The organism is Olsenella phocaeensis, assembly GCF_048189965.1.
Lineage (GTDB): Bacteria > Actinomycetota > Coriobacteriia > Coriobacteriales > Atopobiaceae > Olsenella_I > Olsenella_I phocaeensis.
In genome coordinates, this window is sequence record NZ_DBEZHV010000011.1 from 54,920 (window position 1) to 111,026 (window position 56,107).

A 56,107-nucleotide genomic window follows, 5' to 3' on the forward strand; every position below is an offset into this window, starting at 1 on the left:
GCTTCCCTTCGTGTCGTGGGCGGACGATGGCGACGCCGCTGCGGCAACGGCCGTGGGGCCGCCCCATGCGGCAGGGCATGGCGGCGAGCCTGTGGACCGGTGGCAAACCGGGCCGACGGCGGGCCTGTGGACCGAGCCGGTGGGTCAGGCCGTTGGCGGCGGGCGACGTGGCGCATCGCTTTTTTCATACAGGAGAGAATCTACCCCCACGCGTGGCTCATAAACCGTAGAAGTCAGAAAATCTCATGCATCGACGCTTAGATTTCAACCATGCGTCCGATTCGTGCACGCCACAGTCCACGCCTGCGTCGCGTGCGCGCCACGTACATGCCACATGCATGCCGCACGCATGCGGTGTACATGCCGCATCGTATGCACGCCACATCATGCGCACGCCACATCATGCGCACGACGCGGCAACTCCCCCAACCTCGTTCTCTATGCCATCTCCTGAACCGTCGGGGCGTTCTCTATGCCAATCTCTGAAATCGCAAGTCTCTCAACTGGCCTTTTGTCGACCTGACTTCAGAGAAATGCATAGAGAACGAAACGAGAAGCAGCACGGAACGTGGCGTGGCGAACGCACCGGAGGCGGAGCGGAGAGTCGCGGACGTGGCATGGCGGACGCAGATGGGCTCAGCGTCAGCACAGGGTACGGAGACGGCCGGCGGACCGGACGCGATGGCGTCAGCACAGGGTACGGAGACGGCCGGCGAGCCGGACGCGATGGCCTTAGCGCAGGGCGTCCTCCGGCAGGAGCACCTGGCGGTAGCTCACGCCGCAGCTGTCCAGAGCGGTGCGAGAAATCTGCGCGCCCAGGGTGTCGTGGTACTTGTCGTCCAGGTAGACCACCTTGCCGATGCCCGCCTGCACCAGCATCTTGGCGCACTCCTGGCAGGGGAAGAGGGTCACGTATATCGTCGCGCCCTGCATGTCCTTGAGCGATCCGCGATAGTTGAGGATTGCGTTGGCCTCGGCGTGCACCACGTAGCTGTGCTTGTCGTGCAGCGGGTCGTCCTCGGGGGAGCCCCAGGGGAACTCGTCATCGCCGATGCCCATGGGCGTGCCGTTGTAGCCCACCGAGAGGATGCGGTTGTTGACGTCGGCTATGCAGGCCCCGACCTGGGTCTTGGGGTCCTTGCTCCTGAGGCTCGCCGCGAAGGCGACACGCATGAAGAACTCGTCCCACGAGATGACGTCAGATCGCTTGCCCGGCATGCCCGCACCTCTCCCCCATCGCGCAGGCACCCGTCACCCGCGCAGTTTGGTCAACAAGGATGATAGTAGTCTGGTCGCCCTGCGCCGGCTAGAGGCTGATCTGCGACAGAGCCTCGTCGTAGTCCGCCTTGGGCGCGAGCCTCCCGTCCGCATCCGTCTTGCTCGTGCGGGGCTCGAGGATGGTCTTCTGCTCGTACTGCGGGTAGTCGTACCAGAGGTCGCGCTCCCAGAGCTCGCTCACAATCTGCATGCGGTCCACGAGGTCGGCATGGCAGCGCAGGAGGAGAAGGTACTGGCCCCGCAGGCTGGAGTCCGCCTCCACCTGCTGGGACGATAGATCCTGATAGGCAGACTTGACCTGCTCAAGGAGGGCGTTGGCGTCCGCCGCGTGCGCGTTGCGCTCGACCCAGCGATTCGCGTAGCCGTCGTCGAAGGCCCGCTCGCTGGCATCGACCTTCTGGGCGAGGCTCCTGAGCTCGAACTGGCGCTCGACCAGGGTCTGGCGAAGCCTTCGCTCGTCCTCGCCATCCGCGACGGGGTTGCCCGAGGCAGCCGCCTGCGAGCCGTCGGGGGCCGCCGCCTGCGAGCCGTCGGCGTCAGAGCCTCCCTCCCGCGTCGGAGAGCCAGCCTCGGAGTCGCCAGACGGGGACGCCGCCTGCCCGGAGGCCTGCTGGCCCACCCTGTGCGCATAGGGGTCGACGAAGCGGTTGCCGCAACGGCTCATCGCCAGGAGCACCAGGAGGAGCACCACGACCATGCCGACAAGGATTCCCAGGGGCAGGTTGTGGTTGCTGCTCCAGCCGTCCGGCTCGTCCTCCTCGCGCCGCGCGTAACGGACGGAGAGTGGCGCCTCCTTGGTGAGCACCTCGTCAAGGGGGAGAACGGCCTCGTCTTCCTCTGGCGCCTCGTCTTCCTCTGGCACCTCGTCTTCCTCTGGCACCTCGCCCTCAGCTGGGGCGTCGTCCTCGTCTGGTACCTCGCCCTCAGCCGGGACGTCGCCCGCAGCAGGAGCGTCATCCTCGGCCGGGACATCGCCCTCCTCCGGAAGCTCGTCTGCCGTCGGCTCGCCGACCGCCTCCGCAATGCCATCCACGGCCCCGCCTTCGTCCGCAGGCGCCCCTGCATCCGCCGCGAGCTCGTCCACCTCGAGCCTCCTCAACGACGCCGTGCCCTGAAGGGCCTGGTCGTCCGGCTCGTCAAGCAGCTCCGGCCTCAGCCACTCCGCGAGCACGATGCCACAGGAGGGGCAACGCTCGTCCCCATCGTCGAGCGGAGAGGCGCAGTTGGGGCAATACGTGGCACGCATGGCAGCTCCCGGTGAGTCCGGACTCATCAGACACCCACCACTATACGAGGGCCTCAGGGGCTTTTAAAGCCGCAGCCCCGCAAAAGGCCCGAACCTGGCATTCACGCTGGTCGTCGCGGCATAATGCCAACAGAGCGGGGCCGCGGCACGAGTGACGCCCGCAAGGACGGGCGGCCCCGAGGGCAAGGTCAGGAAAAGGGCGGACGAGCATGGACAAACCCTTCAAAACGCTGGACGAGCAGGTCGAGCTCCTACGGAGACGCGGCATGGGCTGCGGATCCCATGCCCAGCTCCTCCTCCTGCGCGAGGGCTACTACGCCGTCGTCAACGGCTACAGGCTGCCCTTCCTCGATCCCGTGGCCAGCGGCAGGGCGGACGACGACCGCTTCCTGCCCGGCACCAGCCTGGACGACGTCCACGCCCTCTTCTGCTTCGACCGCGAACTCCGCGCGGCGACCTTCTTCCGCCTGATGTCCATCGAGGGCCTCATGCGATCGGTGCTCTCGTACGTCTTCTGCAACCGCCACCGGCAGACCGAGGCCTACCTCAGACCCCAGAGCTACAGCCGCCAGCGCGACTACCTGCGCGGGGAGGCGAGCTTCGAGGGAGACCTCGAGTGGATGATCAACACGCTCGAGCACCACGCCCGCGGCGTGGAGGCACAGGGAGGGGCGGGCGCGACCGCCAGCCCGGAGCGACGTGACGCCAGGCCGGACGCGCGCGTCGCCCACTATCGGCAGAACCACGACGGCGTGCCCCTCTGGGTGCTCTTCAACGAGCTCACCTTTGGCAACCTCAAGTACTTCTACGCCCTCATGAGGCGAGAGGAGCAGGAGGAGGCCACCGGCAGGCTCTGGGAGGCCTGCGAGCGCGGGGGCACGAGCCCGCTCACCCGCAAGGGGGTCTTCCACGACCTCGAGGAGCTCGTGGCCGTGCGCAACACCTGCGCGCACGGAGAGCGGCTCTATGACTACGCGAGCGAGGAGACGGGCCACAGAAGCTATCGCGAGCTCCTGGGCGTGATGGGCCGCTACCTCACGCCCGCCGAGGAGGCGAAGCTCAGATCGGAGGTCGAGGCGCTGGCGAAGCGCTACCTGCACGAGCATCCGAGGCTCGAGCGGGCCCTGGTCGGAGTCGCGCTGGGACGAGCCTGAGCGGCGCGGGCGGCGTCGGGCGACGCGAACGGCACGAGCGGCGTCGGGCGGCGCGGGCGGCGGCGTCAATCGCAGCGGACGACGGGCCGCCAGGAGCGCGATGGCGGGGCCTCAGCGCCCAAGCGCCAAGGTGAGAAGCTCGCGGGCCCACTGCTGGGGCAGGCTCGCGAGGGGCGTGGCGGCGGGGACGCCCACGCAGTCGACCCCCAGCCTTCGCGCCTCGCGCAGGGCGCGGAACAGGTGGCAGTCGCTCGACACGACGCAGACGCGCTCTCCCAAGCCGCAGCCCCTCCGACGCAGCAGCGCGAGCGAGAACTCGAGGTTCTGGCGGGTGTTGGCCGCCTCGTCCTCCACGAGCAGCGACGACGCGGGCACGCCCCTCTCGCCCAGCCAATCCGCCATCACCGAGGCCTCGCTCCGGCCACCCTCCCCCGCGCCTCCCGTGCAGACCAGCAGCAGCTCGGGATGCGCGCGCCAGAGCCCGAGCGCGCGGGCGAGGCGGAACTCGAGCGTCCGTCCGGGACGACCGTCGCGCACGCCGGCGCCCAGCACTATGGCGGCACGGATGCCGGTGACGTCTGGTCGGGAGCGGTACGCCGCACGCAGCGCCGCGAGGCCCGCCAGCAGGAAGAGCCCGACTGCCCCGCCCAGCGCGAGCGACGCGAGGGCGACGAGGCACCATCCGCCGCGTGCGCCGGCGAGGAGGCACGCCAGGCCGGCGGGGGCAAGCGACGCGAGCGCCCAGGGAATCATGCCGAAGCTCGCCCTGCCCCGGTCGGCGGCGAGCGCCACGAGGTTCCACAGCTGGGGAAGCAACGTCGCGAGCACGCAGGCGAAGAGCCCCGCGCGCGACGCCAGACCGGCGGACGCAGACTCGGAGGCGAGGCCAGGCGCGTCTGCGGGCACGCACGCCGCCCTCCACAGCAGTGCGGCCGAGAGGGCCAACGCCCCAAGACAGGCGCCCCAGCTCAGGGGCGCAAGGCGCCTCTCGCTTCCCACCAGCGTGCTCGCAGGGGTGTCGCCGCGCGCTCCCATGGCCCCTCCTCGGGAAGAGTTTTCGTGTCAATCGGCCAAGCGACCAAAGCCACCCACCCTTTGGGTATAAGCCATACGTACGCAAGACGCCAGCGCGGGCGAGACCCCGACTCGGTCGCCCGCACCGACACGCAGGTCCCTTCGAAAGGAAGAACCACATGGCACTCGATTCCAGCGTCACCAGCAGCCTCAACGAGCAGATCAACAAGGAGCTCTACTCCGCCTACCTCTACATGACCTTCGCCGACTTCTTCGAGGACCGCGGCCTCAAGGGCTATGCCAACTGGTACGTCATCCAGTCCCAGGAGGAGCTCGACCACGCCAGGATCCTCCGCCGCTACCTGCTCGACAACGACTTCGTCCCCACCATGGAGGCCATCGCCAAGCCCGACGTGGCCCTCACCGACGACCTCACCGTACTCAAGGCCGGCCTCGGCCACGAACAGTTCATCACCGCATCGATCAACGACTGCTTCGCCGCCGCCCACAAGCTCCACGACTACCGCACCATGAACCTGCTCGACTGGTTCATCAAGGAGCAGGGCGAGGAGGAGACCAACGCCTCCGACATGATCAAGGACTACGAGCTCTTCGGCAACGACCCCCGCGGCCTCTTCAACCTCGACCGCGAGTACGCCACCCGCGCCTACGTGCAGACCACCACGATGGCGATGTAGCCACAGGCCACACAGGGGACCGCTGGGCGGGACGCTGGCTTCGGGCTGGCGTCTCGCCCTTATCATGTAGGGCCAGAACATCCAACGCGCCGCGGGCGGACGGATGCCAGGCGCCGCGTCGCGGCGGCGTCCACCACCCGCGCAAGCCGCCCGGCCGGGGCCGGAGCAGAGGGGAGCCTGCCATGTCTTGGTACGAGGAGTCGGTCGTCTACCAGGTGTACCCCCTGGGCCTCTGCGGGGCGCCGCACCAGAACGACGGCGCGTCCGAGCCCGAGAGGCGCCTGCGCCGCCTGATTGACGACGGCTGGGTGGGCCACATGTCCAGGCTGGGCGCGAGCTGCCTCATGCTCAACCCCGTCTTCCAGAGCTCGAGCCACGGCTATGACACCATTGACTACCTCACGCTGGATCGCAGGCTCGGCACCAATGACGACCTCCGCGCGCTCGTCGACGCCTGCCACGAGGCGGGGATCAAGGTGCTCCTGGACGCCGTGCTCAACCACGTGGGCCGCGACTTCTGGGCCTTCCGCGACGTGCTCCAGAACCGGGAGGCAAGCCCCTATGCAGGCTGGTTCAACATCGACTGGGGCGGAAACGACGAGTGGGACGACGGCCTGAGCTACGAGTGCTGGCAGGGCGTCCCCTACCTCGTCAAGCTCAACCACTCCGACTTCGCGCTCAACGACTACCTCGCCGACGTCATCCGCCAGTGGGAGCGCGAGTTCGACGTGGACGGGCTGCGCCTGGACGTGGCCTACTGCCTTGACCGCGGCTACCTCGCCTACCTGCGGCGGATCGCCAACGAGCTCACAGAGGCACGCAGGGGGCGGCTGGGCGAGAGGGACGCCGAGTTCGTCCTCGTGGGCGAGACCATGTTTGGCGACTACAGGCAGTGGATGGGCGACGAGCTCTGCCACTCGGTCACCAACTACGAGGCGTACAAGGGCCTCTGGTCCTCGCTCAACGCGGCGAACATGCACGAGGTCGCCTATGCGCTCGAGCGCCAGAGCGGCAGCCATCCTTGGGACCTCTACACTGGCAGGCACCTGCTCAACTTCGTGGACAACCACGACGTGCCGCGCATCGCCACGCGCCTGGACGACCCCAGGCAGCTCCCCGCCCTCTACGGGCTGCTCTTCGCCATGCCCGGAGTCCCCTGCGTGTACTACGGCAGCGAGTGGGGCATCGAGGGCGAGCAGCACTTCGGCGACTACGAGCTGCGCCCCGCCCTGGACGCCCCGGAGTGGAACGACCTCACGAGCTGGATCGCGTCGCTCGCCGCCTGCAGAAGGCCCGGGCACCCCGGCGCCGAGGCGCTCGCCTGGGGAGACTACGCCCAGCTCGACTGCCAGCCGCGCCAGCTCCTCTTCCAGCGCCAGAGCGAGCACGAGCGGCTCATCGTGGCCGTCAACGCGGCGGACGAGCCCCACACCTTCCACTTCGACGCGCGCTGCGGTCGCGCCGTGGACGTCATCACGGGAGAGGACCACGACTTCGGCGGAGGCTCGGAGGTCCCGCCGCTGAGCGTGCGCTACTGGCTCTGCGAGCGCTAGGCTGGCTAGGCTGGCACGGGCGCGGCTCCTCTCGCCTGGGCACGCTGTTGCGCACGACCCTCTCGCCCGTCACGCCATTGCGCACGCGCACCTCGCCCACCACGCCATTGCGCACGCGCACCTCGCCTGTCACGCTGTTACGCACACGCGGTTCTCGCCCATCACGCCATTGCGCACGCCGTTCTCGTCCACCACGCTCGAACGCACAGACGCCTCTCCCGCCAACTGGGCAAACGCAGATGCGACCGTGCGCTTCAGCGTGCGCGTTGGGCAGGACGTGCGTTTCGGCGTGCAAGTTGAGAAAGTCGTGCGCTTCGGCGTGCGCGACGCACGCTGGCAGCACTCGTGCGTACCAAGCGAGACGAGCGTTCGAGCGCGACTGACTGCACGCATGGCGCAGGCGACTCCTACGCGCGGCGGGTCTCGTTGCTGATGACGCAGCGGTTCGCCGGCAGCCAGACGCTGCCCCACTCGAAGGGAGTTCCGTCGTCCAGGCGCACCAGCTGGTCGAGCTCGAGCACCGGCGCGTGCTCGTCGCACTCCAGGTGGCCGCCGCGCACCTTGCCGGCGGTGCGGGCCGTGTAGACCATCTCGGAGCGGCCAATCTCGTGGCCACTCGTGCGCTGCACGGCGGCGAAGAGCCCCTCTCGCGTGAAGTCGGCTCCCTCGAGCCCCGGACAAACGCCCAGGTTGAGGTGGCTCTCGATGAACATGACCGCGCGCTTGCGCACGTAGCGCACGCGGCTCAAGTATAGGTAGTCGCTGCCCGGCTCGATCTGCAGGTTCTCGGCGCAGAGGGGGCCGGCGGCGCGCACCTCGCACTCTATGACGCGGGTGGTGAAGTCGATTCCCTGATGCCCCATCGACTCGCCAAACGATAGCAGGCGGTTGGACGACGGACGCGCCATGACCGGCTGCACCACGAAGGTCCCGCGGCCTCGCTGCTGCACGAGCAGGCCCTCGTCCACCAGCTGGCGGACGCCCTTCTGCACCGTCCCGCGCGAGAGGTGGAGCATGTCCATGAGCTCGTGCTCCGAGGGGATGGGCTCGTCCACGCCCCAGTCCTTGGAGTAGATCTTCTCCCTCACGAAGTCGGAGACCTGCACGTAGAGCAGCTCTCCTCCCTGCTTGCCGAACACGGGGGCGCTCGGGGCGCTGTTGCTAGCGGCGTCGGGCACGGGGGCCCTCCCTTCTGAGGGGCTCCGCCGAGGCGCCTTGCTCGGCGTAGGCCAGGAGGCCCTCGAGCATGCGCTGCTGGACCTCCTCGAACATGTTGGAAAAGAGCTCTGGCGTGAGCATGCTGTAGGCGGGCGTTCCGTCCACGTGATGCAGGCGGTTGTCGCGCACGATGGCGGAAGCGGCAGCGACGCTCGCCCTGAGGTCGGGCTCGAGCACGGGGTACTGCGGGAAGGCGTGGGCCTGTCGGACAAGCTCGTCGTCCAGGCGGCACTCGAGACGCAGGTCGAGGGTGCGGCCAAAGAGGTCGAAGTCCCCCTGCTTGCGGATGCGGGTCGTCTCGCCCGGACGGATGCCCATGCCCTCGATGAAGGCGTTCACGTCGTGGTTGTAGGCGTTGTCTGCCACGAGGTGGCACCAGGTACCCAGCACGAGGTCCGACACGCGACCGTCGGCATCGGCGCTGGGCAGGCCGAAGCGGCGCCAGAACTCCCAGTAGCGGGGCTCGGGCACGAAGTTTGGGTCCGCGAAGTGCGTGTCGTTGTAGACGATGATGCGCGTGGTGGGCTTGACCATGTAGCCCACGTAGACGTCGGGCAGGAAGTTGCCGAAGAGAAAGGCGTTGACGTCACGTATCCCCAGTTCCTGGGGGCTCCGCTTCTTCAGGAGGGCTTCCACGTGGGCGCTATGAATGTTCCAGCTCGGCATTGGAACATCATAGGACGTTTGCGCGCGCCGCGCCGACGGGGGCGATGCCTGACGCGAGCGGACGGGGCGACGTCTGACGCGCGCGGCCTCGCGCACGCCGCGCGCTTCTCCGTACCAGCAACGTCAGACACGCGCCTCTCCCCCGCCCACTACGTCAATCGTGCGTCCCTCTCCACTGACAACGTCGCACACGTCTCCTCTCGCATCGAAAACGTCGAACGCGTCTCACGGCGCAGCCATAACGTCCATCGCGTCTCCCGAAGCGGTAACTACGTCGAACGCGTCTGCCGATGCATCAGCAACGTCCAACGCGTCCCGCAATACGTCGATTACGTCGAACGCGTCTGAAGCGGATGCAGCAACTGGGCAAACGCAGGGCCCTCGGACGCATTGGACGCTTTGGAGCGAAAGTCGCACGCATTTGACGTTGTCGGCAAAGCCGAGCACGCGTTGGACGCTTTGGATGGCGAGGACGCACGCGTTGGGCGCAGTCGGTGAAATCAAGCACGCGTTGGACGTTGTCACGGACGAGAGCTGCCCACACACGACGTCGTGGCAGGCGTCCAAACGCAGCGAGAAGGCGGCCGGCGGCCCACTCGGAGCCACCGGCCGACATCCAGACGATTCTCTACCACTCTCGCACTACGAAGCGCCACCACTTCGTAGCCACCCGCGCAGCACGAAGCGGTGTGGCCGTCACGACGGCGCCGCTTGCACGCCACGCAGCACCACGCCGCGCAGCGCCCGGCGCCCCAGTCCGGCGCCCCAGTGCCCCCTAGCCGCGCACCTCTCCCCCGGTGGACTTGGTCACCTTGGCCACCAGCTTGCCGTGCGCCTTCTCCACCTCCTCGGAGGTCAGCGTGTGGTCTGCCGCGCGATACTCGAGCGAGAAGGCCATCGACTTCTTGCCCACGCCCACCCTCACGGGGTCGCGGTACACGTCGAAGAGCTCCGCGCTGGCCAGGAGCTTGCCACCGGCGCTCCTGATGCGCTGCATGACCTGCTCGTAGCTCAGGCCCTCGTCCACCACCAGCGCCAGGTCGATGGAGACGCCGGGCAGCGTGGGCACGTCCTCGTAGGGCAGCTCGTCCTTGGCCAGCCTCAGCAGCGCGGCCACGCTCAGCTCGAAGGCCACCACAGCGTCGTCGATGCCGAAGGCCTCGAGCGAGCGCGGGTGCACGTTGCCCACCCAGCCGATGAGCTCGCCCTGGGCCAGCACCTCGGCGGAGCGGCCCGGCTGCAGCCAGCCATAGGCCTCGGGGTCGGCCGCACGGAAGCGGACCTTGGTGATGCGCAGGGCCTCGAGCAGGGTCTCGACCACGCCCTTGGCGTCGAAGAAGTCCAGCGCGCCCGTCTTCTGGTTCCAGGCGTCGTCCGCCCAGGAGCCGCTCAGCACGCCGGCCACCATGCTGGGCTCGTCGGGCTGGCTCCTGTGCTCGTGGCCGTAGAAGACGCGGCCGACCTCGTACAGGTGGACGTTCTTCACGCCGTGGTCGCGGTTGTAGGCGACGGAGCGCAGGAGGGCGGGCAGCATGTCGCGACGCATCTCGCTCTGGTCGGCGACGAGCGGTCGCAGGATGCGCACGGGCACGCCCTTGCCCATCTCGCCCATGCCCAGGAGCTCGAGCTCCTGGGGGTCGGCGAAGTTGTAGGTGGAGGTCTCGCTCAGGCCAGCGGCGCGCAGGGTCGAGCCGATCTTGCGGAGCGTCCGCTGCTCCTCGGTCAGGCCGCCGGCGTGGTTGCGGGCCGCAGGCAGGGTGGGCTCCACGTCGCCCTCGCCCCAGAGGCGCAGCACCTCCTCCACCAGGTCGACCTCGCGGGTGAGGTCGGGACGGTTGGTGGGGGCCGTCACCTCGAGGGCACCGTCCTTCCCCGCAACCACGTCACAGCCGAGCAGGCGCAGGCGAGAGGCCATGAACTCGTCCTCGATGGGCGCACCGCAGAGCGAGCGCACGCGCTCCGGGCGCAGCGTGAGTCGGGACGCGGCCACGGGGGCGGGGTACTCGTCCACCCTGCCCTCGCAGACCTGGGCGCCGCAGCACTCCTCGAAGAGGGCGGCGGCCACGTCGGAGACGCGGGCGCAGCCGCTGCCGTCCACCTGGCGCTCGTAGCGAATCGACGCCTCGCTCATGAGGTCGAGGTTGCGGCTCGTGCGGCTGATGTGGCCCTTCTCGAACACGGCGCTCTCGAGAAGGACGTCCACCGTGCCCTCGTCGATGTCGGAGTCGAGACCGCCCATGACGCCAGCCAAGGCCACGGGGGCCTTGCCGTCGTCCGTGATCACGATCATGTCGCTGGTGAGCTCGCGCTCCACGCCGTCCAGGGTCACGACCTTCTCGCCATCGGCCGCCGCGCGCACCACGACGTGGCGCTTGCCGTCGCGTTCGGTGAGCTTGCCCAGGTCGAAGGCGTGCAGGGGCTGCCCGGTGAGGTACATGACGTAGTTGGTCACGTCCACCACGTTGTTGATGGGACGACTGCCGGCGGCGATGACGCGACGGGCCAGCCACTCGGGGCTGGGACCAATCTTCACGTTGCGCACCACGCGCGCGGTGTAGCGACCGCAGAGCTCGTTGTCGTCGATGCGCACGTCCACCAGGTCGGAGCTGCGACCGAAGTCGGCGCTCTCGTGCCTGATCTGGGGAAGCTCGACGTGGGTCGGCTCGTCCAGCATGGCGCTGACCTCAGAGGCCATGCCCAGCATGGAGAGGCAGTCGGGACGGTTGGGCGTGATCTCGCAGTCGATCACCGTGTCGCTGAGCCCCATGTACTCGGTGAAGTCCACGCCCACGGGCGTGTCCGCAGGCAGGATCATGATGCCCCTGTGGTCGCCATCCAGGCCCAGCTCACGGCTGGAGCAGTTCATGCCACGCGACTCGACGCCGCGCAGCTTGCCCTTCTTGATGGTGACGCCACCAGGGAGCGTGGCACCCACGAGGGCGGTCACGGTCTTGTCTCCCTGTTCGAAGTTCTGGGCGCCACAGACCACCTGCAGGGGTTCGGGCTTGCCGTCGGCGCCCAGGTTATGCGCGCCCACGTCCATCTTGCACACGTACATGTGGTCAGAATCGGGATGGGGGACCTTCTCGAGCACCTGGGAGGTGACCACCTTGGTGATGTCGGCGCCGACGCGCTCGACGGCCTCGACCTCGGTGCCGGTGCGGACGAACTCGCGCACCAGCTCCTGGGGGTCGTCGGGCAGGTCGACCATGGTCTTGAGCCATTCGTAAGAGACGCGCATGGAATTCTCCTTCTTGGTCGCGCGGAAGTCTTGGTGGCGCGGGGTCTGCGGACTTAGAACTGCCTCAAGAAGCGCATGTCGCCGGTCATGAGCATGCGCAGGTCGGGCAGGTCGTAGCGCAGCGCGGCCACGCGCTCCACGCCGATGCCGAAAGCGAAGCCCGAGTACCTCTCGGGGTCGATGCCCACGTAGTCGAAGACGTTGGGGTCGACCATGCCGCAGCCCAGGATCTCGAGCCAGCCGGTGTTCTTGCAGAAGCGGCAGCCCTTGCCGTGACAGACGCCGCAGGACACGTCCACCTCGCAGCTGGGCTCGGTGAAGGGGAAGAAGTGCGGGCGGTAGCGGGTCGCGCGGTCCTTGCCGAAGATCTCGCGGCAGAAGTAGTCCAGCGTGCCCTTGAGGTCGCCGAAGGTGATGCCCTCGTCCACGACCAGGCCCTCCACCTGGGTGAACTGTGGCAGGTGGTTGGCGTCGGCGGTGTCGGGGCGGAACACCGTGCCCGGGCAGATCATGTAGATGGGAGGCTTCTTCTCCTCCATCACATGCACCTGGACGCCGGAGGTCTGGGTGCGCAGGAGGACGTCCGACTCCCCCAGGACGTGCTGGGCCTTGCCCTCGGGCGCGCGGTCCTCCACGTAGAAGGTGTCCTTGGCCGAGCGGCTGGGGTGGTCCTCGGGGGCGTTGAGCGCCGTGAAGTTGTAGTAGGTGGTCTCCACGAAGGGACCGTCCTCGACGGTGTAGCCGAGCCCCACGAAGATGTCCTCGATCTCCTCGCGGATCTGGCTGATGAGGTGCTGGGTGCCCGGGGTCAGGCGGCGGCCCGGCAGGGTCACGTCCACGGCCTCGGCCTGGATGCGCGCGTCGAGCACGGCCCGGGCCAGCTGCTCTTTGCGACCGGCGATGGCGGCGTCAACGTTGGCGCGCACGGTGTTGGCGAGCTTGCCCATGGCGGGGCGCTCCTCGGGGGGGACCTTGCCCATCATGTGCATGAGCGCGGTCAGGGAACCCTTCTTGCCCAGGGCGGCGATGCGAATCTGCTCCAGGGCGTCGAGGGTGGTGGCCTCCTTGAGCCCCTCCTCCACCTGATCCTGGATGGCCCTCAGGTCGTCGGACATTGCCATGTTTGGAAACCCCTCTCGTCGCCGCCGGCAGGCTGCCGGCGCCCTCCTGCCCAAGAACGAAAAACCGTCCTCGGGCCCACAAGCCCAAGGACGGAATGATTCCGCGGTACCACCTTGATTGGCGTCGCGTTTTCTCTCGCGAGCGCCCGCTCTTCCGCCCCGTGCCGTGGGGCCTACGGCTTCCCTACTTGCGGCGGCGAGCGCTGCGTTGAGGTCGCGGCTGGTGGAGTGAACTTCGCAGCCCAGCCTTGGAGGCACCTCTCAGCCGGTGGGTGCCCTCTCTTCTCCGCTGGCGACGCGGGCTGCGAACCTCTCCGTCATTGCCTTCGGCGTATGGTAGCACATCGGGGGCGAGAGGAGCGATCAGCCTGAAACGCCCGGGACCGCGCCATGCGACCCCGGGCGTCACTGAAGCATCGGACAATTCGACGGAGAGGCCTAGAGGGTCGGGTCCTCGTCCTTGGTCTCGTCGGAGGCCATGCCGGCACCCGTATCGGAGTCCGCGTCGGAATCCTCGTCGGAATCCTCGTCGGGATCCTCGTCCGCGTCCTCGACAGCAGGCTCGTCGGGCGTCGTCCCAGCAACCTCGCCGGTCACGCCGTCCGCAGGCATCGTCGGCGCTGCAACCGTCGGCGCGTCCGCGGCGAGCTCTTCGACCACAGGAGCCGCCTCGTCTGCGGCATCCGTGGCCTCCACGGATGCCGTCCCGTCCACGTCCTCCGTGGCCTCCGTGGCAACCGCCGCAGCTGGCACGTCCAGGGGCGTGACGACCTCAGCGGCAGAGTCGGCGGTGTCGACCGGCGTGGCGTCCACGACACTGCCGTCGCCTGCGGTCGGGTCCACCGGAACGACGGGGTCCGCCGTGGCGCCGGGCAGCATCAGGTCCTGAGGCAGGGGGTCTCCGCTCGCGCCCCATGCAGGGACGTTGAACTGCCTCATCCACAAACCAACCGCCGCGTACTCCACGAGGCTTGCGAACGAGGTCGCGACCGACCCCAGATAGCCAATCACCAGCAGCACCGGGATCATGCCCATAAGTGTCGAGATGATCTCGCTGTAGACGTAGTACGAGTCACCCGCGTACGACGAATAGGCATGAGCGCTGGTGTAGGCGGCCATACTGACCAGCTTCGTAATCAGGGGAATGAACGCGACGAGCGCAATCAGGTACATGGCCAGCGTGATGATCAGCGAGATCAGGATGCAGAGGCCCGCGATCCTGGCGATGCCGCCGAAGTCCCTCTTGAGCATGTCAAAGATGCGGTCGGCCCTGTAGCCTGCCGTGAAGTCCTGGTATATGGCCGCTCGCACGCAACATGCGGCCAAGATCGCACCGCCAAAGATCCCAATGAGGAGCGACAGGATGAACGGCACCACGCCGCCGTGGCTAACGCTCGCGACCAGCGACATGATGATTCCCAGCAGCACGCCCCAGCCAATCGTGGACGCGAAGCCACGCCATCCGCTCTTGATGCACTCGCCCACCCTGACGCCGTGTCGCTTCGGCGCGACATCGGCACCCCAGGCGATGAGTCGCGACCACTCGAACACGTAGCCCGAGGTCCCGAGCGGACCTGCGATGGGGACGAAGTTGGCGATGCCCATTACGAGCGGCACCTTGTACCAGCCGGGCTCCTTGCCTATGAGCGCCCAGGAGCGCGAGAAATATCCCTTGCCTTCTGCCATTTGCAAATCCTTTCGTAGATGTGTCGGACGCATGCCACCCGTCTGCCGCAGCTGTGGCGTTCGGGCGCGCGATGCGACGGCCTTCCTAGTCGAGCAGGCTCGAACCCTTGGTCAGGTCGCTCAGGTCAATACCAGTGTAAGAGCTCAGGGGCTCCAGGGAGGCGACAGCGGCGTCGCGGGCGGACTGGTAGTCGGCCGCAAGGCTCTTGTCCTCGTCGGTCACCAGCAGGTCCGCGAGGTTAGAGAGCTCCTCCGTCTTCCCCATGGCGTCGACGAGGTCGTTCTTGTCCGAGTTGAACGTCTGCGCGATCGAGTTGACGGAGGACGTGTCACCGGACGAGATGGCACCGGAGAGCTGGCTCAGGAGGTCTGCCAGCGCGACGCTCTTGTCCGCGACGTCCTGGAACTTGGAGAAGTCCGCAGACGGGACGGCCGCCTTTGCGGCGCTGACGTCGGCGGAGAGGGAGCTCGCATGCTGCTTCGCGCCCTCGACGTCGGTCGAGAAGCGAGCCGAGTCTATCGATGCGACATCGGACGCGGCGTTGACCACGCTGATCGCGTCGCCGACGCTGGTCTGGAAGTTGCTGAGGTCGGAGTAGTAGGAAGTGATGCTGCTGCTCGCGGTGTAGGCGCCACCGAGGGAGTCGACGACCTTGCGGCCCGTCTCGACCATGTTCCTGCGCGCGTCGACGGAGCTCTGCAGAGCGGCGATCGCGTCCTTGTCGGCGCCGTCGAGCGCCCATTCGCTGGACTTCGCCTCGTCGAGCTCCTTCTGCGCCGCGTCGAGGGAGTCCGTCGCGGACGAGAAGGTGTCGTCGGCGTCGGAGGGATCGCTCAACGCGAGAGAGAAGTATTCGAGGTCGGCATACCGGTCAAGGTCGACGAGCTCCTGGTCTGCGGAGACGATCTTCTCGGCAGACTCGTGGATGGCGAGACGACCCGCGTTCGCAGCCTGACCTCGCGCGAAGAGGAAGGCGCCTACGCCGACGAGCACGACTGCCACGGCGACGATGCCGATCACAACCTTCTTGTTCACTGGCTTCTTGGGTGCGGACTCATCAGGCGTGGATGCGCTGGCGCCAGAGGCGGTGGAGGCCACGGCCTCCCCCAGCCCCTCCGGCGGCACGGGGGCACCGGTACGTGCGGCAGCCTCTGAGAGCTGCGGGGTTGATTCGTTCTCTTCCATGCTTTATCTCCAATCCATCAAAAGGCCTCTGGAGTTTACCCCAGAGGCCTTTTTCAGTCTTTACCGACAAGGCAAAGTGATAGGGTTGAAACTTTTACGACTGCTTCCTACGAAGCCAGACTGCACCACTCAACCCAAGCACACCTGCGGCGCCAACGAGGGCGATTGCTCCGGCACCCAGGCCGTCGTCGCCCGTCTTGGGCAGCGCGGACTTCCTGGCCGGCTTTCCGGGCGTCGGGGGCGTGGGGGTGTGGCGGTTGGTCAGCCTGTAGCCGCTCGTGGCGTCTCCCGAGACCTCGGAGCTGTAGCCGTTGGGGACGTCCACTTCCTTGACCGTGTACGCAATGTCCTTGCCGCCGTCCTTCTGGTACAGGTCGCCCCAGACGTACGTCCACTTGTTGCCTGCGGAGAGCTCCACCACGTCACCCATGGGCTTGCCGTCGGCGTAGAGCTGTACCTTGACGGAGGTGGGGCGGATGCCGTCCTTGTCGTTGCCGTCGTCCCACGCCTTGGTGACCGTGAGCGAGGTCCTGCCGGGGGCGTAGGAGTTGGTGACGTCAAACCCGTTGACCTTGCTCGTGTAGCCCTCGACCGCGTCCTCGGTCACGGTGTAGGAGATCTTGTGCCCGTCGGCCTGGTCGTACTTGTTAAGGCCGTCGAAGGACCACGCCCAGCCGTCGTCGGACGTGACGGTCTTCGCGGCCCGCTCGACCCCGTCCGCCAGCAGGCGCACGGTGATGGAGTCGGGGCGCTTGCCGTCGCGGTTGCCGTCGTCATCCCAGGTCTTAGTTCCGGAGACGCCGACCTTCTCGGTGTTGGTGTTCGTGATGGTGAAGCCCGATGCGGCGTCGCCCGAGATGGACGAGCTGTATCCGTCGACCACCTCCTCGCTGACCGTATAGGCGATCTCGGTGCCGTGGTCGCGATACTTGGGCAGGTTCTCGAAGGAGGCCGTCCAGTTGTTGCCATCGCTCAGCGTGACGGTCTTGCCCGTCGCCGCGCCGTCCGCGAGCAGGCGCACGGTGACCTGGCTCCCCTTGGGGCCGACCCACGCCTTGGTCACGGGGACCGACGTCGTCTCGGGGGCATGCGTGTTGGTGAGGTTGTAGCCGTTGGAAGTAGCCGTGTAGCCCGCGACCGCATCCTCGGCCACCGCGTAGGCGTACTCGTGGCCGTCGGACGGGTCGTACTTGGCCAGCCCGTCGAAGCTCCACCTCCAGCCATCCGCAGCGGTGACTTCCTTGGAGTCTGCCTCGGCGCCGTCCCTCAGGAGCCTGACGGTGATGGAGGCGGGGCGCCTGCCGTCCTGGTCGTTCGCGTCGTCCCAGGTCTTGGTGCCGGAGACCTTCACGGTCTCCTTGTTCGTGTTGGTGATGGTGAAGCCATGCTCGACGTCACCGGTAACATCGACGTGGTACTTGTCGGCATCGACGCCGGACACATCGGCCTCTTCCAACGTGTAGGTAATCTCATCCCCCGACGTGGTGTACTTAGGCATGCCCGTGAAGGAGGCTTTCCAGTCGTTATCCTCGGAAAGCGTAACGGTCTTCCCGGTGTCCACCCCGTCGGCTTTGAGCTTGACCGTGACGGAATCACCCTTGGGGCCGACCCAGGACTTGCTGACGGGGATGTCAATCTTGATACGCTCGTCAGTCACCGTCTGGATGGCACCACCCGACGCGTTGACATTGAGGGTGAACTCCTCCTCATTGAGCAGGTAGCCCTTGGGTGGCGTCTTCTCCTTTACCTTGTAAGTGCCGGAGGTCAGGGTGCCGGAGGTCACGGTGCCATCGGACCCAGTGGTTAGATCGAAGCTGTTGCTATCGGAGTCGGTCACGGTAAAGACCGCATTGGCGAGCGTGACGGAATTATCGTCCGCATCGACCTTGATGAGCTTGATCTTATTGGCGAGGGTGCCGCCGCCCGAGCCGCCGGAGTCGGCGGAGTGGTAGGACGAGGAGACGGTTTTGCTCTCCTGGTTCGTGGAGCTGAGCGTGAGGTTGTTCTTGAGCGTCGTTCCGGGCGTGTAGGTGGTCTTGTACGAGAGACGGTACTGGGTGCCGTTGACGTCGCCGAGATTGAGGGTGAAGGACTTGTTGTCGGGGGCGACCGTCAGCTTGTCGCTTAGGTCTATCTGCTCGATCCACTCGAGAACGCCCCCCGTAGAGTCCATAGTGACGCGCCACAGCTGGAAGCTGTCGGGAAGGTAGGTCTCGTTCCCAGACCCCTCAGACAGGTGGTCGGTAAGTACCACGTTTCTGAGGTTAGCCTTCATATGGTTGATGCGGACACTCCATTGGACCTGGCCGGCGTTTGCCCCATCCTTGTCGCCCCACTTGTTGAGCACCTCGTCGTGGAGCTCCGGGTACCCGTTGATTTTGATGGTGAGCGGCGTAACTACCCCGTTGACCGTCACGTTGAAGGTGTTGTCCTCGTTGATTGTCAACTTGGACTCGTAGAACTTCGAGGTCAGCCTGATCGAGCCCTTGACGTTCTCCTTGCCCTCGACCCAGCTCGTGAAGGTGACGCGCACCGTGCCGCCTGCGTCGTTGGCACCGGGCGTGACGTGGGCCTTGGCGATCACGGTCGAACCATCCGAACCGACGATGTCGAAGTCGCTCGCCGTCGTGTCGGACGGGAACCGCATGTTGTCGGGGAGAGTTATGTCGAAGTAGTCGCCCGCGTGCAGGTTGGCACCGTTCTGGCTCGCGTCCCAGTTCATCGCCAGGTAGAAGGTGTCATACGTAGATGCACTTGTGGCGGTGGTGCCGTCGATGTGCGTGATCCGCAGGTCACTGATTGTCGCAGTGACTGCCTTGACCTCACGAGCAATAGCGTTCGACGGCAAAACCGCCAGCATGGTTACCATGGCAAACAATGCCGTCAGGGCAAACGCCCTGAGCCTCAGGCGGATGGGGCTCTCGCGATAAGAAAAGACAGCCATGCTGCTCCTCTCCCAACGAAGTGACAGGATTGCAACTGGCTGCCAGTGAAGGCCCTATAGCTTTGCGTCGCCGCCTTTCGACGGTTTTGCCCAACACATTTTAAGGGAAAAGAGTAGACATAATCAAACTGAAAATACTAATCTCGCTCAATAAGAAATTGATTCATGCCAAATCCCTGATCCAATCTCATTGCTAGGGGGTCGGACTTGAACGCTTCACCAACAACAGCATCCCGATTTGACCTCCCCACGCGAACCGAAGTCGGAGGCCTGAGCCTGATATTGGGGCTACGTCGGCACTCGAGATTCGAGAGCCTCGCACTCACGTTGTCCAACCTCAGGTGTGGGACGTCCCTAGCCGCAATAACACTCTTCATGGAAACGTACATGCTCGTCAACAGTTTTCTCATGGGAAGGAACGAGCGACTGGTGCGCCAGCTCGGATGGCCTTGGATCATTCAGCATCGTATTGCATACATTGTGCTTTTTTCCAGCGCGGCCCTTCTCATTGGGTGGAACATCCATCGCTCAAAACGTGGGATGGAACGCGTATCGCTCGGCATCTCGCAATTGGTGGTCGGGCAATTTGTGTTGGCCTCTCTCGCCTTTGGTGTTTTTATCACCATGGGCGACCTCGCCCGAGGCAACGGCGTGTACTCCTTCATCGTCCAAATGGTAAGCGTCGTCTGTATATTCGCCATTCGACCCATCGTACTCATGCCCACCATAGCCGCGACGTTCGGCCTCGTCATCTGGCAGGCAGCAAGGCTATCAGCCACGGGCCACGGAACGCTCACCAACTTCATTTCACTCGGTCTCGTTCTCATTGTTGCCTGTTGTGTCAGATACCACACGCGTATGTGCGACATCCGCTCTCAGGAGCGTCTTGAGCGGTATTCGTTCCAAGACGCCCTTACAGGCTTAGGTAACGTGAGGGCACTCTACGTTGACGTCCAAAGAAGCATCGGAAAACGGGTCAACATCGCAGTGCTGGACATAGACAACTTCAAAACATATAACGACCGATTCGGTCACGAGACTGGTGACCGCATTCTCTCGCTTTTCGCAACAATCATTTCCCACGAGCTTGGTAATAACATCCAGCTCTATCGCCTAGGCGGTGACGAATACCTCGCGATGTCCTCGTCCGTCCCATCTAACGAGTTCGCAGCTCGTGTTGCGAAAAGCCGCAAAGTCTTCGAAAGCCGTATGTTACACAACGACGTCATGATCGACGATGTGCCTGTCAGCTTCTCCATCGGCTATGCATCCGGCAGGATCAACGAGACGGACGACATCAAGCCACTCTTGAGCAAAGCGGACGTCGAGATGTACCAGGAGAAGCACAGCCACCACTGTGCGTCCTGATGCCCCTCACCCCCGTACCGCGGGCATCTCTCCCCTGACGAGGGCCTCGATGGCGTCTGCCACCGTCTCGTCCTCGACGCGTCCCAGCCGCCAGCTCGCCGCCATCTTGGCCTCCGGCGCCGCGCCCTCCACGGCAAACGAGAGCGGCACGTGCTCCAGCATGCTCACGTCGTTGCCCCCGTCGCCAAAGACCGCCACCTGGTCGAGGCCGATTCCCAACCGCTCGCAGAGCACGTCGACCGTCTCCACAATTCGGCGCTTCCGTGCGCAACTCCGATCTATCGCCACTTCTGGCAGCTGGCACGACCAACCCGCAAGGCACCCGCTCTTCGAACAGCGAAATGATGGCGATGGGCCAAGTCTCGCGCTGGCGAAGTGACCCATGTCAGACCGTCAGCCGTCCCCATGCAAAACGATCAATGCGTCCCATGCAATAGTGCAGCGATGCCGCAGACACTGCCAGAGGCACCACCGGGAAAGTGGTCGTTAAGGATACATACTTTGCATTTTTTTACGAGTTATGTATCCTTAAGCGAGATTTTCCAAGGAGGCAAGGTCCATGGCGGAACTCTACAGACGTGAGCTGTACCTCAAACGGCTAAGGCCTTTCTACGAGACTGACCTCATCAAGGTCGTGACGGGCATGAGGCGCTGCGGCAAGTCCTGCCTCATGCAGACCGTGATGGAGGAGCTGCGCGAGTGTGGGGTCGGCGAGGACCGCATCACCTACCTCGACCTCGACGCGAGGAGGTACCGGCGCGTGAGGGATCCCGACACCTTTGACAAGGCCATCGAGGCGGCCATAGGGGAGGACCCGCGCGGCAGCTACCTTTTCGTCGACGAGGTCCAGAATGTGGAGGGCTTCGAGGAAGTCGTCGAAGCATGGAGGCTCGAAGGCGTCTCGATTTTCATCACGGGCTCCAACTCCTACCTCCTCTCCGGGGAGCTCGCCACAAAGCTCACTGGGCGCTACGTCGAGCTTGAGCTCTTTACCTTGGCATTCCCCGAGTGGCTCGGCATGAGGGAGGCACTCGGGGAAGAGATTGGCCCTACGGCAGCGGAGTTCGAGCGATACCTGCGCGAAGGCGGCATGCCCGGCGCCGTGCGGCTCCCCAACCCTACGGCACGCTCCGCTTACGTAGCGGACGTCATCACCCAGGTCATCGAGAAGGACGTCAGCAGGCGCGCCGGCAAGGTCCGCAATGCCGAAGCGTTCCGACGCGTCATGACATACATGGTCTCCAACTACGCGGCACCTACGAACTTCGCCAACATCGCCGAGGAGCTCCGCGAGGCTCAAGGGACGCCCGTCCTCGCGAGGACGGTCTCACGCTACGCAGGCTACCTGGAGGCCGCCAAAGTGCTCTATCGCTGCCCCACGTTCGACCTCAAGAGCAGGAGGAGCCTTCACGGAGGCGAGAAGCACTACCTCGCTGACCTCTCGCTTTACTACGCGCTCAACACGGATAACCAGGTCAGCTACGGCCCAGCCCTCGAGAACGTGGTCTACCAATATCTGAGGCGCCACGGTTGGACGGTCAGCGTGGGACGCGTTGGCAGGCTGGAGGTGGATTTCATCGCACGGAAGGACCAGCGCTACGTTTATGTTCAGGTGTCGATGAGCATCGTCGACCAGAATGTGGAGGAACGGGAGTTCCGTCCGTTCTCGCTAATCAGGGATGGGTGGCCGCGCTACCTGCTCACCCTAGACCCCCTCCCCACGACGCGGGACGGCGTCACGCACCTCAACATCGCGGAGCTGATGGCTTCGGACGCTGACCTCTAGCAGGGCCTCTTGCGAGGCCTAACAAGGCCTAGCGAGGCATCTCTCCCCTGACGAGGGCGTCGACGGCGCCGGCCACCGCCTCGTCCTCCACGCGGCCCAGCTGCCGGCTCGCCGCTGCCTTCGCCTCCGGCGCCGCGCCCTCAACCGCGAACGAGAGCGGCACGTGCTCGAGCATGCTCACGTCGTTGCCACCGTCGCCGAACACCGCGACCTGGTCGAGGCCGATCCCCAGCCGCTCGCAGAGCACGTCGATGGCCGGGCCCTTGCCCCAGCCCGCCGTCATCACGTTGATCCAGCCCGGCTGCGGCACGTCAAAGGCCAGCTCGGGCAGCTCGGAGGCCAGGCGGTCCGCAAGCTCGTGCATGGCAGCGAGGTCTCCGTCGAGGAAGACGTTCGCCTTGACCGCGGAGGCCACCGGGACGTCGTCCACCACGCGGCAGCGCGCGGCGTACGAGGGAAAGCAGGCCTCGAGGTCGTCGAGCGAGCCCTGGACCAGCAGCGGCGTGGCGTCGTCGAAGACCACCGCCCCCGCCCCGCCGATGCCCGCCACGGCCTTCGCCAGCCGACGGAGCGCCCCCTGCGTCAGGAGCTCCTCATGCACGAGCTCCCCGTCCAGGTAGACCTGCATGCCATTGGAGGCCAGGGCCGTGGCGCAGCAGGCCTCGTCCCCGCCGAGCAGGGGGGCGATCCACTGGTGGCCTCGGCCGCTGGCGGGCCCGATGCGCAGGCCCGCGTCCAGCGCGCGGTGGAAGGCGGCGAGCGTGCGTCGTCCCACGACCTTCTGTCCGTAGGGCAGGATCGTGCCGTCGATGTCGGTCAGAATGAGTCGCACGTCGGTGGCCATGGGCCTTCTCCCCTGCCTCTGGGCTTCCTCGATTCGCGTGATGGGCGGACGGCTCGTGTGGCGCACGGGTGACTTCCGTCATCGCATGCGGTCCGTCCGCGAACGCGCGGTTCGTCCACGAGTATAGTTGCGGAGGCTTTCCCGCGCTGCGAGGGGCCTGCCCGCGCTGCGAGGGGCCCGCCCGCGCTGAGAGGGGCCTGCCCGCGCTGCGAGGGGCCCGCCCGCGCCGAAACGAACGGAGCTCCCATGAGATTCACCCACGTCGCCTTCGACCTGGACGGCACCCTCATCGACACCGACCCGCCTTTGCTCAGGACCTGGCAGCGCACGGCCCATGGCTATGGGCTCGACCTGCCGCTCGACGACTTCCGCGTCGCCTTTGGCATCACGACCGTGGACGCGCTCGGCCGCCTGGGGCTGGACGTCGACCCCGACGAGTTCGTCCTACGCTGGAACGACGACTACGCCGCCTTCGCCGACGAGGCGGAGTACTTCCCCGGTGCACGCAAGCTCCTGCGCGACCTGCGCGGCCACGGGCTGACGCTGGGGGCCGTCACCTCGCGCGAGAGCGGCGAGTACGGGATGTACTTTGGCAGGTTCGGGCTTGAGGGCCTGATGGACCACGTCGTCCTCGCCGACGCGACCGAGCGCCACAAGCCCGAGCCCGACCCCCTTCTGCACTTCGCCCGGCTCGCCGGCGCCGACCCCACGCGCTGCGCCTACGTGGGGGACCAGCCCACGGACGTCCAGGCCGCCCACGCCGCGGGCTTCGCGTCGTGTCTCGTGGACTGGGATGGCACGCGACCCGCAGACGCTGGCGCAGACTTCGTCGCACGGGACTTCCGCGAGCTCGAGGACTTCCTGCTCGCGGGGTAGGCAGCTGTCCCACCCGTCACGACGCCGATGCGGCAACGTGCGGACGTCACTCTCCCCCGATTCCTTCCCCCCGCCCAATGGAGGCACACATGCGTGTGTTCGACCTGCACTGCGACACCATCGACGTCCTCGCCCTGCGCGGCGTGGACGCCATCGGCAGCGTCCTCGGCCCCAACGACGCGGACGACCTGGCGCATAATCGCCTCGCCCTGGACCTCGGCCGCATGCGCCAGGTCGCGGGTGACGGCTGGTGCCAGTGCTTCGCCATCTGGGTGCCCGAGGTCCTGGAGGGGACGCCCTTCTCGCCTCGTGCCGCCTATGAGCAGGCCCGGGACTACTTCGAAGAGCAGGTCCGACTGCACGCGGACCTCGTGGCGCAGACGCGCAGCATGGGCGAGGCAGACGCCGCCGTCGCCTCCGGGCGCGTGGCAGCCTTCCTGACCCTCGAGGGCGCCTCCCCCATGGAAGGGGAGCTCGGCTACCTCGAGCGGCTGCACGAGGACGGGGTGCGCATGGTCACCCTCTGCTGGAACGGCAGGAATGCCCTGGCCAGCGGGCACGAGACCTGCGACGGCCTGAGCGCGCTTGGCCGCCGGGCGGTTCGGCGCACGGGGGAGCTGGGGATGGTCGTGGACGTGAGTCACCTCAACGACGAGGGCTTCGCCGACCTGCTCGCGTGTTCTGATGCCCCGTTCGTGGCGTCGCACTCCAACAGCCGTGCCGTCTGTGGGCACCCCCGCAACCTGACCGATGACCAGTTCCGCGCGATCGTGGGACGCGGAGGCCTCGTGGGCCTCAACTACTTCCGCGCCTTCGTCACCGAGCGCGCGGCGGCAGACGGTGCGATGGTCGCAGGCCGCCCCACGCCCGAGGTGAGCTTCGACGAGCTTGCTGCGCACGTGGAGCACTTCCTCGACCTGGGTGGGGAGAACGTCATCGCCCTGGGCAGCGACTACGACGGCTCGGAGGTGCCGGATTGGCTTGACGGCTGCCAGAGGCTTCCGGCCTTCCACGAGCGCATGGCCGCCCGCTTTGGCGACGAGCTATGCGAGAAGGTCTTCTTCTCCAACGCCCGCGACTTCTTCCTGCGCACGCTGGACTGAGCCCGCGGGGAGCAAGGGGCGCGTCGCCCGTCGTCGAAGGCAAGCAAAGACAGCAAATCTCACGAAATGCTGTCGATTTTCACGTTTGGCCTGTTGGTGGGAATCGAAGACAGCAATTCTCACAAAATGCTGTCGGCCTCCCCGGGGATGGCATCATTACCCCCGGCAGCGCCACCTTGCCCCTACGGATGATCGAACAGCAGTGTAGAGAGAAGCTTCTCTCGCCTTGCCCGCAACCCTTCGTCCGCAAGGGCTCGCCGCGGCAGCATGAGGCTCTGGCGGGTCGACCTCTCCAGCAAGATTATCAGCTGCTGCGCAAGCAGGTCCATGGCCCCGCGCTCGAGCAGGTCCTCCTTGGTCACCACGAGGGTCGCCCGGCCGCTCGCAGCCAGATCCCTCTCGCGGCGCCGGTCATCCACGTACTTCCGCCTCAGCTGCAGCCTGAGGGACCGAAGGCTGCGATCCAGACCGGCGTCTCCGGGACGGGATCCGAGGTCCATTGCCGCCGATTCTAGGCCACGCAGGTCAAGGTGTCCCTCCCCGTCATAATTCAAGCAGACGGGTGCCTGCCTGAACTCGATGTCGGGAACCCTCGACGTGCGAGTCATGGGCAAGCCAGCCCCAGCCTGCACGCGTCTGTTGAGCATGATGGGACCCAGGTCGTAGCCGCCCTCCCCGCCGGGAAGCGCAAGGAGCGTCGCAAGCACGGCCTCGAGGGGCGACCAGGCGTTCGGACCCGAAAGCCCCAGGGCACGCCCCACGCGTGACGTGGCACTGGAGGAAGGAAGCCGAGCGAGCTCCCAAAGCAGCTCGTCCGTCTCCGCGAAGGGGGCAAGCCCAAAAGCCACCTCCCCCCTGACGGGGTCGACCGGGTCGCGCGCGAACGTCCCCTCCAGCTCGGATGCGACGCTTGACAGCAGGCCAAGCTCGAGCGAGGAAGAGAGCTGCATGAGCGTGAGGGCGGCACTGCAGGCGTAGACTCCTTCTCCCAAACACAAGAATGCAGGGAACTCGGGCTCGCCCGCGTATGCCTTCCCCTTGAGGAACGCATTGCTCGAACGCCTTGTATCGGGATGGCAGAGGCAGTCGAGCTTGCCCCACTTTGCCAGGTAGGCCTCTCCGTCAATGCCAAGGACGCGCAGCCGGGACATGAGGTCCTGCCTCTTGATCCGTTCTCCAGCACCCCGCTTCAGGGGGAAGGGACACGGCCGCGGACGGTCGTGTGCCGGATGGCTCCGGCGCCATGCGCGGATGAGCGCGAGTGAGGTCCTATGCGAGAAGACAATGTCCATGGACGGATTGTAGCGAGGGCAAAAATACCGCGCGTGCAGCTAGCTGCCAGTGATGTGCGCCTTGACCAGTCGGCCACAATTCCGCCCGGGGCGTCGGCTGCCAAGACGGCCATGGCAAAAAACAGCATTCTGTGAGATTTGCTGTCAAATTTTGCGTTTGGCCTGTTGGCAGAGAAAAACGACAGCATTTTGTGAGAAATGCTGTCGACTCCAGTCCCGTATGACCCCAAGCCCCGCCCGACTCCGCGATCGTACGACTCCGGGGTCGTACGACCACGACCCCGTCCAATCCTCGGGCCCATCGCAGCAGGAAGCGGGCCTAGCGCAGCAGGGAGGCGAGCTTCTTCGCGGCGAGGATGACCAGCAGCAGGGCCACCGCCATGAGCACGATGGTGCCGCCCGGCTTGAGCCCGAAGTAGTACGAGACAACCAGCCCGCCCACCGTGGTCACGACGCCCACCACGCTGGAGATGACGCAGGTCTGCCTCCAGCTCCGGGCGAGCTGCAGCGCGCAGGCCACGGGCACCACCATCATCGACGAGACGATCAGCGAGCCGACCGTCCTCGACGCCACGGCCACGACCAGCGCGACCACGATCACGAAGGCGAAGTTCGCGGCCGAGACGGGCACCCCCACGGCGCGCGCGTGGCGCTCGTCGAAGGACATCAGGAAGAGCTCCCGGCGCATGAGCAGGCAGACGAGCACGGCCAGCGCGCTGATGACGGCGATGGTCGCGGTCTCCTCCGCGCTCACGGTGAGGATGCTGCCAAACATGAAGCTGTTGAAGCTCGAGGCGTTGGGCACGAAGCCCGAGAGCACACCGGCGAGGCCGATTCCGGCCGCCATGACCACGGCCACGGCGAGCTCGGACTGGTCGCGAAAGCGCCGGCGAATCCCCTCGATGCAGAGGGCTCCCGTCAGGCAGGCGAGAATGGCGCCGCCCACCGGGCTGAGGCCGCCGACCAGGCCCGCGGCCACGCCGGCAAGCGAGGTGTGCGAGAGCGCGTCGCCGATCATCGAGAGGCGCTTCAGGACGACCGTGACCCCCACCAGGGGGATCACGATTCCCAGGAGAACGCCCACTGCCAGGCCGCGCTGCATGAACACGTACGCGAGCATCAGGCCGCACCTCCCGAACGTCCCGCGACGTCGGCGCCAACCCCGCCGCGCCCGTCTCCCCCGCCGCGCTCGACGGCCACGCCGTCGGCGATCTCCACCACGAGGCAGCCCAGCTCGCCGAGCGGGGCCAGGTCGTGGGTCACGAGCAGGACCGCGAGGCCCCTCTCGTCGTGGGCGTCCGCCACCAGCTGGTAGAAGATGCTGCGACTCTCCCTGTCCAGGCCGTTGGTGGGCTCGTCCAAGACCAGGAGCCGCGGGTCCCCCACCAGGGCGCAGGCCAGCCTCACGCGCTGGAGCTGCCCGCCGGAGAGCTCGCGGATGATCCGCCTCCCGTAGGCGGCGAGCCCCACGCGCGCCAGGGCCTCCTCGCTCCGGGCGCGCCTCTCGCGCCCGCTCGCTCGCCGTCCCAGCGAGTACTGGCTCGCGTCCACCAGCTCGAGCACACTGGCCGGGAAGCGCGAGATTGCCTCCGGGGGGAGCTGCGGCACGTAGCCCACCAGCCCCCAGTCGCGGAAGCGCGCCGGGCTCTGGCCGAAGAGCCGCACCGAACCGGAATCCGGCGCGAGCTCGCCCACGACCAGGCGCGCGATCGTGGACTTGCCCGCACCGTTGTCCCCCACGAGGGCACAGATCTGCCCGTCGCCGAGCTCGAGGTCGACCCCCCGCAGCACCTCAGTGCCCCGGTACGAGAAGCGGACGTCCTGCAGCGTGACCGGCCTCGAGCCCGCACTCATCAGGCCAGCGCCTTCTTAAGCGCCTCGAGGTTCTTGCGCATGGTCGAGAAGTAGTCCGCGCCCGCGGCCAGCTCCTCGTCGGAGAGCCCCTCGAGCGGGTTGAGCTCCTCCACCTGGGCGCCGGAGGCCTCGGCGATGGCCTGCGCCACCTTGGGGCTCACCAGCTCCTCGCTGAAGATGTACTTCACGTCGTGCTGCTTCACGAACTCGACGATCTTGGCCATGGTCTGGGCGTCTGGCTCGGCGTCGGCCTCGATGCCCTCGATGGCCATCTGGTTGAGGCCGTACTGGTGGCAGAGGTAGCCGAAGGCCTCGTGGCTCACCACGATGTCGCGCTTGGGCAGCTTCTCGATCGCCTGCGAGAACTCGCCGTCGAGCTTGGCGGCCTCGGCCGACCACTTGTCGTAGTTGGCCTCGTAGGCGTCCTTGCCGTCGGGGTCGGCAGAGATCAGGCCGTCCGCGATGGCGCGCATTTGGATCGCGGCGTTGGTGGGCGAGAGCCAGCAGTGCGGGTCGGTGGTCGAGACCTCGCTCGGGTCCTCGCCGTGCTCCGCGTGCTCGGCCTTCTCCTCCTCGAGCGCCTCGGCGCTGAGCTCGAGCAGGTCGACGTCCTTGCTGGCCTCGACCGTGACCAGCTTGGAGTTCGAGAGGCTCTTCAGGGTGTCGTCCACCCAGTGCTCCATGCCGGCGCCGTTGTACACCAGAACGTCAGCCTCCTCGAGGCTGCGCAGGTCGGCGGTGGAGGGCTCCCAGTCGTGGGGCTCGGTGCCGGCGGGCACGAGGCAGCTGACCTCGGCGCGGTCGCCGGCGATCTTCTGCGCGAAGTCGTACATGGCATAGAAGCTCGCGACGACCTTGAGCTTGCCGGAGTCGGTCGCGGTCGTTGCGGCGGCGCCGTCCTGGCCCGCAGGCTTCGAGCAGGCGGCGAGCAGCGTGCCGGCGCCGATCGCGGCGGCAGCGAGCAGCCCGCGACGGGACACGATGGGACCGAAGCTCTTGCTGATGGACTTGTTCATGCTTGTTCCTCCTGTGGTTCGTCTCCGCTTCTTGGGCTCGATCTGGCACGAGGCTCAGATGTCGAGGCGGACCCCCAGGTCGATGGGCGTCTTTCGGGCGAGAGTGACGCAGCACGCCACGATCGCGAGGACGCTCGCGGGAGCGGGTAGTCCCACGGGTCGCGGCGCGGGGCCGGCCGGCAGCGCTCCCCTGCCGGCGACGCGCGCCACCTGGGCCATGGTGCGGCAGATGGGGCAGCCCTCGCCCTGGCACTCGTGGTGAGACTCGCGCGCGAGCCACAGGGCCGAGAGGCCCAGCTGCAGGGCGAGCACGAGGCAGAGCGCGAGGGCGAGAGGACCGCGCGGACGGCCGCCGTGGACTGCGCGGGCGCGCGCAGGGACGTCAGGACGGCCGACGCACAGCGGCGAGGACGGGCTAGGCATGGAAGCCGCTCTCCCCCGCGGGAGCCGCGTCGGCGTCGGCGGGCGAGGCACCGGGATGGGCCGCCTGGCAGTCGTCGCAGTAGCCATAGAGCACCGTGCGCGAGAACTCGATCCGGAAGCCATGGTCGCTGCGCACGTGCTCGTGCAGGTCGTCCAGCATGTGGCAGTCCAGGGCGAGCACCTTGCCGCAGCCCAGGCACACCAGCTGGCCCTCGTCGGGACGCTCGGGGTCGATCAGGCGATAGCGCGACTCTCCCCCACCCGGCGAGACGACCTTGGCAACGGCGCCGTCGCGCGCGAGCGCCTCGAGCGTGCGGTAGGCGGTGGTGCGGCCCACCTTGGAGCCCTCCTCGCGCAGGCTCCCGAAGACGTCGTCCACGCTGAGGTAGTGGTCGGCGTGGCGCGAGAGGAAGTCGAAGACCGCCTGCCTCTGCCTGGTGTTGTAGCCGTGCCTGACCGCTGGCATCCGCTCTCGCCTCCCGTCGTCGTCCGACCCCGTCGCCTTGCGGGTCTCGCCTCACCGCACGCTGGCGGCATCGCTCGTCTCCCCTTGCGAATCCGACATTTGGATTCGGATTTCATTTTAGAAAGCGAGAAAGACGATGGAGCAGCGGCCGGGACATCTGTCGCATCCACACGCTTTCGTCACATCCGGGCGAGGCTTGACGACGGGCGGGCGGCCGCGCAGCGGGATCGATGCAGCCAGGCCCGGGCCTACAGGTTGTGCTTGGCCATCTTCTGCTCGAAGATTCCGTTCTCGATGGCGCTGAGCTGCTCCTTGGCCTCGCCGGTCAGCGGACCGTCCTGCTCGGCGATGGCATAGAGCTCGGGATGCTCGGCCGCGATCTTCTCGATGGTCTTGCCAGTCGCGTGCGCGCGGACAAATGCGGGGATGCGCTTGACGTACTCCTCAGGAACCAGGTCCAGGATCTTCCTCGCCGCGCCCTTGTTCACTGCCATGTTCGTTTCCTCTCCTTGGCGGGGCGTTGCGGCTGGGTCGCCTGCGCCCCTCTCCCCTGCTTGCGCATCGCATCTTAGGTCCGCCTCGTAATTTTATAGCGCGCTATTTAATCGTGCACATATAATCGACACAGCGAGTGGCTCGTGTGTCTAGTCGCCCCGTGCGAACGGTATACAAGCAGCATCGCAAAGCGTGCGACGTCGGCGAACTGTAGGTCCACACCTCTGGGGCCCGTCGGCGCCGCAAGCCGAAGGAGGCAGGCATGGACAGGCATGCAACCAATGTGGTGAAGGGATTCAGGACCATCGACGGCGGCGGGGTGAGCCTCGTCCGTGTGCTGGGCAACCAGACCGCCGACGCCTTCGACCCCTTCCTGATGCTCGACTCGTTTGACAGCACCGACCCCGACGACTACACGGCCGGCTTTCCCTTCCACCCGCACCGCGGCATCGAGACCATCACCTACGTCCGCCAAGGCGGCATGCACCACCGCGACAGCATGGGCTACGAGGACACGGTGAGCGACGGAGGCGTGCAGTGGATGTGCGCCGGCTCCGGCGTGATGCACGAGGAGACCATCCCCGCCGCGAAGCGCCTCTTGGGCGTGCAGCTCTGGCTCAACATGCCCGCCGCCGAGAAGATGGCAAGCCCCCGCTACCATGCCATCCGGAGCTCGGACATCGAGGAGATCAGGATCGAGGGCGGGGAGCTGCGCCTGCTCGCCGGCCGCTACGTCGACACCGAGGGCAGGCTCCACGTGGGCTACCAGGGCGAGCACCTTCCCCTCGACTACTACGACCTGGGCGTGGAGCCCGGCAGGACCGTGGCAATCGACGTGGACGAGGACCGCTCCGTGCTGGCCTTCACCCTGGAGGGCTCCGCGCGCGTCGGCGGACTGCCCGTGGGCCCCAAGACGGCCGTGCGTCTGGAGGGCGGCGACCGCGTGGTGATCGAGGGGCAGGACGAGCGCGCGCAGGTGCTGCTCATGAGCTCCAAGAGGCTCGACGAGCCCGTGGCCTGGGGCGGACCCGTCGTGATGAACACCCGCGAGGAGCTCATGGACGCATTCCGCGAGCTCGAGGACGGGAGCTTCCTCAAGGAGGGCTCGCTCAGGGACTGAGCGCCGGCGGCTCCGGTTCCAGCACGGCGAAGGCCGCGGCCCGTCTCCCCAGGGAAGCGAGTCGCGGCCTTCTTACTGCAGTTGCATTTGCGCCGGCCGAGGCCCCGAGGCCTTCTTGCTACGCTGGCGCCGGCCGGGGGCCCGCGGCCTCCCTACCTAACCGGCACGCCACCCACGTAGGTGGCCTCGAGCTCGAGGTCGGCACCCATGACGTTGAGGTCGGCCGCACGGCCCGCCTGAATCACGCCGCAGCAGTCGTCGACGCCCGACATGCGCGCGGGAATCTCGCTCGCCATGCGGATGGCCTGCTCGGCCGTGGCCGCGCCCCAGTCGACGACGTTCTTGACCGCGCGTGCCAGCGTGAGCACGGAGCCGGCGATGTTGCCCATGCTGCCGTCGGCGTCCAGCAGGTGCGCCACGCCGTCCTGCAGGCGGATCGGGAAGTCCCCCAGCTCGTAGTCGCCGTCGGGCATGCCCCCGCAGCGCAGGCAGTCGGACACCAGCGCCACGTGCTGCCAGCCCTTGGCGTTGATCATCGCGCGCGCGGCGGGCGCCTGCACGTGGATGCCGTCGCAGATGAGTTCGGCGTAGGTCTCGCTCGTGGTCATTGCCGCTCCCACCAGACCGGGCGCGCGGTGGCCCAGGCCGGTCATCGCGTTGTACGTGTGCACGAAGGAGGTCGCGCCCGAGCCCACGGCGGCGATGCCCTCCTCGTAGCTGGCGTTCGAGTGCCCCAGCGCCGTCGCAACGCCCATCAGCGACATCTCAGCACAGAACTCGGCGCTGCCCGGGCGCTCCGGTGCGAGCGAGGCCCTGCAGATGAGGCCGTGCGCCTCGTCCTGCCAGGCGCAGACCTGGTCCACCGAAGGGTCGCTCATGTGCGCGGGGTTCTGCGCCCCGGCGTGCTCGGCGGTGAAGAAGGGGCCCTCCAGGAATATGCCCTCGATGCGTGCGCCCACAAAGTCGTCGCCGCGCAGCTGGTCTGCCTGCCAGACGCTCGCGCAGGCCTCGCCGATCTGCTCGGCAGGCTGGGTCAGCGTGGTGGGCGTCCACGAGGTCGTGCCGTGGCGCGCGAGCTCGATGCTCGCGGCGTTGATGCCTTCGGGGTCGCAGTCCATCACGTCGTGTCCCAAAAAGCCGTGGATGTGCGTGTCCACAAAGCCCGGCGTCACCCACTTGCCCGTGCAGTCCAGGACCTCTGCCCCCTCGGGCAGCTCCTGCACTACGGGCCTGAACGCGCCGTCCGCCACGGGCAGGTAGCCCGAAGCCACGACGCCGCCCGCCAGCACGATGTGGTCGGACTTGACGAAGAAGCCGTTCTGGTCCATGGTTCCTCCTCTTGGGCGGGAGCGACGGCCCCGGACGCGGGGTCGCTCTCCCCTTGGTTTCTCCCTGAGTATAGGCTGGGGGAGAAAGGCCACCAACACAGCTGCGACAGAAGGCCGGCAAGATGCACATCAGCGAAGGATACCTGCCCTTCTTGGGCCACCAGACCCATTGGCGCGTCGTCGAGCCAGACGAGGAGCTGCCCGGCCGTGCGCCGCTCGTGCTCCTGCACGGCGGACCGGGGTCGACGCACAACTACTTCGAGGTGCTGGACGGCCTGGCCGACCTCGACGGCAGGAGGCTGGTCATGTACGACCAGCTGGGCTGCGGTCTCTCGTGGGACGACGGGCTGGCGGGACATGACGAGCTCTGGCGCGCGAACACCTGGCTGGACGAGCTCGACGCCCTGCGCGCGGGGCTTGGGCTGGAGCGCATCCACCTCCTGGGGCAGTCATGGGGCGGGATGCTGGCGCTCATGCACCTCCTGGACCGCGGGGGCGTGGGCGTGAGGTCGATGGTGCTCAGCAGCACGCTGGCATCGGCGAGCCTCTGGGGCAGCGAGGGACACCGGCGGCTTCGCTACCTGGGCGCGGACGAGCGCAGGGCCATGGAGGAGGCGGAGAGGGGTGGGCGCTTCGACACGCCGGAGTTTCGCGCCGCCGAGGCCCGCTACCTGGAGCTCTTCTGCGCCGGAGAGCCGGACGAGTCGAGCCCGGAGTGCCTGAGGAGGCCCAAGCGCACCGGCCGCGAGTCCTACCTCGCGGCGTGGGGAGACAACGAGCTCATGCCGAGTGGCACACTCGCCGGCTTCGAGTACGCGGGGCGCCTGAAAGAGGTGCGCTGCCCCGCACTGGTGGTGAGCGGGACCCAGGACCTCTGCTCCCCGCTGGTCGCCAAGCAGCTCGCGGACGGCATCCCCGGGGCGCGTTGGGAGCTCTTCGAGGGCTGCCGGCACGCCTGCTTCGTGGAGGACACGCCGCGCTACCTGGCCATGCTTCGGGAGTGGCTGGACGAGAACGACTAGCGAGCGGCGGCAGGCGCGGTGGGCGACGACGAGCGCGACGGCTGCCCCGAGGCCGTCGCGTCGCGCACGCACAGGCGAACGCCGTTCTCGTCCAATGCGCACATCCCGCACGCGCAAACGCACGCACCTCTCGCCTTGCACGCGTAAGCGCACACGCTTTTCATCCTGCACGCGCAAGCGCACATCAGGCTTCGCGTTTCCGCAGATGGCGAGGGGGGCCGTTGTGCGCAACCGCGTGTTCGATGCCAGAGCTGTGCGCAATGGCGTGCAAGGCGTTCGCACGCGTGCGCTTCAGCGTGCACGGCATCCGCACGCGTGCGTTGCCGCTTGCTCGACGCCCGTGGGCGCGCGCTATCGCGTGCTCGGTGCAGCGCAATCGCGGCGGAGAAGCACGTCGCCGGCAGTCACGCGAACCGGCCACGAGCCGTCGCCGGAGGAGCCGTCGCTGGAAGAGCCGTTGCCATCCGCTGGAAGGACCTCGAGCGATCCGTCCGCGCGCACGTCCCCCGCGACGCCCTCCACCCTATGACCGGCGGCGAGGTTGACCGTGACGGGATGCCCGCGAAGGACGTTCTCCACGTTCACGCGAGAGACGAGCTCGTCCCGCGCTGTCTCGCCGCCAAACGCGAGCGCGCCCATCTGCCGGCGCAGGCCACGCGCGATGCCGGCACACAGGCGGTCGCGCAGCTCGGCGAAGGGCGGCAGCCCGTCGAAGTGCAGCTGAAGCGACGTGGAGAGGGGCGTAGGCAGCCGGTCGGCCACGACGAGGAGGTTGGCCCCGACGCCGACGACCACCCCCACGTCGTCCGCATCCGAGAACGCCACCTCCGAGAGGATGCCAGCAAGCTTGCGTCCGGCCAGGTAGACGTCATTGGGCCACTTGAGTCCGAGCAGCTGGGCAGGGCTAGCGGCGACCGCGGTTCCGGCACCATCGACAGCGTGCGCTGCGCCACCGGCATTGCCCGCGACACCGAGGCCACCCGCAACACCGAGATCACCCGCGACACCGAGGCCACCAGCACCGACGACCACGTCGCGCAGGGCGTCGAGCACGGCAAGGCCAGCGGCAAGGGTAAGCAGTCCCGAGTCCGAGCCCCGCATGAGGGAGGCGGGGAGCGCGAGCACGAAGGATGCCGTGAGTGAATCGCCTGCGCCACTCTGCCACGAGCGGCCAAGTCTGCCTCTACCCTGGGTCTGCTCGTCGGCGACCACGAGGCAGACGGGAACACGGCCTACTCCTCGCCAGGGACGACCGCGCCACCCGTCCGCAGCGTCTCCAAAACCCGCTGACATGGGCAGGCTCCCCAGGCTGGGATAGAGCCTCCGCGCAAGGTCGTTGGTCGACCCGCAGGTGGCGACATGCACCAGCTCGTCGCAGACCTGTCGGGAGAGGGGGAGGTCATCACGACCTGCGTCACGACCTGCGTCACGTCCCGCGTCGCGGCCAAGTCCTCCGTCGGCGTTGACGACCGTCTCGGCAGAGGTGTCCTCAGCGGCCGCCAAGGCCATCCGCCCCGCCCGCACCGGAACCGTCTGTCGCCACGTCGGCGCCACTGGCCACGTCGGCGCCACCCGTCGCCTCGCCACCACCCGTCGCCTCGCCACCCGCCACACCAGAACCGCCACACGACGCGTCGACCCAGCCTAGGGCCAGCGACCCGACCCCCAGCCTCGACGTGAGCACGGGCCCACCGTCCTTCACGAGCACCCTCGCCTTGGGGCGACGGCGACGCAGCTCGACGAGGGCGAAGCGCGCCAGCTCGTCTGCATGCCCGAAGTGGGACACGATGACCGTCCCCACGTCCGCGGGAACGGGCCCCACGAGCTCGCGCGCGGCAGAAATCCCCCCGCGGACGACCTCGACCGTCTCGATGGCGCCCTCACGCAGGCAGAAGACCGGGTAGCGCCCCAGCATCCCCGCCACGGAGCGCCGCGTCGCCCCGAGCCGGCCGCTGCGGCGCAGGGGCCTCATGTCCGGGACGGCAAAGCGTATGCCCACGCGTCCGCGGAACTCGCGCACGCCGTCCGCGACCTCCGTGAGCGAGAGGCCCGCGTCCGCGAGGGCCCGGGCCTGACGCACGACGAGCTCGAGCCCCGAGGCCGTGGCCCACGAGTCAACGACCTGCACGCGCCCGCCGACGCCGGTCCGCTCCCGGTCAAGGGCCGCAGCCGCCTCGCGGGCGGCGCGGTGCGCGCCAGACAGCCTCGCCGACATCGTCACGCACAGCACGTCCCGGCCCGAGTCGAGCAACCGCTCGAAGGCCCGCGCGAAGTCGCGCTGGTAGACCGACTCGGTCCCCACGAAGGGGTCCTCGCGCAGGATCGCCTCGTAGTCGCCGTTCTCACCTTGGGGCAGCTCCGGCCGGCGCTCGCCGCGCGCGACGTAGGTCATGGGCAGCACGGTGCACCCCAGCTCGCGCGCCTCCTGGCGCGTGAGGCAGCAGGTGGAGTCCGTGACGATGGCTATTCCCGGCATAGCGCGTCTCCTCCCATGCGGCGGAAGCGGTCGTAGCGGCGCTCGAGCAGCTCGTCCACGCCCAGACCAGCCAGGGCGTCAACCTCCTCGGCGAGCCGCGCGGAGAGGGACCGGACGAACCCCTCGCCACCCAGGCCCGCGTCGTCCACCACATCATCCACGATTCCCAGCTCGACGAGGTCGCGCGCCGTGACGCGCAGGGCCTCCGCCGCCTCCGCAGCGCGCGACGTGTCCTTCCAGAGGATGGACGCAGCGCCCTCCGGGCTCACGACCGAGTACACGGCACCCGAGAGCATGAGCGTCCGGTCGCCCGCGGCCAGGGCGAGCGCCCCACCAGAACCGCCCTCGCCCACGATGACCGAGACGACGGGCACCCTGAGCCCGCCCATCTCCACCAGACTCGAGGCGATGGCCTCGCCCTGGCCGCGCTCCTCCGCGCCGACCCCGCAGTAGGCGCCCGAGGTGTCGACGAGGCATACCACGGGACGGCCGAACTTCTCGGCCTCGCGCATGAGGCGCTGGGCCTTGCGATAGCCCTCGGGGTTGGCCGAGCCGAAGTTGCGCGCGACGCGTTCCTTGGTGTCGCGGCCGCGCTCGGTGCCTATCACCGTCACGGGCCGGTTCCCCAGCAGCGCGATGCCGCCCACGATGGCCGCGTCGTCGCCGAAGAGCCGATCCCCGTGCAGCTCGAGGAAGCCGTCGAAGACCTGCTCCATCAGGGGGAGGACCGTCCCGCGCTCGCCGCCGCGCACGCGCGAGAGCAGCTCGTACGCCGAGGGAGCGGGCGTGGCCGATGGTGAGCCCTTGGCCGGCGCCCCGCCTTCCCGTCCGACATCAGGCGAGAGAGGCATGCCCTCCTGGCCTCGCGAGCCCTCGCGAGCCGCTCCGCCCCCGTCCCCGCCAGCCGACGGCGCGACGCCCGAGGCGTCGGCGCCGCCCTTCCCCGTCCCCGCGGCGCCGGAAGGCTCCCCCAGCACGTCGGCCGCGGCGCGGACCTCGGGCACGTCGGCCCCGTCGGGCGCGCGGTAGGCGCCGCCCTCGTGCAGGGCCAGCAGCCTGCCCAGCATCGAGGGGAGGTCCCTGCGCTCCACGATGCGGTCCACGAAGCCGTGCTCCAGGAGGAACTCGGAGCGCTGGAACCCCGCGGGCAGGTGCTTGTGGGTGGTCTGCTCCACCACGCGCGGCCCGGCGAAGGCAACGAGCGCCCCAGGCTCGGCCAGGGTGACGTCGCCCTCCATCGCGAAGCTCGCCGTGACGCCGCCCGAGGTCGGGTCCGTCAGCACCACCACGTAGAGCAGCCCCGCCTCGGAGTGCCTGCGCACCGCGGCGGAGACCTTGGCCATCTGCACGAGCGACGTGGTCCCCTCCTGCATGCGCGCCCCGCCCGACACGGTGAAGCCCACCACGGGGATGCGCAGCTCGAGGGCCCTCTCGAAGAGGCGGCAGAGCTTCTCGCCCACCACGGCGCCCATGGAACCCATCATGAACTCGCCGTCCATCACGAAGACGCCGGTGGGGCAGCCGCCGATGGAGGCCACGCCGGTGAGGACGGCGTCGTTCTCGCCCGTGCGCAGGCGGGCGCTGCGGAGCTTCTCCTCGTATCCCGGGAAGCGGAGGAAGTCCCTCACCCTGAGCTCGGCGTCCATCTCCTCGAAGCTCCCCGCGTCCACCGTCATCGCGAGGCGACGCCGGGCGCCCAGCCGCATGGGATGGCCGCAGCGCGGGCACACGTCCAGGTTGTCGGCTAGGACGTCGGCGTCCGTCACGCGACGGCAGTTGGGGCACTTCACGAACACGTGGCGCGACGGCAGCTCGACGGGAACCTCGGTCACGGCCCCCTCGAGCACGTTCACGCTCTTGGTCTTCTTCCTATTCGTCGCCATAGAGGTGCTCCATGAGGTCGGTGTGGTAGACGCCCGAGACGAACTCGGGGTTCGAGAGTATGTCGAGCTGCAGCTCGGAGTTCTCCGCCACCCCCTCGATCACCAGCTCGCCCAGGGCGGAGCGCATCTTGCGTATGGCCTCCTCGCGCGAGGGGGACGAGATGACGAGCTTGCCCAGCATCGAGTCGTAGTAGGGAGGCACGGACGCCCCCTGGAAGAGGGCCGTGTCGAAGCGGACCCAGGGGCCGCCCGGGACGTGCAGCATGGACACCGTGCCGCACGAGGGGAGGAACTCGGGGGTCTCGGCGTTGATGCGGCACTCGATGGCGTGGCCGTCCACGCGGACGTCGTCTTGGGAGAAGGGCAGCTCCACCCCGGACGCCACGCGCAGCTGCCACTTCACCAGGTCGACTCCCGTGACCATCTCGGTCACGGGATGCTCCACCTGCAGGCGGGTATTCATCTCCATGAAGGCGAAGGTGCCGTCGTCGGAGTAGAGGTACTCGATGGTGCCCACACCCACGTAGCCCACGGCCCGGGCGAGGTCGCGCGCGGCGGCGTGCATGCACTCGCGGACCTCGGGCGTGACCGAAGGGCTGGGGCTCTCCTCCAGGAGCTTCTGGTTGTGGCGCTGCACCGAGCACTCGCGCTCGCCCAGCGAGACCACGTTGCCCCGCGCGTCCGCCAGGACCTGGACCTCCACGTGGTGGGCGGGATGGATGAAGCGCTCCATGTAGCAGCCGCCGTCGCCGAAGGCCGCCTGGGCCTCGGAGCTCGCGGCCAGGAAGGCCGAAGCGACGCCCTCGGGGCCCGTCACCTTGCGGATGCCCCTGCCGCCGCCACCGGCACGTGCCTTGACCAGGAGCGGGAAGCCTATGCGGCGGGCTTGCTCCTGCGCGTCCGCCTCGTCGCGCAGGAGGTCCGAGCCCTCCACCACGGGCACCCCCGCCGCGCGCGCCGTCCGGCGGGCCTCGTCCTTGTCGCCCATGCGCTCGATCACCTCGGGAGAGGGACCGACGAACACGATGCCGCAGTCGCGGCACTCGCGCGCGAAGGGGGCGGACTCCGAGAGGAAGCCGTAGCCGGGATGGATGGCCGTGGCCCCGCTCTCCAGGGCGACGGTGAGGATGGCGTCGGCGTTGAGGTAGCTCTCCTGCGGGCGCGGCCCGCCTATGCAGTAGGCCTCGTCGGCAATCTGGGCGTGGAAGGCGCCGGCGTCGGCCGTGGAGTAGACGGCAACGGTCTTCACGCCCATCTCCTTGCAGGCGCGTATCACGCGGACGGCGACCTCGCCACGGTTGGCGACGAGGATCTTCTCGAACACCTAGCGCCCCCCGTCGGCCACGCCGTCGGCTGGCACCAGGGCGAACGACATGTCCGCGCTGCAGCAGGGCACGTCCCCCACGAGCGCCTCGCCGTGGGCGAAGTGGAAGGCCCCGTGCTCGCGCGTGATGCGGCAGCGCAGCTCCACGGTGTCGCCCGGCCTCACGGGGTGCCTGAAGCGCACCTTGTCCAGGCTCGTGTAGAGGGGGGCCCTCCCCTCGCCCGACATCGCCTCGCCCAGGAGGACGCAGCAGTTCTGCGCGAGCATCTCGCACAGGATCACGCCGGGCACTACGGGGTCGCCGGGGAAGTGCCCCCGCACAAAGAACTCGTCGCCCGTGACCGTCACGTGCCCCACGGCCTCGTCCCCGACGACCTCGGCGTCGTCCAGGAGCAGCATGGGCTCGCGATGGGGCAGCAGCCCCTTGATCTCTTCCCTGTTCATGGCTCGTCTCCCTCGCAGGCCCGTCGGCCGTCCGCGTCAGCTGCCGCCTAGCACAGCTTCATGAGCGTGCAGCCGAACTCCACCAGCTCGCCGTCGCCCACGCACACGTCGATGACCTCGCCGTCGCGCTCGGCCACGACCTCGTTCATGAGCTTCATCGCCTCGATGACACAGAGCGTGTCGCCCTTGCGCACCTTGGATCCCACGTGCACGAATGGCTCCGCCCCGGGCGAGGGGGCGGCATAGAACACGCCCACCATGGGGGCGGTCACCGTGGCCACCTTGGAGAGGTCGAGCGGCCGCTGGTCCGGGTCCAGGCCGTCCTCGCCCGGAATCGTAGCCGCCATCGCGCCCTCGTCCGCAGGCGAGAGGGCCACCGCATCCGCGGCGGAGGGTGCCCCCGGCAACGTGGCATCAGCCACGCCCGCCACGCCCGCCGGCAATGGCGCGGAGGCGGACGTCGCCGCGACGACGGGCGCGCACTCGAGCTCTATGACCTCGCCAGCCTCCTCGAGGCGCAGGCGCGTGAGTCCGTTGGACCTGAGCACCCGAGCCAGGTCGTCGACCCTCTTCGCATCGATCATCTCGACCACCTATCCCTCGAAGGAGCGCAGCACCAGGGCCGCGTTGTGTCCGCCGAAGCCGAGCGAGGTGGAGAGCGCCCAGCGCGCCCGGAACTCGGCGGCCACCAGCGGCGTGTAGTCGAGGTCGCAGTCCGGGTCGGGGTCGGTGAGCCCCATCGTGGGCGGCACGACCCCCTCCTCCAGGGCCTTCGCGCAGGCCAGGGCCTCGATGGCCCCCGCGGCCCCCAGCATGTGCCCCGTCATCGACTTGGTCGACGACACCTTGGCCGAGCGCGCCGCCCCCTCGCCGAGCGCGGCCTTGAGCCCGCGCGTCTCCGAGAGGTCGTTGAGCTTGGTCGAGGTGCCGTGCGCGTTGACGTAGAGGCCCTCGGCGGCGTCCAGGCCCGCCTCCGCAGCCGCCTGCCCAATGGCGCGCGAGATGCCCGAGGCCTCCGGGTCGGGGCTCGTCATGTGGTAGGCGTCGCAGGTGTTGCCGTAGCCCATGACCTCGGCGTAGACGTGGGCCCCGCGGGCCAGGGCGTGGTCGAGCTCCTCGAGCACGAGGACCGCGGCTCCCTCCCCCATCACGAAGCCGTCGCGCCCGCGGTCGAAGGGCCGGCAGGCGGTCACGGGGTCGGGGTTGCGCGTGAGGGCCTTGGCGTTGGCGAAGCCGGCCACGGCGAGCTCCATGATGGCCGCCTCCGAGCCGCCGGCCAGGATGGCGTCGGCATAGCCGTGCCTGATGGCGCGGAACGCCTCGCCGATGGCGTGGGACGAGGTGGCGCAGGCCGTCACCACGGGAAGCGTGGGGCCGTAGCACCTGTGCCTGATGGCCACTTGCCCCGATGCCATGTTGGCGATCATCGCCGGCACCAGGAAGGGAGATACCCTGCCGGGGCCCGAATCCCTCAGCACGTCTTCGTTCGCCACGGTGGTCTGAATTCCGCCGATGCCCGAGCCCACGTAGACGCCCAGGCGCTCGTGGTCCACGGCGCCCTCGCGGTCGAGGCCGGAGTCCGCCATGGCCTGGTCCGCCGCGACGAGCGCATAGAGCACGAAGGGATCGCTCCTGCGGGCCTCCGCCACGCCGAAGGCCTCGCGGGCGTCGAAGCCCTTGACCTCCGCGGCGACCTTGACCTTGCTGCCGCTCGCGTCGAACTTGCTTATGGGACCGATGCCCACGCGTCCCGCCCTGAGGGAGTCCCAGGTCTCGGCCGCGGTGTTGCCCACGGGCGAGATGGCCCCCAGGCCGGTGATGGCTACCCTGTGCTCCATGTGCGAACTCACGCTCCCCATTCTCTACATGCCCATTCCGCCGTCGACGGGCAGGACGGCCCCGGTGACGTAGGCCGCCGCGTCGCTCGCGAGGAAGGCGATGGCCTCCGCCACGTCCTCCGGCTCGCACAGGTGGCCCAGGGGGATCTGCCCCTCGTACCTCTCCCTCACCGCGTCCGGCAGCTTCGCTGTCATGTCGGTCCGGACGAAGCCGGGGGCGACGGCGTTGCAGGTGACCCCGCGACCCGCCAGCTCGCGCGCCACGGACTTGGTGAGGCCGATGAGCCCCGCCTTCGAGGCGGCGTAGTTGGCCTGGCCCGCGTTGCCCATGACGCCCACGACGGAGCTCACGTTGACGATGCGGCCCCCGCGCTGGCGCATGAGGGTGCGGCAGAGGGCGCGCGTCATGTGGAAGGCGCCCTTGAGGTTCACGGAGAGGACCGCGTCGAAGTCCTCGTCGGACATGCGCGCCAGGAGGCCGTCGCGGGTGACGCCCGCGTTGTTCACGAGGGCCCAGACGGAGCCGAAGTCGGCCAGGACCCGCTTCACGCAGGCGGTCGCCTCGTCCCCGTCAGCCACGTCGCAGCGGTAGCTCCGCGCCGTGGCGCCCAGGGACTCGAGCTCCGTCACCGTCCTGCGAGCGGCCTCGTCGTTCCCCGCGTAGACCACGGCCACGTCGAACCCGTCCCTCGCGAGGGCGAGCGACGTCGCCCTGCCGATCCCGCGTGAGCCGCCCGTGACGAGGGCCACCCTGCGCACGGGGGCCTCGGCTGGTCCCGTGGGCACTCCAGCCGCGGACGTGCCTGCGATCGCGTCGCTCATGACTCTCTCCCCTCGAGATGTGCCAGCACGGCGTCGAGCTGCTCGGGCGTCTCGCAGGGGAGCGCGGTGGCCCCCGGGGCGATCCTGCCCACGAGCTTGGTGAGCGTGCTGCCCGGGCCGACCTCGACGAAGGTGTCGACGCCCAGGGCCACCAGGCCCTCCACGGTCTGCTGCCAGCGTACGGGGCTCGACGCCTGCCCCGCCAGGAGCTCCGCCATGGCGGCGGGGTCGTCGGGGTAGGGCCGTGCCGTGGCGTTGGCCCACACGGGAACGGTCGCGGGGGCGGGCGGCGTGCGCGCCAGCCACTCCCGCAGCCCGTCGGAGGCGGGCGCCATGAGGGGGCTGTGGAAGGCGCCCGAGACCGCCAGGCGCAGGCAGCGCCCGCCTGCCTCGCGCACCAGGGCGTCGAGCCGCCCGAGGGCCTCCTCGGTCCCCGCCACCACGGTCTGCTCCGCGCTGTTGTAGTTGACGGGCCAGGCGTCGCCGGCCTCTGCGGCGAGGGCCTCCACGCGCCCGGCCGGAAGCCTCAGCACGGCCCTCATGCCCCCGGGATTCCTCCCCGAGGCGGAGTCCATGAGCTCGGCGCGACGTAGCACCAGGTCGAAGGCGTCCTCGGGCGAGAAGGCCCCCGCAAACGCGAGCGCGGACAGCTCCCCGAGCGAGAAGCCCGCCACGGCGTCGGGCCGCACGCCACACGAGGCGAGGGCGCGGGCGGCCGCCAGGTCGCAGGCGAAGACGGCGGGCTGGGTGTTGCGCGTCTGCGCGAGCTCCTCGCGGGAGCCCTCGCGGCAGAGCCTGCCCAGGCCGGGCATGCGGGCCTCGAGCAGCTCGAAGGTCTGGCGGGCAGCAGGCTCGCGCGCGACGAGGTCGTCGGCCATGCCGGGGTGCTGGGCGCCCTGGCCCGCGAAGAGGAGGGCTACCTTACCCATCTCGTCGCCTCCCGGAGCACTTCCTCCGCGCCTTCGAGCAGGTCGTCGACGATGTCGGCCGCGGGCTGGCGCCTGGTCACCAGGCCGGCGGACTGGCCAGCCATGAAGCTGCCCTCCTCGTAGTTGCCGTCCACGGCGGCCTTGCGCAGGGAGCCGCGGCCCAGCTCGGCGAGCTCCTCCTTGGAGGCGCCCTCCTTCTCGAGCTTCGCGTACCTGCGCGAGAAGGGCGTCTTGAGGCAGCGGACGGCGCCGTCGTCCCTGCGGCCCGTCACCATGGTGGCGATGTCGTTGGCCTTGAGGATGCGCTCCTTGTACTCCTCGCTCACCGTGCACTCGTCGGCAACGAGGAAGCGCGTGCCCACCTGGACGCCCACGGCACCAAGCATGAGGGCCGCAGCCACCCCCCTGCCGTCGGCGATCCCGCCGGCGGCGACCACGGGGATGTCCACTGCGTCGACCACCTGCGGCACCAGCGTCATGGTGGTGAGGTCTCCCACGTGGCCGCCCGACTCGCCGCCCTCGGCGACCACGGCCACGGCACCGGCGCGCTCCACGAGGCGCGCGAGCGCCACGGAGGCGACCACGGGGATCACCTTGATGCCGGCGGGCACCCACGACTTCATGTACTTGTTGGGCGTGCCCGCCCCCGTGATGACGACGGGGACGTGCTCGTCGACGACCACCTGGGCGACCTCGTCCACGAAGGGGCTCTGGAGCATGATGTTCACGCCGAACGGCCTGTCCGTGAGCTCGCGGCAGGCGCGGATCTGACCGTGGAGCCACTCCGCGTCGGCATTCATCGCCGAGATGACGCCCAGGCCGCCCGCGTTCGAGACGGCCGAGGCGAGGGAGGCATCGGCAATCCAGGCCATGCCACCCTGGAAGACGGGCTTCTCGATGCCGACGACGTCGCAAATGGGTGTGCGGATCATCTGGTGCTAGCCCTTCTGGGCGACGAGGCCGTCGACCAGCGAGACGAACTCGCCGATCGTCTTGGGGTTGGCCTCGGCGTCGATCTCGATGTCGAAGTCGCCCTCGCAGGCCATGACCGCCTCCACGATGGAGAGCGAGTCGAGGCCGATCTCCTCGAAGCTCGTCTCGGGCGTGAGCTCGCCGGTGATGCCGTCCTGCTCGCGGAGGATGTCGCAGATGTGCTCGAACGTGGTCTCCTTGGCCATGATGGCCCTCCTTCTGTCCGTCTTGACCTGTTCTTCCCTTGTCCTTGCGGGGCGATGGCCCCTATGGTCACGGGCGAGCCTCCGCCCGGTGATGCCCTGGGTCGCCCGCCGTCGCTCCCGACGGCGGCTCGTGGTCCCTCTCGGTGGTCACGTCAGTGGTGCCTTGGCGGCCGCGTGCGGAAGGGCCGGGCCCGTCCCGGCGGCCCCCTCCTCCCACCTGATCAGGCAGGAGCCCACGGAGAGCCCCGCCCCGAAGCCCACGATCGCGACGGTCTGCCCTGCCGTCAGGCCGCCCGACCTCACGAGGTGGTCGAGCGCGTGGGGAATGCAGGCGCTGGAGAGGTTGCCCGTCTCGGCCAGCGTCCGCACGACGCGCGAGGCGTCGATGCCCAGGCGCGTCGCAGCCGAGTCGAGGATGCGGCCGTTGGCCTGGTGGAACACGAAGTGGTCGATGTCCGCCACCTCCATGCCCGCGTCTGCCGCGAGGGCGCGCACTTCTCGCTCGATGGAAGTGACGCCGAACTTGAAGATCTCGCGCCCGCGCATCGAGAACAGCTGCGGACCGCGGACGGTCTTGTCGAAGGGGCTGCTCCCCGGGATGCCGGGGAGGTCCAGGGCGCCCGTGTCAGGCTGGGTCGACAGCCTGAGGGAGAGGAGCCCCTCCCCCTCCGCACCGAGCACCGCCGCCGCGGCACCGTCGCCGAAGAGCACGCAGGTGGCGCGGTCGGTCCAGTCGAGGTAGCGCGTACACCTCTCCGCCGAGACCACGAGCACGCGGCGCGCCCTGCCCCTCGCGAAGATGCCGTCCGCCACGTCGAGGGCGAAGACGAACCCCGCGCAGGCCGCGGCGAGGTCGAACGAGGGGCAGGAGGCCCCGATGCTCCCCTGCACGACGCTCGCCTCGGCGGGCATCACGTGGTCGGGGGAGGTGGTGGTGCAGATGACGGCACCGAGCTCGGACGCATCGACGCCCGCGGACTCCAGGGCGCGCCGCGACGCCTGGGTCGCCAGGTCGTCGAGGGTCTCGGTGGTGCACACCCGGCGGGCGCGGATGCCCGTGCGCTGGCTGATCCACTCGTCGGAGGTGTCGAGGAAGCCCGACAGCTCCTCGTTGGTGACGCGCCTGGCGGGAAGGGCGCTGCCCGTCCCAAGGATGCGAAGGCCCATGCTACTTCTCCTCCTCTGCCCTGTAGAAGGCGGCGAGGCGCTCGATGCCCGCGTGGAACTTCCCCATGTCCTCGAGGGACATGCCCTCCATGATCGCGGCGGCCATGCGCATGTGGAAGATCGTGTGGAGGCGGTAGACCTCCTCGCCCTTCCTGGTGAGGGTCACGTTGACGCGACGGCCGTCGCTCTCGTCGCGCTCCTTGGTGAGGAAGCCGCGGTCGACGAGGCGGTTGACCCCCGCGGTCATCGAGGGGATCTTCACCATCGCCTCGGCGGCGATCTGGCTCACGCTGATCTGCCTGTCGGTGTGGAAGGTCTCGTCTCCCACGATCTGGACGATGCGCGCCTCGCTCATGGTCACGCCCAGGCCGCGGACCCGCCTGAACATCTTGCTCTCGACCGCGTCGACCGAGTTGTAGATGGAGACGAGGAGCTCGCTGATCTCGACGGTGATGCGCTCGGCGGCCTTGGCGTCGGTGGTGGTGACGGCGGGAGCCCGGTCGCTGGGCGCGTACGCGGCGCTAGGCACGGCGCCGGCGGTGGGGGCAATGCCGGTCTCGCCGACGTTCTTGAGCTCGTCAATCGCGTCCACCAAGCCACCACCGATCCAGGTCAGGGCCATGTCGGGCGGCCTTTCTCCCCCACATGGCGTGAAGTTTAGTTAGTTAGTTAGACTAACTAACTAATCCGGAAATGGTGGGAAGGCGAGAAAAGCGTCACACGACTGACACATGAGGCCCGGACGCGCAGAATTGCGCCCGCGTCTCTCGCCCGCCACGCTGTTGCGCACACATCCATGCGTCCAGCACGCGCATGCGCACGTCATTTTCAACCAGCACGCAATAACGCACAGACAGCTCCGCATTTTCGCAGTTGGCGAGAGGGGCCGATGTGCGCAACAGCGTGCCCGCCGCCAGGGGCGTGCGCAACCGCGTGCTCGCCGCACGCGCGCGCCACCCCCAAAACCTCGCTGCCCGCGTGCCGAACCAGAAGGTGCCGCGCAGCCCCTCGGCCACGCGGCGCCAACTCCCAACCCGCAGGTGACCCCGGCCACCCACCGCGCGGCCAGCTCCCCCTCTCCCGCAGCGGAGCCCTTGCGGCGCAGCGCCTTGGCGGCGACAGGCTGCCCGGGCCTGCGCAGCCCGCGGGCGTCCGGCATGTTGATGCCCAGGCCGAGCACGGTGTTGGCGAGCCACACGAAGAACAGCAGCGTCACGATGGGGATCACGCAGCAGGTCGCCACCATGACGGCGAAGGCCTCGATCATGCGGTTGAGGACGTTCTTCGCGGACTCGATGAACGACTTCGCTCCATCCGTCACCGTCTGGACCGCGTTGCCGGCGGCATCGACCACGTCGCTCGCGACGATGGTCGCGTCGGCCGCACGGTCGCTCACCCAGCCGAGGAAGCTGTCCAGCACGTTCCTGTCCTCCTGGGTCTGCTCGCTCGCCTCGGGCTCCGGGGCCGCCTCCTCCGCCTTGGGCTCCTCGATGGGAGACTCCTCCGGAGCCGACGCCACGGCGGCCGTCACCGTCTCGACGTCCGCCCTGTAGGTCGCCTGCACGACGTCCGACACCATCACGCTGGCCGGCACCACCAGGAACCCCGCGACCGCAAAGTCGGCCAGACGCAGGGCGAAGCTGCGCAGCAGCGCCTGCATGCCGGCGTTCTGGTCCCAGCGCAGGCGTCCGCTCGCGACCACGGCGGCGACGGCGAGGGCGCAGCTCAGGGGGACGAGCAGCCTGAACGCCGCCAGGCTGAAGATGGTGAGGAGGTACTTCTCCAGGTAGATGGCGGCAAGGACGATGCCCAGGTCGACGCTGAGCTCGACGAGCTTCTCCGCGATCGGGGCACCGAAGTCCCCCGGGATGAGCGAGATGCCGGCCGAGAGCGCCGTGGCCACCGTGACCAGTCCGGTCGCCGTCTCGGCGCGGGCGTTGAGGGAGGCAATCTGCGAAGTCCAGGCGTCGGGACTCGAGAAGTGGTCGGCCAGCACCGTCGCCGAGACGATGGCGGCAACCAGTGCGGCAGCGACCATCAGAAGGCCACCCAGCTCCATGCCTGCGACGCGGCGGCTCAGGCGCCCCGCCTCGGAAGGGGCCTCCGCCAGCGTTTCCTCGGCCGCCCTGGCAATGTCATTGGCGAACGCCGGAGCAAGCTCCGCGGCCGTCATTGCATCTTCCGGCACGGGGCCCGAAGCCTCCTCGAACGTCTCTTCCCTCTCGCTCATGTGACCCCCCATCTCTCGGCTGCAGATGTGCGGGCGTTGCCCGCATTGCCCATCTTGCTAGCTTGGGAGGCGGCAGTCGTTAGCTGGCAGCTAACTAGCCGGGGGGCAGCAAGCCGTCTGTGAGCGAGCTGACGACAGTTACGGACGGCAGCCGGCTGGCGGCTGACTGCTGGCGGCGGCCGACGACCGAGCCGTGCATTTCAAAAATGAAATGCACGGCTGCCTACGTTTTCCCAGGTCAGCAGGAGACGGCGTACATTCTAGAAATGAAATGCGCACCTCTCCCCCAGCCATGCGCCCCTCCCCTAGAATGGGTGCACGCGCCGAGCCGTCGCTCGCCCGCGGAACCGACTCGCCGACCGCCCGCCCTCGCGCATGCAGGAGGCCCCATGCAAAAGCTGTCCGAGCTGCCGCTCCGCGCATACCTGGGCCACCCCGTCATCGTCGACCTCAGGCTCGCCCGACACGACCTTGGGGAGCTGGCGCGGCAGATCGCATCCGCGCCGGAGCCGCAGCTCCCTCCCGAGGCCCTCGAGGCGCTGCCCGGCCACTGGGACTTCGATGCCGACGCCAGCCTGGCCTGGCCGCGCGTCGACCACGAAAACGGCGTCTGCCTCTACCTGCTGTGCCCGTGCAGCACCGCCGACCACCAGACCATGCCCCAGTACGACCTCTTCGGCGGCTTTGGGCTGACGCCGGAGCGCATCGTCGACCAGGATGCCCCCGACTGCGAGGTCATCGACATCCTGAGCCGGGAGGACATGCCCGAAATGCTCAAGGCGCGCACGCGATGGATCGGCGAGCTATTCGAGGAGTCCCCGGGCGTCGAGGAGGCGCGCGGCGGCGAGCGGCTCGACCGCTGGCGCGACCCGCTGTACCCCGACGTCGTGAGCGCCGTGCTCTTCCCGTCCGAGGGTGGGGGCGACGCGGACGCACATCCCTGGCGCGTCTTCGCGCGCGTCGAGCGTTGCGCTATCGACCCGGACGAGCCCGACGCGCCGCACTGGGAGGCGACGCTCGCCGCCGTGGTGCCGCTCCCGGACGAGGAGGGGGCCACGGAACCGGGAGCCGCGGAAGGCGTCGGGACCGCTGACGGCGACCTACAGGCCGGCCCCGACCTCCCCCGGCCGGGAAGCAGGCTGTGGCTGGGCATCGCCCGCGCGGAGGAGGACGGCGAGGTCCTGGGCCTCTACGCGTCCGAGGCCCAGGACCTCGGCGCAGAGGACTACGACCCTGAGGTCGACGCGAGAGAGGACGGCGAGCTCTCGCTTGCCATCGGCGCGCGCTACTGCCAGGAGGGCATGGTCAGCGAGGGGATTCACCGCGTGGTCTGCTTCGAGCTCGCGGAGCACTTCTACCAGGCATCGGCCGAGCGTGGGAACGCACGGGCCATGTGCAACCTGGGCCACGTCTGCTCGTACGGTCGGCTGGGCGAGAAGGACTTCGACGCGGCCGCGAAGTGGTTCCGCAAGGCGGCGGTGCTGGGCAACGCCGAGGCCGCGTGCAAGTACGGCGACCTGCTGTGGCAGGGGCGCGGCGTGAGACGCGACGACGAGCAGGCCTACTTCTACTACCAGATGGCCTACAAGCGCGCGAAGGACGAGTGGGACGGTGCCGTCTGGGGAAGCGCGGCCCTGAGGCTCGCCGGCTGCTTCGAGTACGGGCGAGGGGGCGAGAGGGACCGCCATTGCGCTCGCGACCTCTGCCTCGAGGCCGAGGCGGGCCTCCTCGAGGCGGTGCCGGACCAGCCCTGGCACAAGGGCCAGCTGGCGCGCGCTCGCGAGGGACTGGAGCGGCTAGCGAGAGAGTAGGCTTGCGTCTCTCGGCTCGCAGCGTGACGTCAGTCGCCCGCTTTTGGCGAGCGGCAGCAGGGCTCCAGGCGGGAGGGCGAGGTGCGCAGTGGAAAGGACGCTCATGAGCGACTACAGGCTACGTCCCGAGGTCAGGATCCACGACGCCGAAAGGGGCGTCCGCGGCTGGCCCGCCGTCCTCGCCGCCGTCAGAGGCAGGCTGGACGAGCTCGCGGGCGAGAGAGGCAGCAGGCTCACCCTCGCCATCGAATGCTATCCGGGGACCAACATGGACGAGATCCGGCAGGGCCTCGTGGAACCGCTTGGCGCCGAAGCTGCCCTCCTTGCCGACGACTACGCATGGGACGCCCCGCGCGTGCAGGCGCGCATCGCCGACACGATCACCGACGACCGCGTGTTTGGCGTCCTCTCCCACTACACGGTGGACGAGTTCTTCGACGCAGACCGCGTGAGGCAGGCACGCGCCAGGCTTTCGTCCGCCCCGGGGCTCTCCGTGGTCTTTGGCGTCGGCGCCACCGTCATCTGCCCTAATCCCGACCTCCTGCTGTACGCCGACCTCACCCGCTGGGAGATCCAGCTGCGCCTGCGTGCCGGCATGCCCAACTGGAAGGCAGACAACACCGACGAGGACGCCCTGCGCAAGTTCAAGCGCGGCTACTTCTTCGAGTGGCACATGGCCGACCGCAGCAAGCGGGCGCTCTTCGACCGCGTGGACTTCGAACTCAAGACCAACGTGCCCGGCGAGCCCAAGATGGTGCCGGGTGGCGCCTATCGCGCGGGCCTCGCTCAGGTCGCGCGCCAGCCCTTCCGCCTCGTCCCCTACTTCGACGCAAGCGTCTGGGGAGGCCACTGGATGCAGCGACGCTTCGGCCTCGACCCCGACGCGCCAAACTTTGGCTGGGCCTTCGACGGCGTGCCCGAGGAGAACAGCGTCATCCTCGACTTCGATGGGGTGCGCCTGGAGATTCCTGCGATCAACGTCGTGCTGCGCGAGCCGGACGCGCTCCTGGGGCCCAAGGTCCACGCCCGTTTCGGGGCGGAGTTCCCCATCCGCTTCGACTTCCTCGACACGATGGGTGGCCAGAACCTCTCCCTGCAGGTCCATCCGCTGGTGGAGTACGCGCAGGACAGGTTTGGCATCCACTACACGCAGGACGAGAGCTACTACATCCTCGACGCGAGCGAGGACTCCTGCGTGTACCTGGGCGTGAGGCCCGGCGTGAGCCGCGAGGAGATGGTGGCCGACCTCAAGCGCGCCGAGCGCGGCGAGGACCGTTTCCACGACGAGCGCTTCGTGAACCGCTTTCCCGTGAGGAAGCACGACCACGTGTCGATTCCCGCTGGCACCGTGCACTGCGCCGGGCCCAACACCGTGGTGCTCGAGATCAGCGCGACACCCTACATCTTCACCTTCAAGCTGTTGGACTGGGGTCGCGTGGGGCTCGACGGCGTCCCCCGCCCCGTGCACGTCGACCACGGCGCGCCCAACATCAAGCTCGACCGCGACACCGACTATGCCCTCTCGCAGCTGATCGACCGGGCGGACGCCCCGCACCAGGACCTTTCCGACCAGGAGGGCGTGGTGATCCAAAGGACCGGCCTCCACGAGCTCGAGTTCATCGAGACAGACCGCCACTGGTTCGAGGATGCCGCCACGGTCGACTGCCACCAGAGCGTCAACATGCTCAACCTCGTGGAGGGCACGAGCGCCCGCATCGTGAGCCTGGACGGCAGCTTCGAGCCCTTCGACGTCTACTACGGCGAGACCTTCGTCGTGCCCCAGAGCGTGGGGCGCTATCGCATCGAGAACACCGGCGACCGCACGCGGCACGTCGGCGTCATCCAAGCCTTCGTCCGCAACCTTTAGGCGGCAGGCAGCGGGTGCGCCCGTCGCACGTGTGGACCGCGATAGGTCACGAAGGTCCTTGCCCGACCACAACGTCGAAAGGAAGAGTCCCATGCGGCCCCTCAAGCTCATTCCCTTGTATGACAGGACCATCTGGGCTGGCGAGCGACTCTCGGTCCTCCGGAACCGTCCTGCGGCCGGCGAGGGGACGAGCTGGGAGATCTCGGTGCATCCCCATGCCCAGTCGGTGGTCGCCAACGGCCCCGACGCCGGCCGCACCCTGCGCGAGCTCATCGATTCCGACCCCGAGGGCATGGAGGGGCCGGGCATGGGCGACGCGGAGCTCCTGCGTCTCGCCTTCCTGGACGCACGCGATCCGCTGTCGGTACAGGTACATCCCGACGAGGCCTATGCCCAGGCGCATGCGCGCGACCACGGAAAGACCGAGGGCTGGTACGTGCTCGACGCCGACCCCGGTGCAGCGCTGGTGGTCGGCTGCGACCTGGCCAGCAAGGACGAGGTCGCGCGGGCGATTGCCGACGACAGCATCGAGGACCACCTCTGTCGCGTGCCCGTGACGGAGGACGACTTCGTGTTCGTGCCCGCAGGCACCCTTCATGCCCTGGGCGCGGGAATCCTAGCCCTCGAGATCGGCACCAACTCGAACACCACCTATCGCTTCTACGACTACCATCGCAAGGACGATGAGGGCAACGAGCGAGAGCTGCACGTGCGGAGAAGCCTGGACGTGGTGAGGCTCGACTATCGCGGCAATGTCGTGCACACACCCCTTGACGGCATGCCCAAGGAGAGGACGCTCGTGAGCTCCCCGGAGTTTGACGTCATACTCATAGACGTCGCAGACACCCATGTCCTGCCTGCCAACCACGCCCGCTTCCGCACGATCTCGTGTGTGAGGGGCGCCTGCGACCTCGTCTGCGGGGGTACGAGCACGCATCTGGGCTACACCGAGTCGACGTTCCTTCCCGCAGCGCTCGGAGACGTCCTGGTGACGGGCGACTGCCGCTTGCTCGTGGGCATACCCCACCGCCGCTGAGTCTTCTGGGCTCGTGCCAGCTGGTCGTGCCAGCCGGTCGTGCAGAACTCGTCCGAGTCAACGAATTCCTGTCATCTCGGACGAGTTGTGAATCCGCTCCCTCCGAGGACCTCCGAGAGATGAGACCGTGCGCCCCCCATGCCTTCCCTATGCCTTCTTCTGAGTCTGCCGCGCCAGCCCTGCCATCGGCGCGTTCGGCGCCCGGGTGCTCTTCTCATATCCCAAATTGCACGTGACCCAGCTGTCCCAATTTTCGGAATGCGATGCAGGGTGTGTAACGTCACCCAAAAGTCATTAGAGTCACTCGAGATGCTCTAACGACTTTTTTTGAGCGAAAAAAGTCGTTAGAATCTATCATGTTCTCTGTAATGACACCTTCCAGTCATAAGGAGAATCATGGAGTTCGTCCCCAGCGGACAGGGATTCTTGCGCAAGAACCTACATGGTGCCATGGAGTACCAGTCCTTCGTGCCCACCCCACTAAACGAGGTTGTCCCCCTTGGGCTCGGAAGCGACACCAACCGCCTGCTTAGCACCTGCTCGCTCAAGCTTGGCGAGCTGAAGGGGATGCTGAGGTTCATCTCCAACGCAGACATGTATCTCGCCATGTACGTGCGCAAAGAGGCTCTCCTCTCCGCACAGATCGAAGGGACACAATGTACCTTCGACGACGTGCTTGACCCCACAAGGACGGACCTCATCGGGCATGAAGTCGCTGATGTTGTGGCATACGTGAGGGCAACGGAGCTTGCGGTCCAGAGAATGAAATGCCTTCCCCTCTGTATGAGACTGCTCCGTGAGGTTCACAAGAAACTCCTCGATGGAACACGAGGGGCAAAGAAGAATCCAAGAGAGGTACGGACCTCCCAGAATTGGGTTGGACCGACAGGCTGCACGATCAAGGGGGCAGCTTACATACCTCCCAATATCGAAGACATGAATGCCGCGCTTTCGGAACTGGAGCGCTTCATCAACGAGGCAGACTCTGTTGACCCGATACTCAAGGCCGCGCTTGTACACTACCAGTTTGAGACCATCCACCCCTTTTTGGATGGCAACGGCAGGCTCGGGAGGCTGCTCATTACGCTCTCCCTGCTTAACGATGGAGTGCTGACGGGTGCCGTGTTCTATCCCTCGTATTACCTGAAACTAAACAGGTCCGAGTACTACACAAGACTCATGAATGTGAGACAGAGGGGAGCCTATGAAGAGTGGGTCGCATTCTTTTGCAAGTGCCTCATAAAAAGCGCCGATGATGCCATCGAATCACTGAATCGGCTCGTCGAGCTTCGCCGATGCAACCTAGAAAAGCTGGGCAAGGCAACGGGGGTGTCTGTACAGAATGGTCAGCGTCTGCTGGACCTCCTCGAAGCAAGTCCCTTCGTAAGCATCGGCGACGTTACCGAAAAGCTGAACATCGCCCGAACCACTGCCAGCAAGCTAGTGGAGGGATTCGAAAGGCTCGGGATTCTCGTGCAGCATGAGACTGGCAGGCGCCGCTATCGCACATTCCAGTACGAGGAATATCTCAGCATCCTGAGACAAGGGAGCGAGCCACTATAGGGCCTTGCGCGCATTGATGCGCATGCTAGAAACACAGGCGAACGCGCGGGGCGCGGCAGCCAGGACCCAGAGCCAGCGGCTACGGCGCTTCGGCGCAAACGAGCGGGATACGCAGCCGTACTCCGAAGCCGTCGCCGTGACGTGTCGGAGCAATCCGTCGAGCCCCTCGCACGCGTCAAGGCCTGGCTCAAGCGAGCGGACCTCCTCTTCCGAGCCGAGCACGCACAGCAGGTCGCAACCCGCCCACGCCTCGACGGGCCGCACGCCGAGGGCGGTCTCCGTGGCTATGCCCTGCATGAGGCGGTCGTCCAGCCAAGAATCAACTATGTAGATCGCGGCGGGGTTCCCCGAGAAGACCTTTTCGGCGAATGCGTCCGTCCGCCGCATATCGGCGCATGTCCATTACTGTTGCTCCAAACCGTCACATCGTGAATCTTGAACGGACCGGGAAGCTCACGTACGTGTCGGAGGACGAGCACGAGAGGCGCCACCTGGCGCGCAAGGGCACCCGCCGTCCCGGGTCGGCCACGCTATGAGGTTCAGGCTCACCGAGCTTGCCGACGAGGACCTCTCCGGCATTGAGGACTGGGTCAGGGTGACCCGCGGGGCCGACACCGCAGACGAGGTGTCGGGCGACATAGACGCGAAGATGTGCGAGATCGCTGAGCACTCTCTTCGGTCCACCGTCTGCCAGTTCGACGGGGAGCACGGCCTCCTGCACGGGTACCGCAGCGCGGGCACCGACCGATTCAAGGTCTTCTACTGGGTGAACGACGCCGAGGGTTTCGTCGAGATTTGGCGCGTCCTTCATGTCCCGTCCGACTTCACGCGCATGGGCTGGTACGCCGGGAGGCAGCCGGCTGCCAGAGGATGGCGAATAGGCGTTTGCCCGCATGCCGCTCGTCCTGCGGGGGTTCCGTGATCGTCAGGTGAGGGTTCCGCGAGTGACGGGAAGACGGTCCCGCACGACCTGAGATCAGCAATATCGACGCGCGTCCTTGCCTCGCCGTGCGCTTTCGCACTTGTCGGTAAGATGTCGGTAGCAATATCGGTCACGTGACAGTCAAAACCCCGGCCTGTTTTCGCAGGCCGGGATTGTGTTTCTGGTCGCGGGGGCAGGATTTGAACCTGCGACCTCCGGGTTATGAGCGAGTCAAGCTGGAGGTTCCGCAAATTCTCCCTCGTCTACCTCGTCTGGACGCACTGCGCCGAGCAGGCGTTTTGTGTCTCTTCGCGTCTCCGACGGTCTGCAGGATTCTGCTTCTCTTGCATCTCCAACCTCGTTTTGGCGGACACAGTGTCGGTCAGAAACGGCTGTCGAAAACCGAGTGGTAGGAAGTGGAGATGCAGGACCTTACCTACACCAGCCGTGGCCTGAGGAGACGGAGAAACAGCGACCGATGGGAGGCGGTCCTCTCGCACACCGACCCCGTGACGGGCGAGGTCGTGAGGACGTTCCACACGGTCGAGGGCAAGACGCGCCGACAGGCGGAGCGCGCACGCGACGCGCTCATCCTCGAGCTCGAGCGCAAGGGAGGGGC

50 protein-coding genes and 1 riboswitch (1 of these 51 only partly in view) are annotated in these 56,107 nt (G+C 67.7%); of the genes, 15 read left to right on the top strand and 35 right to left on the bottom strand.

What is annotated here, in order from left to right; translation table 11 throughout:
* Positions 1-732: 732 nt before the first annotated feature.
* Positions 733-1,218 carry a deoxycytidylate deaminase gene (locus tag ACMPH2_RS05230; protein ID WP_062530844.1) on the bottom strand — a complete coding sequence of 162 codons (486 nt, stop codon included), beginning with the start codon at positions 1,216-1,218 and terminating at the stop codon, positions 733-735.
* 88 nt (positions 1,219-1,306) lie between these two features.
* A complete protein-coding gene (locus ACMPH2_RS05235) occupies positions 1,307-2,524 on the bottom strand; it encodes a zinc ribbon domain-containing protein (protein WP_417118790.1) in 1,218 nt (405 codons plus the stop codon).
* A gap of 209 nt (positions 2,525-2,733) precedes the next feature.
* Here ACMPH2_RS05235 and ACMPH2_RS05240 point away from each other — a divergent pair, with 209 nt between their 5' ends.
* Positions 2,734-3,678: an Abi family protein gene (locus ACMPH2_RS05240; RefSeq protein WP_417118791.1), complete on the top strand. Its 945-nt coding sequence runs from the start codon at positions 2,734-2,736 to the stop codon at positions 3,676-3,678.
* A 111-nt stretch (positions 3,679-3,789) separates the two neighbouring features.
* Here ACMPH2_RS05240 and ACMPH2_RS05245 read toward each other — a convergent pair whose 3' ends face one another.
* On the bottom strand, positions 3,790-4,713 hold the full coding sequence (locus ACMPH2_RS05245; protein ID WP_417118792.1) for a YdcF family protein: 924 nt from the start codon (positions 4,711-4,713) through the stop codon (positions 3,790-3,792).
* 158 nt (positions 4,714-4,871) lie between these two features.
* Between ACMPH2_RS05245 and ACMPH2_RS05250 the strand changes: the two genes are divergently transcribed.
* The gene (locus ACMPH2_RS05250) at positions 4,872-5,390 is read left to right on the top strand and encodes a ferritin (RefSeq protein ID WP_009278909.1); all 519 of its coding nucleotides are present in this window, start codon (positions 4,872-4,874) and stop codon (positions 5,388-5,390) included.
* 182 nt (positions 5,391-5,572) lie between these two features.
* A complete protein-coding gene (locus ACMPH2_RS05255; protein ID WP_417118793.1) occupies positions 5,573-6,943 on the top strand; it encodes an alpha-amylase family glycosyl hydrolase in 1,371 nt (456 codons plus the stop codon).
* Between the two features lie 407 nt (positions 6,944-7,350).
* Here ACMPH2_RS05255 and ACMPH2_RS05260 read toward each other — a convergent pair whose 3' ends face one another.
* The 7 genes from ACMPH2_RS05260 to ACMPH2_RS05290 form a co-directional block, all read right to left on the bottom strand.
* Positions 7,351-8,121 carry a GntR family transcriptional regulator gene (locus tag ACMPH2_RS05260; RefSeq protein WP_009278906.1) on the bottom strand — a complete coding sequence of 257 codons (771 nt, stop codon included), beginning with the start codon at positions 8,119-8,121 and terminating at the stop codon, positions 7,351-7,353.
* The gene (locus ACMPH2_RS05265) at positions 8,105-8,797 is read right to left on the bottom strand and encodes a hypothetical protein (protein ID WP_234946883.1); all 693 of its coding nucleotides are present in this window, start codon (positions 8,795-8,797) and stop codon (positions 8,105-8,107) included. The genes ACMPH2_RS05260 and ACMPH2_RS05265 overlap by 17 nt, the downstream gene beginning before the upstream one ends.
* Positions 8,798-9,602: 805 nt before the next feature.
* On the bottom strand, positions 9,603-12,068 hold the full coding sequence (gene pheT / locus ACMPH2_RS05270; protein WP_417118794.1) for a phenylalanine--tRNA ligase subunit beta: 2,466 nt from the start codon (positions 12,066-12,068) through the stop codon (positions 9,603-9,605).
* Between the two features lie 53 nt (positions 12,069-12,121).
* Complete coding sequence (gene pheS / locus ACMPH2_RS05275; protein WP_062530828.1) at positions 12,122-13,189, bottom strand: phenylalanine--tRNA ligase subunit alpha; 1,068 nt, start codon at positions 13,187-13,189, stop codon at positions 12,122-12,124.
* A 438-nt stretch (positions 13,190-13,627) separates the two neighbouring features.
* Complete coding sequence (locus ACMPH2_RS05280) at positions 13,628-14,875, bottom strand: DUF4013 domain-containing protein (RefSeq protein WP_417118795.1); 1,248 nt, start codon at positions 14,873-14,875, stop codon at positions 13,628-13,630.
* An 85-nt stretch (positions 14,876-14,960) separates the two neighbouring features.
* Positions 14,961-16,061, bottom strand: coding sequence for a hypothetical protein (locus tag ACMPH2_RS05285; protein WP_417118796.1), 1,101 nt, complete (start codon positions 16,059-16,061; stop codon positions 14,961-14,963).
* 94 nt (positions 16,062-16,155) lie between these two features.
* A complete protein-coding gene (locus ACMPH2_RS05290; RefSeq protein ID WP_417118797.1) occupies positions 16,156-19,005 on the bottom strand; it encodes a Cna B-type domain-containing protein in 2,850 nt (949 codons plus the stop codon).
* A gap of 27 nt (positions 19,006-19,032) precedes the next feature.
* Positions 19,033-19,106: riboswitch (cyclic di-GMP riboswitch) on the bottom strand.
* 226 nt (positions 19,107-19,332) lie between these two features.
* Here ACMPH2_RS05290 and ACMPH2_RS05295 point away from each other — a divergent pair.
* Positions 19,333-20,373 carry a GGDEF domain-containing protein gene (locus ACMPH2_RS05295; RefSeq protein WP_417118798.1) on the top strand — a complete coding sequence of 347 codons (1,041 nt, stop codon included), beginning with the start codon at positions 19,333-19,335 and terminating at the stop codon, positions 20,371-20,373.
* A gap of 6 nt (positions 20,374-20,379) precedes the next feature.
* Here the strand turns inward: ACMPH2_RS05295 and ACMPH2_RS05300 are convergent, their stop codons facing one another.
* Positions 20,380-20,622 (bottom strand): HAD family hydrolase, encoded by a 243-nt coding sequence (locus ACMPH2_RS05300; RefSeq protein ID WP_417118799.1) that lies wholly within the window; start codon positions 20,620-20,622, stop codon positions 20,380-20,382.
* A gap of 310 nt (positions 20,623-20,932) precedes the next feature.
* Here ACMPH2_RS05300 and ACMPH2_RS05305 point away from each other — a divergent pair, with 310 nt between their 5' ends.
* Entirely contained in the window at positions 20,933-22,159 is a 1,227-nt protein-coding gene (locus tag ACMPH2_RS05305; RefSeq protein ID WP_417118800.1) for an ATP-binding protein, read from the top strand.
* Between the two features lie 28 nt (positions 22,160-22,187).
* On the opposite strand, the gene ACMPH2_RS05310 is transcribed toward ACMPH2_RS05305, so the two are convergent.
* Positions 22,188-23,003: an HAD family hydrolase gene (locus ACMPH2_RS05310; protein ID WP_303133398.1), complete on the bottom strand. Its 816-nt coding sequence runs from the start codon at positions 23,001-23,003 to the stop codon at positions 22,188-22,190.
* A gap of 246 nt (positions 23,004-23,249) precedes the next feature.
* On the opposite strand from ACMPH2_RS05310, the gene ACMPH2_RS05315 reads away from it, so the two are divergent.
* Both ACMPH2_RS05315 and ACMPH2_RS05320 read left to right on the top strand, forming a co-directional pair.
* Positions 23,250-23,879: an HAD family hydrolase gene (locus ACMPH2_RS05315; protein WP_417118801.1), complete on the top strand. Its 630-nt coding sequence runs from the start codon at positions 23,250-23,252 to the stop codon at positions 23,877-23,879.
* A gap of 89 nt (positions 23,880-23,968) precedes the next feature.
* On the top strand, positions 23,969-24,982 hold the full coding sequence (locus ACMPH2_RS05320; RefSeq protein ID WP_417118802.1) for a dipeptidase: 1,014 nt from the start codon (positions 23,969-23,971) through the stop codon (positions 24,980-24,982).
* 182 nt (positions 24,983-25,164) lie between these two features.
* Here the strand turns inward: ACMPH2_RS05320 and ACMPH2_RS05325 are convergent, their stop codons facing one another.
* From ACMPH2_RS05325 to ACMPH2_RS05355, 7 genes are all read right to left on the bottom strand, one after another.
* Positions 25,165-26,133, bottom strand: coding sequence for a hypothetical protein (locus ACMPH2_RS05325; protein WP_417118803.1), 969 nt, complete (start codon positions 26,131-26,133; stop codon positions 25,165-25,167).
* A 460-nt stretch (positions 26,134-26,593) separates the two neighbouring features.
* Positions 26,594-27,394 (bottom strand): metal ABC transporter permease, encoded by an 801-nt coding sequence (locus tag ACMPH2_RS05330; RefSeq protein WP_417118804.1) that lies wholly within the window; start codon positions 27,392-27,394, stop codon positions 26,594-26,596.
* Positions 27,394-28,128 carry a metal ABC transporter ATP-binding protein gene (locus ACMPH2_RS05335; RefSeq protein ID WP_417118805.1) on the bottom strand — a complete coding sequence of 245 codons (735 nt, stop codon included), beginning with the start codon at positions 28,126-28,128 and terminating at the stop codon, positions 27,394-27,396. Before ACMPH2_RS05335 ends, ACMPH2_RS05330 begins: the two co-directional genes overlap by 1 nt.
* Positions 28,128-29,144: a metal ABC transporter substrate-binding protein gene (locus tag ACMPH2_RS05340; RefSeq protein WP_314638754.1), complete on the bottom strand. Its 1,017-nt coding sequence runs from the start codon at positions 29,142-29,144 to the stop codon at positions 28,128-28,130. The genes ACMPH2_RS05335 and ACMPH2_RS05340 overlap by 1 nt, the downstream gene beginning before the upstream one ends.
* Before the next feature lie 54 nt (positions 29,145-29,198).
* Positions 29,199-29,567, bottom strand: a complete 369-nt coding sequence (locus tag ACMPH2_RS05345) for a hypothetical protein (protein ID WP_009278887.1) — start codon at positions 29,565-29,567, stop codon at positions 29,199-29,201.
* The gene (locus ACMPH2_RS05350) at positions 29,560-30,033 is read right to left on the bottom strand and encodes a Fur family transcriptional regulator (RefSeq protein ID WP_417118806.1); all 474 of its coding nucleotides are present in this window, start codon (positions 30,031-30,033) and stop codon (positions 29,560-29,562) included. Before ACMPH2_RS05350 ends, ACMPH2_RS05345 begins: the two co-directional genes overlap by 8 nt.
* 248 nt (positions 30,034-30,281) lie before the next feature.
* Entirely contained in the window at positions 30,282-30,527 is a 246-nt protein-coding gene (locus ACMPH2_RS05355) for a hypothetical protein (RefSeq protein WP_417118807.1), read from the bottom strand.
* Positions 30,528-30,790: 263 nt separating this feature from the next.
* Between ACMPH2_RS05355 and ACMPH2_RS05360 the strand changes: the two genes are divergently transcribed.
* Positions 30,791-31,648 (top strand): pirin family protein, encoded by an 858-nt coding sequence (locus tag ACMPH2_RS05360; RefSeq protein ID WP_417118808.1) that lies wholly within the window; start codon positions 30,791-30,793, stop codon positions 31,646-31,648.
* A 152-nt stretch (positions 31,649-31,800) separates the two neighbouring features.
* Here ACMPH2_RS05360 and nagA read toward each other — a convergent pair whose 3' ends face one another.
* Positions 31,801-32,976, bottom strand: a complete 1,176-nt coding sequence (nagA, locus tag ACMPH2_RS05365) for an N-acetylglucosamine-6-phosphate deacetylase (RefSeq protein ID WP_417118809.1) — start codon at positions 32,974-32,976, stop codon at positions 31,801-31,803.
* A 122-nt stretch (positions 32,977-33,098) separates the two neighbouring features.
* On the opposite strand from nagA, the gene ACMPH2_RS05370 reads away from it, so the two are divergent.
* Positions 33,099-33,998, top strand: coding sequence for a proline iminopeptidase-family hydrolase (locus ACMPH2_RS05370; protein ID WP_062530792.1), 900 nt, complete (start codon positions 33,099-33,101; stop codon positions 33,996-33,998).
* Positions 33,999-34,349: 351 nt separating this feature from the next.
* On the opposite strand, the gene ACMPH2_RS05375 is transcribed toward ACMPH2_RS05370, so the two are convergent.
* From ACMPH2_RS05375 to ACMPH2_RS05440, 14 genes are all read right to left on the bottom strand, one after another.
* Entirely contained in the window at positions 34,350-35,501 is a 1,152-nt protein-coding gene (locus ACMPH2_RS05375) for a biotin--[acetyl-CoA-carboxylase] ligase (RefSeq protein ID WP_417118810.1), read from the bottom strand.
* Positions 35,488-36,474: a DegV family protein gene (locus tag ACMPH2_RS05380; protein WP_417118811.1), complete on the bottom strand. Its 987-nt coding sequence runs from the start codon at positions 36,472-36,474 to the stop codon at positions 35,488-35,490. The genes ACMPH2_RS05375 and ACMPH2_RS05380 overlap by 14 nt, the downstream gene beginning before the upstream one ends.
* Positions 36,462-38,357 (bottom strand): acetyl-CoA carboxylase, carboxyltransferase subunit beta, encoded by a 1,896-nt coding sequence (gene accD / locus ACMPH2_RS05385; RefSeq protein ID WP_417118812.1) that lies wholly within the window; start codon positions 38,355-38,357, stop codon positions 36,462-36,464. Before accD ends, ACMPH2_RS05380 begins: the two co-directional genes overlap by 13 nt.
* Positions 38,344-39,681, bottom strand: a complete 1,338-nt coding sequence (locus ACMPH2_RS05390) for an acetyl-CoA carboxylase biotin carboxylase subunit (RefSeq protein WP_009278878.1) — start codon at positions 39,679-39,681, stop codon at positions 38,344-38,346. Before ACMPH2_RS05390 ends, accD begins: the two co-directional genes overlap by 14 nt.
* The gene (locus ACMPH2_RS05395; RefSeq protein ID WP_417118813.1) at positions 39,682-40,125 is read right to left on the bottom strand and encodes a 3-hydroxyacyl-ACP dehydratase FabZ family protein; all 444 of its coding nucleotides are present in this window, start codon (positions 40,123-40,125) and stop codon (positions 39,682-39,684) included.
* A 47-nt stretch (positions 40,126-40,172) separates the two neighbouring features.
* A complete protein-coding gene (locus ACMPH2_RS05400) occupies positions 40,173-40,709 on the bottom strand; it encodes an acetyl-CoA carboxylase biotin carboxyl carrier protein (RefSeq protein WP_303133373.1) in 537 nt (178 codons plus the stop codon).
* 9 nt (positions 40,710-40,718) lie between these two features.
* A complete protein-coding gene (fabF, locus tag ACMPH2_RS05405; RefSeq protein WP_314638770.1) occupies positions 40,719-41,963 on the bottom strand; it encodes a beta-ketoacyl-ACP synthase II in 1,245 nt (414 codons plus the stop codon).
* 24 nt (positions 41,964-41,987) lie between these two features.
* The gene (fabG, locus tag ACMPH2_RS05410) at positions 41,988-42,785 is read right to left on the bottom strand and encodes a 3-oxoacyl-[acyl-carrier-protein] reductase (protein WP_471752466.1); all 798 of its coding nucleotides are present in this window, start codon (positions 42,783-42,785) and stop codon (positions 41,988-41,990) included.
* Positions 42,782-43,714: an ACP S-malonyltransferase gene (locus ACMPH2_RS05415; protein WP_417118814.1), complete on the bottom strand. Its 933-nt coding sequence runs from the start codon at positions 43,712-43,714 to the stop codon at positions 42,782-42,784. The genes fabG and ACMPH2_RS05415 overlap by 4 nt, the downstream gene beginning before the upstream one ends.
* Positions 43,702-44,646 (bottom strand): nitronate monooxygenase, encoded by a 945-nt coding sequence (locus ACMPH2_RS05420; RefSeq protein WP_417118815.1) that lies wholly within the window; start codon positions 44,644-44,646, stop codon positions 43,702-43,704. Before ACMPH2_RS05420 ends, ACMPH2_RS05415 begins: the two co-directional genes overlap by 13 nt.
* Before the next feature lie 6 nt (positions 44,647-44,652).
* A complete protein-coding gene (locus ACMPH2_RS05425) occupies positions 44,653-44,892 on the bottom strand; it encodes an acyl carrier protein (RefSeq protein WP_009278871.1) in 240 nt (79 codons plus the stop codon).
* 147 nt (positions 44,893-45,039) lie between these two features.
* Complete coding sequence (locus ACMPH2_RS05430; RefSeq protein WP_417118816.1) at positions 45,040-46,059, bottom strand: beta-ketoacyl-ACP synthase III; 1,020 nt, start codon at positions 46,057-46,059, stop codon at positions 45,040-45,042.
* Position 46,060: 1 nt separating this feature from the next.
* Positions 46,061-46,681, bottom strand: a complete 621-nt coding sequence (locus tag ACMPH2_RS05435; RefSeq protein WP_417118817.1) for a MarR family winged helix-turn-helix transcriptional regulator — start codon at positions 46,679-46,681, stop codon at positions 46,061-46,063.
* A 60-nt stretch (positions 46,682-46,741) separates the two neighbouring features.
* Positions 46,742-48,289, bottom strand: coding sequence for a hypothetical protein (locus ACMPH2_RS05440; protein ID WP_417118818.1), 1,548 nt, complete (start codon positions 48,287-48,289; stop codon positions 46,742-46,744).
* 389 nt (positions 48,290-48,678) lie between these two features.
* Between ACMPH2_RS05440 and ACMPH2_RS05445 the strand changes: the two genes are divergently transcribed.
* From ACMPH2_RS05445 to ACMPH2_RS05460, 4 genes are all read left to right on the top strand, one after another.
* Entirely contained in the window at positions 48,679-50,100 is a 1,422-nt protein-coding gene (locus ACMPH2_RS05445) for a tetratricopeptide repeat protein (protein WP_417118819.1), read from the top strand.
* A 103-nt stretch (positions 50,101-50,203) separates the two neighbouring features.
* On the top strand, positions 50,204-51,967 hold the full coding sequence (locus ACMPH2_RS05450) for a class I mannose-6-phosphate isomerase (protein ID WP_417118820.1): 1,764 nt from the start codon (positions 50,204-50,206) through the stop codon (positions 51,965-51,967).
* 91 nt (positions 51,968-52,058) lie between these two features.
* On the top strand, positions 52,059-53,003 hold the full coding sequence (locus ACMPH2_RS05455; protein ID WP_417118821.1) for a type I phosphomannose isomerase catalytic subunit: 945 nt from the start codon (positions 52,059-52,061) through the stop codon (positions 53,001-53,003).
* A gap of 396 nt (positions 53,004-53,399) precedes the next feature.
* Positions 53,400-54,566, top strand: a complete 1,167-nt coding sequence (locus tag ACMPH2_RS05460; RefSeq protein WP_417118822.1) for a Fic family protein — start codon at positions 53,400-53,402, stop codon at positions 54,564-54,566.
* Here ACMPH2_RS05460 and ACMPH2_RS05465 read toward each other — a convergent pair.
* Positions 54,561-54,953 carry a PhzF family phenazine biosynthesis protein gene (locus tag ACMPH2_RS05465; RefSeq protein ID WP_009278863.1) on the bottom strand — a complete coding sequence of 131 codons (393 nt, stop codon included), beginning with the start codon at positions 54,951-54,953 and terminating at the stop codon, positions 54,561-54,563. The genes ACMPH2_RS05460 and ACMPH2_RS05465 overlap by 6 nt on opposite strands.
* Before the next feature lie 145 nt (positions 54,954-55,098).
* Here ACMPH2_RS05465 and ACMPH2_RS05470 point away from each other — a divergent pair, with 145 nt between their 5' ends.
* Both ACMPH2_RS05470 and ACMPH2_RS05475 read left to right on the top strand, forming a co-directional pair.
* Complete coding sequence (locus ACMPH2_RS05470) at positions 55,099-55,488, top strand: type II toxin-antitoxin system RelE/ParE family toxin (RefSeq protein WP_417118823.1); 390 nt, start codon at positions 55,099-55,101, stop codon at positions 55,486-55,488.
* Positions 55,489-55,910: 422 nt separating this feature from the next.
* Positions 55,911-56,107 carry the start of a tyrosine-type recombinase/integrase gene (locus ACMPH2_RS05475; RefSeq protein WP_417118824.1) on the top strand. The gene runs 1,096 nt beyond the window's last position, so the window shows 197 of its 1,293 coding nt (coding positions 1-197); the start codon lies at positions 55,911-55,913; its stop codon lies beyond the right edge, outside the window.

What these genes read in the sequence shown, in the direction of transcription:
- ACMPH2_RS05465 (WP_009278863.1), bottom strand. Translation starts at nt 54,953, where the DNA reads ATGCGGCGGACGGACGCATTCGCCGAAAAGGTCTTCTCGGGGAACCCC.
- ACMPH2_RS05445 (WP_417118819.1), top strand. Translation starts at nt 48,679, where the DNA reads ATGCAAAAGCTGTCCGAGCTGCCGCTCCGCGCATACCTGGGCCACCCC.
- ACMPH2_RS05455 (WP_417118821.1), top strand. Translation starts at nt 52,059, where the DNA reads ATGCGGCCCCTCAAGCTCATTCCCTTGTATGACAGGACCATCTGGGCT.
- ACMPH2_RS05235 (WP_417118790.1), bottom strand. Translation starts at nt 2,524, where the DNA reads ATGCGTGCCACGTATTGCCCCAACTGCGCCTCTCCGCTCGACGATGGG.
- ACMPH2_RS05325 (WP_417118803.1), bottom strand. Translation starts at nt 26,133, where the DNA reads ATGTCCCGGCTGCGCGTCCTTGGCATTGACGGAGAGGCCTACCTGGCA.
- ACMPH2_RS05460 (WP_417118822.1), top strand. Translation starts at nt 53,400, where the DNA reads ATGGAGTTCGTCCCCAGCGGACAGGGATTCTTGCGCAAGAACCTACAT.
- ACMPH2_RS05440 (WP_417118818.1), bottom strand. Translation starts at nt 48,289, where the DNA reads ATGAGCGAGAGGGAAGAGACGTTCGAGGAGGCTTCGGGCCCCGTGCCG.
- ACMPH2_RS05395 (WP_417118813.1), bottom strand. Translation starts at nt 40,125, where the DNA reads ATGAACAGGGAAGAGATCAAGGGGCTGCTGCCCCATCGCGAGCCCATG.
- ACMPH2_RS05360 (WP_417118808.1), top strand. Translation starts at nt 30,791, where the DNA reads ATGGACAGGCATGCAACCAATGTGGTGAAGGGATTCAGGACCATCGAC.
- ACMPH2_RS05340 (WP_314638754.1), bottom strand. Translation starts at nt 29,144, where the DNA reads ATGAACAAGTCCATCAGCAAGAGCTTCGGTCCCATCGTGTCCCGTCGC.
- ACMPH2_RS05285 (WP_417118796.1), bottom strand. Translation starts at nt 16,061, where the DNA reads ATGGAAGAGAACGAATCAACCCCGCAGCTCTCAGAGGCTGCCGCACGT.
- ACMPH2_RS05400 (WP_303133373.1), bottom strand. Translation starts at nt 40,709, where the DNA reads ATGATCGATGCGAAGAGGGTCGACGACCTGGCTCGGGTGCTCAGGTCC.
- ACMPH2_RS05425 (WP_009278871.1), bottom strand. Translation starts at nt 44,892, where the DNA reads ATGGCCAAGGAGACCACGTTCGAGCACATCTGCGACATCCTCCGCGAG.
- ACMPH2_RS05255 (WP_417118793.1), top strand. Translation starts at nt 5,573, where the DNA reads ATGTCTTGGTACGAGGAGTCGGTCGTCTACCAGGTGTACCCCCTGGGC.
- ACMPH2_RS05250 (WP_009278909.1), top strand. Translation starts at nt 4,872, where the DNA reads ATGGCACTCGATTCCAGCGTCACCAGCAGCCTCAACGAGCAGATCAAC.
- ACMPH2_RS05355 (WP_417118807.1), bottom strand. Translation starts at nt 30,527, where the DNA reads ATGGCAGTGAACAAGGGCGCGGCGAGGAAGATCCTGGACCTGGTTCCT.
- ACMPH2_RS05330 (WP_417118804.1), bottom strand. Translation starts at nt 27,394, where the DNA reads ATGCTCGCGTACGTGTTCATGCAGCGCGGCCTGGCAGTGGGCGTTCTC.
- pheT (WP_417118794.1), bottom strand. Translation starts at nt 12,068, where the DNA reads ATGCGCGTCTCTTACGAATGGCTCAAGACCATGGTCGACCTGCCCGAC.
- ACMPH2_RS05370 (WP_062530792.1), top strand. Translation starts at nt 33,099, where the DNA reads ATGCACATCAGCGAAGGATACCTGCCCTTCTTGGGCCACCAGACCCAT.
- accD (WP_417118812.1), bottom strand. Translation starts at nt 38,357, where the DNA reads ATGGCGACGAATAGGAAGAAGACCAAGAGCGTGAACGTGCTCGAGGGG.
- ACMPH2_RS05240 (WP_417118791.1), top strand. Translation starts at nt 2,734, where the DNA reads ATGGACAAACCCTTCAAAACGCTGGACGAGCAGGTCGAGCTCCTACGG.
- ACMPH2_RS05345 (WP_009278887.1), bottom strand. Translation starts at nt 29,567, where the DNA reads ATGCCTAGCCCGTCCTCGCCGCTGTGCGTCGGCCGTCCTGACGTCCCT.
- ACMPH2_RS05310 (WP_303133398.1), bottom strand. Translation starts at nt 23,003, where the DNA reads ATGGCCACCGACGTGCGACTCATTCTGACCGACATCGACGGCACGATC.
- ACMPH2_RS05420 (WP_417118815.1), bottom strand. Translation starts at nt 44,646, where the DNA reads ATGATCCGCACACCCATTTGCGACGTCGTCGGCATCGAGAAGCCCGTC.
- nagA (WP_417118809.1), bottom strand. Translation starts at nt 32,976, where the DNA reads ATGGACCAGAACGGCTTCTTCGTCAAGTCCGACCACATCGTGCTGGCG.
- ACMPH2_RS05430 (WP_417118816.1), bottom strand. Translation starts at nt 46,059, where the DNA reads ATGGGCCTTCGCATCCTTGGGACGGGCAGCGCCCTTCCCGCCAGGCGC.
- ACMPH2_RS05320 (WP_417118802.1), top strand. Translation starts at nt 23,969, where the DNA reads ATGCGTGTGTTCGACCTGCACTGCGACACCATCGACGTCCTCGCCCTG.
- ACMPH2_RS05450 (WP_417118820.1), top strand. Translation starts at nt 50,204, where the DNA reads ATGAGCGACTACAGGCTACGTCCCGAGGTCAGGATCCACGACGCCGAA.
- ACMPH2_RS05230 (WP_062530844.1), bottom strand. Translation starts at nt 1,218, where the DNA reads ATGCCGGGCAAGCGATCTGACGTCATCTCGTGGGACGAGTTCTTCATG.
- ACMPH2_RS05305 (WP_417118800.1), top strand. Translation starts at nt 20,933, where the DNA reads ATGGCGGAACTCTACAGACGTGAGCTGTACCTCAAACGGCTAAGGCCT.
- ACMPH2_RS05280 (WP_417118795.1), bottom strand. Translation starts at nt 14,875, where the DNA reads ATGGCAGAAGGCAAGGGATATTTCTCGCGCTCCTGGGCGCTCATAGGC.
- ACMPH2_RS05380 (WP_417118811.1), bottom strand. Translation starts at nt 36,474, where the DNA reads ATGCCGGGAATAGCCATCGTCACGGACTCCACCTGCTGCCTCACGCGC.
- fabF (WP_314638770.1), bottom strand. Translation starts at nt 41,963, where the DNA reads ATGGAGCACAGGGTAGCCATCACCGGCCTGGGGGCCATCTCGCCCGTG.
- ACMPH2_RS05245 (WP_417118792.1), bottom strand. Translation starts at nt 4,713, where the DNA reads ATGGGAGCGCGCGGCGACACCCCTGCGAGCACGCTGGTGGGAAGCGAG.
- fabG (WP_471752466.1), bottom strand. Translation starts at nt 42,785, where the DNA reads ATGAGCGACGCGATCGCAGGCACGTCCGCGGCTGGAGTGCCCACGGGA.
- ACMPH2_RS05315 (WP_417118801.1), top strand. Translation starts at nt 23,250, where the DNA reads ATGAGATTCACCCACGTCGCCTTCGACCTGGACGGCACCCTCATCGAC.
- ACMPH2_RS05350 (WP_417118806.1), bottom strand. Translation starts at nt 30,033, where the DNA reads ATGCCAGCGGTCAGGCACGGCTACAACACCAGGCAGAGGCAGGCGGTC.
- ACMPH2_RS05415 (WP_417118814.1), bottom strand. Translation starts at nt 43,714, where the DNA reads ATGGGTAAGGTAGCCCTCCTCTTCGCGGGCCAGGGCGCCCAGCACCCC.
- pheS (WP_062530828.1), bottom strand. Translation starts at nt 13,189, where the DNA reads ATGGCAATGTCCGACGACCTGAGGGCCATCCAGGATCAGGTGGAGGAG.
- ACMPH2_RS05435 (WP_417118817.1), bottom strand. Translation starts at nt 46,681, where the DNA reads ATGGCCCTGACCTGGATCGGTGGTGGCTTGGTGGACGCGATTGACGAG.
- ACMPH2_RS05290 (WP_417118797.1), bottom strand. Translation starts at nt 19,005, where the DNA reads ATGGCTGTCTTTTCTTATCGCGAGAGCCCCATCCGCCTGAGGCTCAGG.
- ACMPH2_RS05470 (WP_417118823.1), top strand. Translation starts at nt 55,099, where the DNA reads ATGAGGTTCAGGCTCACCGAGCTTGCCGACGAGGACCTCTCCGGCATT.
- ACMPH2_RS05335 (WP_417118805.1), bottom strand. Translation starts at nt 28,128, where the DNA reads ATGAGTGCGGGCTCGAGGCCGGTCACGCTGCAGGACGTCCGCTTCTCG.